Below are 57,671 nucleotides of genomic sequence, written 5' to 3'. Positions count from 1 at the left end.
GTGGGTACAAGAGATGGTTAGCGTCCCGCCGAGCGCCGACACGCGTTCGCGCATTCCGGTCAGGCCGAAGCCCTGCTGGTGAGAGCCCGGTGGCAGGCCGCTGCCGTCATCCTCAATCACCAGCATCAGCCGCTCATCCTGTTGCCAGCCCTGTAACGTCACCGCGCTGGCATTGGCATGTTTTACGATGTTATTCAGCCCTTCCTGACAGACGCGAAACAGCGTCACGCGCTGACTTTCGCTCAGCGCCGTTTCGTCAATTCGCCAGTCGAGGTGGCTGACAATACCGTGGCTTTCCAGTTCCATTTCGCGCAACAGCGAGCGGATGGCCTGCGCCAGCGTTAAGTCGTCTAACTGGCGCGGGCGCAAGCGCCCCAGCAGGCGACGCACGGCGTCATACACGCCCAGCGAAAGCTGCTCGATAAGTTGCCCGCTCTGCTTCACGCCGCCGTTATCCGCCGCCAGCCGTTGTACAATGCCCGCCTGGGTACGAATCGCGGTGATGGTCTGCCCGATGTCATCGTGCAGCTCACGTGCAACATCGCGCCGCACGCTCTCTTCGGTCTCCAGCAGACGCTCCGCCAGCCGATGGTTGCGCGCCAGCTCCTTTTGCAACGACTGGTTCAGCTCGCGTAGGCGCTGAATGCCCGCGCCAAGCATTAGCCCGGTCAGGCTTTGCGCCAACAGCGAAAGTAATAAATCGACGGGATGATCGTGCCAGGTCTGGCTGGCGATCAGCGCGATAGCGTTCATCAGTGTGGCAATGAGCGCGCCCTGCCAGCCATAATGCCAGGCGAGTGCGATAATCGGCAACGCCAGGCAGAACGGCGTGAAGCGCGAAAGCTCAGCAGGTAAACCCAGTTGCAGCCACAAGCTGATGATAAACAGCAGCAGATACCAGATCAGATGCCGCCCGCGCCAGTTTACCGGCTGCGACACCAGCGACGGTCCCAGCGGTAGCCAGGTGGTACTGGTAAGATAGTGCCAGAAGACCAGGCAGATGGGGGCCAGCGTCAGACCGCCGGTGAGGGTCAGCAGTAGCGCGTTCCATGCCGCTTCCCCCTGCCCCAGCCAGGGCAGGGATTGCAGTAGCGCCGCGGCGGTGAGGGCAGCGCCCTGAAGCAATAACGTGCGCCAGTCGCGCTGATGGCGGTAACGCGAGGTCAGCGCCACGGGCAGTAGCGTCAACAAACTACCGAGCATCAAAAGCGGCAGATGGACCAGCGCGACTTCCTGCGCCAACCAGTACACCAGCAGCCACTCCGCGCCCAGCAATACTGGCCAGTAGCCGCGCGGGCATTGCAGCATAAGTCCCAGGCGCAGGCCGAAGGGAAAGAGTAGCGCCGCCAGCTCCGGGCGTTCTACCAGATGCAGGCTGATGCTCCACAGGCAGAACCACGCGGCGGAGAAGATAAAAAAGCAGGCAACAACGGTGATTAAACGGGAAAAAAAGGTGTTCATTACCAACCGTCAAACATGCGATGCGCCAGTTCAACATCGTTGCTGACGCCTAATTTTTCCAGCAGATTCGCGCGGTGAACATGCACCGTTTTTGGCGACAGTCCCAGCTCGGCGGCAATCTCTTTTACCGCCATACCCTGGGCGAGCTTTTCCGCCACCTGACGCTCGCGTTTGGTCAGCGGATCTTGCCGACCTGCCGCCAGTTTCACGGCAATATCGGGGGTCAAATAGCAGCCGCCCGTCGCCACCGTATGCACGGCGGCGATCAGCTCATCCGGACTACAGCGTTTAGAGAGAAAACCGCGCGCGCCGGCGTTCAACGCCTGTTCCACCAGCGCCGGGCTGTCGTGAACCGAGAGCATGATCGTCGCCATCCCTTTTGGCAGTTGGCTTAGCAACTCCAGTCCGGAAATATCCGGCATCGAGATATCGCAGATACACACCTGTACGCCGCGCCCCGGTAAGCCTGCCAACGCTTCGCGCCCGGAACCAAACTCGGCGACCACCTGCAAATCAGGTTCCATCCCCAGTAGCTGTGCAAAGCCGGAGCGGACGATAAGGTGGTCGTCGATAAGGGCAACGGTGATCATGGGTTCTGTCCTGATGGGTAAAAAAAACGCGCTTACCTTAACGATAAGCGCGCGGCTGTTCAAGCCTTGAGCGGTCAGACAATGCCTGTTGTGACGGTAAATGTCCGGGTTTGCTGCGGTTCCAGTTGAAGCAAGGTTCCATTTCGCTGCGCCGCGAGAAAACCTTCAGGTCGACAGGTCGCGGGCAGGGCAAAGGCGGCAACCTGCTGATCGCCGTTATAAAGAATCCAACGGGTCACGTAATTCAGCTCCGCGCTGGCGAAACGTGTCACGAACGTGGTGCCATCCGGGGCGATCATACTGAATTCCGGGGTATCCGTGTACCTGTCCAGTTCATCGGCAAAGAACACGATTTCCGGGTCGTAAAAGCCAGGCTCGTTGAGCGTTGCCAGCGAGGCTTCACCCTGCAAAAGTTGTTGATTAAACGCCAGCCACTGCGCCGTGGGTTTGACATGCGCCGGCACCGACTCGCGTAGCTTCAGCGCGGTATCCGGGATATTCTGACGGAACGTGGCGTTCGGCACATAGGCATAGTTCATGTGGCACATGTACTGTAGCGGCATGGCGACTGAAGCCAGGTTAGTCACTGTCATCTGAATATCAAACAGCGCGCTTGCTTTACGCATTACCACCGCAGGTTGCGCCTGATAATGATGACCGAACCCCATCACATACTCGTAGCGACCGGTCACGCGCAGACTGTCGTCCTCTAACTCCAGCCAGGCGTCGTCCATGGCAGCACAGGGCATCTCGCCGTGCAGCGAATGTGTATCTTCCGGCGACGGACAGCCGTTGGCCAATAGTCCGGAATGGAAAGCAAAGCAACCATACGTCGCCACCACCTCCGCAGCCGGTTTCGGCTGGCGGAACATGTTGCGCATAGTCAGGTCATGACCATCAAGCTGTGCGTCCCAAATCATCTGCCCCATCCAGGGTAGAATCACCAGATGACCGCGGCTGTTTTGTATTTTCAGTCCTTCCACGCCGCTGGCGTAACGAAATGCCGTAACTGTAAAATCGTCATTTTCCAGCAAGATACGCGGCTGCTCGCTAAAAAGCTCCCGCCATAATGTAATACGTGTTGTCATGGTTGATCTCCTCAGGACGCTGCGACTTCAGCTAGGTTGCCGCGCACTTTGCTTTCGCGCCAGAAGTAAACGCCAACGTAAACAAAGCACAGCATGGAAACCAGGAATGAGAGCTGTAGCGAGTGGAACATGTCCGCCACGTAGCCCTGAATCGCGGGAACCACCGCCGCGCCGACAATCGCCATCACGATGACTGCCCCCGCCATTTCGGTATGTTCGTTATCGACGGTATCGAGCGTTCCGGCATAAATGGTCGCCCAGCAGGGGCCAAACAGGACGCTGACCAACACCGCCACGTATACCGCGCTAAAGCTTGGCGCCAGCGCCACGTAGGCCAGGAACAGCGCGCCGATAACAGAGTAAAGAATCAGGACTTTTTCCGGGTTAAAGCGCGTCATCAGAATGTTGGCGATAAACTTGCCGATAAAGAAGCAGGCGAAGCTGTAGACCATAAAGGTAGAAGCATCGCGCTCATTGATATCGCCTAACTCCAGCGCCAGACGGATAGTGAACGACCATACCGCCACCTGCATTCCCACATACAGGAACTGCGCCACAATACCGCGACGGAAACGGGCGTTGCTGGCGAGATAGCGTAGCGTATCCAGCGCCGAGGGGCGTTTATGACTCGCGGTTTGCGCGACTTTACAGGTCGGGAAACGCGTCAGCAGGAACAGTACCATCACCACCACCAGAACCATAATCATGTACTTATAGGGTTCCAGAGTGTTTTCCAGCATCAGCACCTTGAAGTTGTGGACTTGCTCGGCATTCATGCCCGCCATCTGTTTTTCCAGGCTTTCCCCTTCGGAAAAGACCAGATATTTACCCAATAAAATTCCTGCCGCCGCGCCGATCGGATAAAAGGTCTGGCTGATATTCAGCCGCAGCGTTGCGTAGGCTTTTGGCCCGATCATAGAACTGTAGGTATTCGCCGCCGTTTCCAGGAAACTCAGGCCAATCGCAATGGCGAAAATCGCCGCGAGGAACATGGTGTAAGTCGCCATGTGCGACGCCGGGAAAAAGAGCGTACAGCCGACAATGTACAGCGTCAGGCCGATAAGTATCGCCACTTTATAACTGGTTTTTTTAATGACCAGCGAGGCCGGAATAGCAATTAAAAAATAACCGCCATAAAAGGCGCTTTGTACTAATGCCGAAGCAAAGTTGCTCAGCGAAAATACACTTTTAAATTGCGTAATCAGAATATCATTTAACGCGGCTGCGCATCCCCATAATGGGAATAAACAGGATAACAAAATAAACTGGAACAGAGGTGTCTTATTCAGATACCCATCGGGCATCTGAACGATGTTTTTATCGTTCATAGTGCTACCTTTAACAGTGCAGGGTGATTGTTATTCGTTCAACAAAAGATACTCATTAAATTGCTCAATGCTTGGATAAGAGGATTGGGTGCCTTTCCCGGTGACGCTGAAAGCGGCAAAGAGGACGGCTTTTTTCATGGCGGCTTCCACATCCCCGCTCTGGACATAGTAATGCGCGAAACAGCCGATAAAGGCATCGCCCGCGCCGCTGGTATCAACAGCATTGACGTTAAACGCCGGAACGTGTACTTCCTGGTCACGCGTCATCCATAGCGCGCCTTTTTCGCCCATCGTGACAATAATATTGTTCAGCCCTTTATCCACCAGTGAACGCGCCGCCGCGCGAATACGATCGCAGGAATCAACCGGCATCCCCGTTAATATTTCCAGTTCAGTTTCATTAGGTACAAAGAAATCGCATTTACAGGCATAAGACATATCTAATTCCCGTAATGCTGGCGCAGGGTTTAATAACACTTCAATCCCGTGTTTCTTGCCAAATTCTATGGCGTGATAAACCGTTTCAAGCTGAACTTCCAGTTGCAGAACAATAAGCTGGCATTTTTTTAAATCTTCCGCCGCGCGATCGATATCTTCCGGCGAGAGAAACTTGTTGGCGCCTTTGATGATCAAAATGCTGTTGCTGGAGTTGGCGTTGACGAAAATCGGTGCTACTCCACTGCTGGTACACGGTACTTTTTCTACATACGTCGTGTTGATCCCCCAGGATTCGAGATTACGAATGGTGTTGTCGGCAAAAATATCGTCGCCCACTTTGGTCAACATCAATACTTTTGAATTGAGCTTAGCGGCCGCCACGGCCTGGTTCGCCCCTTTTCCGCCGCAGCCGATTTTAAACGCCGGCGCTTCCAGAGTTTCCCCTTCTTTGGGCATCTGGTTGGTGTAGGTGATAAGGTCCACCATGTTAGAGCCAATAACCGCGATATCCATTTTACTCCCTCTCAGAAATCGTCACACGACAATGATATTAAAATAACATTATCATGTTATTTCCGTATCATTTGTGACTATGATCGCGAATAGAGGATCATTTTGCCGTTTATTTCGTGAACAACCCCAGGCAAAACATACGCGTGCCAAATCATTTTTATTGTTACAATTCACTGAAAATTAACTATTTATTGTTTAAAAACGCGAATAAACCCGCTTTTATTTCCTGACAGCCAGACGTATAGTAGTGCCACACTGTAATGTTCTCAGAAACACATAAATGTTACTGAAGAAACATAACAACATGATTTGCGGAGAGGGTGAATGGAGACCAAGCAAAAAGAACGTATCCGACGCTTGATGGAGTTACTGAAAAAGACTGATCGAATCCATCTGAAAGACGCCGCGCGGATGCTGGAAGTTTCGGTGATGACCATTCGCCGCGATCTCAGCCAGGATGATGACCCTTTACCGCTGACGCTACTCGGCGGCTATATCGTCATGGTAAATAAACCTACGTCTTCAACCAATACGCCGCTGCCGGCGAAAAAGACGCATCATCGGGACGACCTTCCCGTTGCGATCCTGGCCGCCGGTCTGGTGCGTGAAAACGATCTGGTTTTTTTTGATAACGGTCCAGAAATGCCATTAGTCATCAGCATGATACCGGATGATATTACCTTTACCGGGATTTGCTACTCACATCGGGTATTTATCGCGCTTAATGAAAAGCCTAATGCCACGGCGATTCTGTGCGGCGGCACTTATCGGGCCAAGAGCGATGCCTTTTATGATGCCAATAATCCTTCGGTGCTGGACTCGCTCAATCCGCGCAAAGTGTTTATTTCCGCCAGCGGCGTACATGAACATTTTGGCGTGAGCTGGTTTAACCCGGATGATCTTGCCGCCAAACGTAAAGCGATGGAGCGCGGTCTGCGTAAAATTTTGCTGGCGCGTCACGCCCTGTTTGATGAGGTCGCACCTGCCAGCATTGGTCCGCTTTCTGCTTTTGATGTCCTGATTAGCGATCGCCCATTACCGACAGATTATGCCGTTCACTGTCGGAATGGTTCCGTCAAAGTCATCACGCCTGATTCGGAAAGTGAATAACTTACTCAAAAAAGACAGCAATTTTATTGAACATGGTGGGATCGGACTGGTTTCGTACCACCTTCGCCACGTCTTCCAGTTTATCGATCTGGCTTATCATCTGTTCAAGCCGCTGATCGTCATTGACCAGAAGCCAGATGCGGCTCTGATCGCTACCCTGAATCGGTAAACAGAGAATGCCCTCAACGTTGAAAGCGCGTCGGGCGAACAGCCCGCAGACGTGGGTCATCACGCCAGGATGGTTGCGAACGGTCAGCTCCAGAATAACGTTCTCATGTGATTGTTTCTGCATGGCTTATTCCCCCACCATCTCTGTATTTGCCGCGCCCGGCGGCACCATCGGATACACTTTTTCTTCCGCATCAATACGCACGTGGATCAACGCCGGTCCCGGACGACGGATGATAGCCTGCAACGCCGCCTGCGGATCGGCTTCGTTATTCAAATCACAGATGTCCAGACCAAACCCGGCGGCAATCTGCATAAAATTGATGCTTCCCGGATAGGTTGCCGCAAAAACGCCCTGTTTATAGAACAGACTCTGTTGCTGATGTACCAGTCCCAGCGCGTCGTTATTCATCAGGATGATTTTCACATCCAACTGGTTTTCGCTGGCGGTAGCCATCTCCTGAATATTCATCATCAAACTACCGTCACCGGAAAAACACAGCACCTTGTTGCCCGGATTCGCCAGCGCCGCGCCAATCGCCGCGGGCAGACCAAACCCCATGGTGCCCAGCCCGCCGGAAGTCAGCCACTGACGCGGACGGTTGAGCGGATAAGCCTGCGCGGTCCACATCTGATGCTGACCTACGTCAGTGGTAATAATCGCGTTGTCGTCCACACAGGCGGCGACCGCATTAATCAGCCCATAGTGACTAAGCGGGTTATTTTCCTGGGGAATACTGCAAGGGAATTCTTGCTGCAAGTCCGCAACCAACTGATGCCATGCTTCCCGCGGCTGTGCTTCGATATGAGGAATTAACTGTGCCAGTACATCATCGACATCCGCCTGAATAGCCACATGCGGCTGCTTAATTTTGCCTAACTCTGCGCGATCGATATCCACATGGATGATTTTGGCGTTCGGACAAAACTGCTCCGTTTTGCCAATCGCCCGGTCATCAAAACGCGCGCCCAGGACAATCAGCAAGTCGGCCTCTTGCAGAATAAAATTGGTACTGCGCGCGCCGTGCATCCCCAGCATTCCTAACGACAGCGGATGCGCCTTAGGCAGCATTCCCAGCGCCATTAAGGTCATTGTCGTCGACAGTTGCGCTTTTTCCGCCAGTTCGCGCACGCGTGTCGGCGCATTGATCACGCCGCCGCCCAGATACAGCACCGGACGCTTCGCCGCGTTAATCATTGCGGCGGCCTCGCGGATACTCTCCGCGCTAAAATCCGGCGGGGGTGATTTTTCCGCCGGCGACGGCAACGCATCCAGCTCAATTGTCGCCGTCTGCACATCTTTAGGAACGTCTATCCACACCGGGCCGGGACGCCCCGACTGCGCCAGACGAAAAGCATCGCTCATCACCTGAGGCAGCTCATTGATATTTCTGACCAGATAGTTGTGCTTGGTGATGGGGATAGAGATACCGTAGGTATCCACTTCCTGAAACGCGTCAGTACCGATCATGGACGCCGGAACCTGCCCGGTAATGCAGATTAACGGAATGGAATCCAGGCGCGCATCGGCAATGGCCGTGACCAGATTGGTCGCGCCCGGCCCGCTACAAGCCATGCAGACGGCAGGTTTACCCTCCGTTCGCGCCATCCCCTGCGCAATAAACCCCGCGCCTTGTTCGTGGCGCGCCAGAATATGACGGATTTGCGTGCTTTGGCTTAACGCGTCGTAAACGGGGAGAATCGAACCACCGGGAATGCCGGTGACGATACGAATCCCCTGGCGCTCCAGAAAATGAACAATAAATTCCGCGCCCGTAAAGCGCTGAGGTGTGGATGTTGTGCCCGAACTTGCCATGCTCCATTCCTTTTATTCTGAGCCGACGTTCCGGGAAGGTGTCTTAAACGAAAAACCCCGCCCGGTTTGCGCCGGCGGGGTTTTGGAATCGTGTGTGTTCCGGACCCTACGGCGCATTGCCGACGACCACCACCACACGCACGACGACCACTGCGCGAGATGGCGCAGTTTTTAGTAGGGTCGCGTTCAGCATGGAAGGGTTCATTAGGGGCCTTGTCTGTTTGTTATTAACACGTTTTATACAAGCACAGCGCTTTCAGCATGACAACGGAAAAATTTTCATCTGCACAAAAATGCGTCAGCGATCACATTTTTCTACGAACTTACACACTTTGAGCATAGGCCTGATAAGCGTAGCGCCCTCAGGTAATCGCCGGGATTAATGATCACGCGTTTCAAAATGCCTGAAAACAAAAAACCTCGCCGAAGCGAGGTTTTACAGCGTAATGCGGGTGGTAGCCGCGAAGCACACTGTGTTATGTCAACAGCAGAAGTATACGCGTTCTGTGCAGAACGCGCAATTTCGGCGCGAATTTTGATGAATTTGAGTATGGATCAGAAGCTCCGTTCTGTCTATAAATTACTGTTAATTTATACAGTACTTAACTATAATGTCTTTGACACAATGTGTTATGCGGGGGCCGCATCGTAAACCGGCGCAACGAAGTCCTGGCTGAAACGGGTGGTGCCGTCAGCGCCTTAACCCCCTCGTGAGCACACTGTGTTATGTCAACACGCACACTATTCCTCGCAAAAGGGATCGCGTGCGCAACAGCTGGCAACAGGCAGCGGAAAGGTACGTCGGCTGGCAGTGCTCCTTAACCACAGGAGACGCGTATGAGCGTAGTGGATATCACCATTCTTATCCTGAAACTCATTGTTGCAGCACTGCAACTGCTTGATGCTGTTCTGAAATACCTTAAGTAATTCAGATTCAAGCCGCACCGAAGGGGAGCGGGCAACCGCTCCCCTTTCACCTTATCCGCTGGTCTTTCGCTTCCCGGGTATGTTACGTTTTTATGACATCCTCAACGACGCCTGACGCTATGACCCTTTCCGTTTTCTGCATTTTGCTGTTCGCCGCGCTGCTACATGCCAGCTGGAACGCCATTGTCAAAGCGGGAAACGATAAGCTCTACGCCGCGATCGGCGTCAGCGGTTCCGCGGCGGTCATGGCATTGATCCTTTTGCCCTTCTCGCCGCAGCCAGCTCACGCCAGTATCCCTTTTTTAGCGGCCTCTACCGCGCTCCAGGTGGTGTATACCGTCCTGGTGGCGAAAACCTATCAGGTCTCGGACATGAGCCAGACCTATCCTCTTATGCGCGGCACCGCGCCGCTGCTGGTGGCGCTCATTAGCGTTCTGTTTCTTGGCGACAGCCTGTCGTCGATGGCCTGGGTCGGCATCGCAGTGATCTGTATGGCGATACTTGGGATGGCCTGTAATGGCCGCGCCAGTTCTCAACGTGGTGTCGTGCTGGCATTAACTAACGCCTGTTTTATTGCCGGATATACGCTGGTGGACGGGACCGGCGTAAGACTCTCCGAAACGGCGCTGGGCTATACGCTATGGTCATTTTTTCTCAACGGCGCCTGCCTGTTAACCTGGGCGATGATTGCGCGGCGGCGGGAAGCGTCGCGTTATCTGGCGCAACAGTGGAAAAAAGGCATTTTTGGCGGGATTGGCACTATGGGATCTTATGGGCTGGCGCTATGGGCCATGACCCAGGCGCCGCTGGCGGTGGTCGCCGCGCTGCGTGAGACGTCGATTTTATTCGGCGCGCTGATAGCCTGGCTGCTGCTTAAAGAGAAAGTGGCCGGGCTACGTCTGGTGGCGGCTGGCGGGATTGCCCTCGGGGCGATTTTACTCCGTCTGTCATAATTGCCCAATAACAGCCGCAGACGTAACACATTCTCGGCAACATTTGTTGCCGCTTTTGTTTACATTTCCTGCCGTTCCTTCGTCTGCCATTGCAGGTTGCTGTCTGGCCTTCTTTTTCTGGTGTGGTAGATTCCTCTCGAATTTATGGGAATGCGCAGCAAGTTATTCTTATTTTTTCTTTTTTTGAAAAGTAATCAGCGAAATGAAAAGGCAGAGAAGCGTCAATTTGTTGTTGATGTTGGTGTTACTGGTGGCCGTAGGGCAGATGGCGCAAACCATTTATATTCCCGCCATCGCCGATATGGCACAAGCGCTAAACGTCCGGGAAGGCGCCGTCCAGAGCGTAATGGCTGCTTATCTCCTGACCTACGGCGTCTCGCAACTGTTTTACGGCCCGCTTTCCGACCGGGTTGGGCGTCGCCCGGTAATTCTCGTCGGCATGTCTATTTTTATGGTAGCGACCCTGATCGCCATGACCACGCATAGTTTGACGGTGTTGATTGCCGCCAGCGCCATGCAAGGGATGGGAACCGGCGTTGGCGGAGTAATGGCGAGAACGCTCCCGCGCGATCTGTATGAAGGAACACAACTTCGTCACGCCAATAGCCTGTTAAATATGGGGATTCTGGTCAGCCCGCTGTTAGCGCCACTGATTGGCGGTCTACTGGACACCATGTGGAGCTGGCGCGCTTGTTACGCTTTCCTGCTGGTGCTTTGCGCTGGCGTCACCTTCAGCATGGCGCGCTGGATGCCGGAAACCCGCCCCGCTGGCGCGCCGCGCACACGGCTCATCGCCAGCTATAAAACACTGTTTGGCAACGGCGCATTTAACTGTTACCTGCTGATGCTGATCGGCGGGCTGGCTGGCATTGCGGTCTTTGAAGCCTGTTCCGGCGTACTGATGGGGGCAGTATTAGGTCTCAGCAGTATGGCGGTAAGCATTCTGTTTATTCTGCCGATTCCGGCGGCGTTCTTCGGCGCCTGGTTTGCCGGACGCCCGAATAAACGCTTCTCACCCCTGATGTGGCAGTCAGTTATTTGCTGTCTGCTGGCAGGCCTTATGATGTGGATTCCCGGCTGGTTTGGCGTGATGAACGTCTGGACGCTACTCATCCCCGCTGCGCTGTTTTTCTTCGGCGCCGGGATGTTATTTCCACTGGCCACCAGCGGCGCAATGGAGCCTTTTCCGTTCCTCGCAGGCACCGCTGGCGCGCTGGTCGGCGGGCTGCAAAATATTGGTTCCGGCGTACTGGCGTGGCTTTCGGCAATGCTGCCGCAAACCGGTCAGGGCAGCCTGGGATTGTTGATGACCCTTATGGGATTGCTGATCCTGGCGTGCTGGCTGCCGCTGGCGTCACGGATCTCGCATCAGGGACAGACGGTTTAACGTCCTCCTCGCCCGGCTTTTTGCCGGGCGTTTCACATTCCGGCGTGATTATCGCATTGAGCAGCGGCTCCTGCGCCGGACGCCACGCCCCTTCTTCGCCGTCGTAAAACTGAGTGTCCGTGTTTATCGCATACGGAATATGCGCTTTTTTCAGTTCGCAGGCCATAAAACGGGCAAACGCGAACTGTGAAGCGACCGGCGTAATTTTTATTGACGCTCCCGGCGCCCATCCGCCCACCCAGCTTGCATGGCCGGTCTTATGCTGCCAGCGAACCGCAGCGTTAATCCGCGCCCGAATCGCCGCTTTTTCCGCCGTCGTGCCTGACGTCCACGGATATTTACCGCCGCTTTTCAGTGGTCCCCACGGGAAGATATGCCACTCCGCCAGTACATAGTTCTGGCTTTGCGCCGGCAGTTTAAGCACGGGCAAATCCTCCGGCGCGGCACGCATGCGGGGGGCAACGAAAATCATACGCTGTGGGTCAATAGCGTGAATCAGGCGGATGGTTTTGTCATATACGCGATTCAGCGACGCCATATTATGATTGAGTTTGTCGGCAGGCTCATAAATGAGATCGAACCCCAGAAGCGGGGATGTCTGACCAAAATAGCGCGCGACCACGCTCCACCAGTTGATCAGCTCCTTTTCATGGCTGGCGCTGGGATCGTTTTTATACGCATCCGCCTGATAGGCAATAATGGGAATGATGCCATAGTATTCGCAGGCTTCTACCAGCTTACGCAAATGGATGAGGCGCGCTTCCGTCGGCGCACCTGCCACACGGATACGGACATGAGTTAACCCTTTTGCCTTAAAATCCCGCACTACCAGCGGATCAAACTCGCGGATACCCCGTTCCGTTCGCGCCCAGTCAACATCCATCCCAATGCCAAGCTGCTGCGCATAGCGCGCCGCCGTCAATGGCATCGGTTTCGCATAGACGACCGCGCTGGTCAGCATGAGAGAGGCAATAAGCGGCTTAAACACGACGCCCCCTAAAAATTTTTACCACGGTGATAGCACGTATTTAGCATATTCTCTCCCGGCAGGTGTAGCGGCAAAGCGTAATAAATCTTCACACCTGTTCCTGCAACCAGCGAATAAATGCCTCGATTTTCGGCCACTGTCTGCCAGGCAGAGTGGTGACATAATAGTGCTGATGGCATTTCAGCCTCATTTCACCGAAAGGTGCAATCAGTTCACCACTGTCGAGACGCTTTTGCACCAGCCGTTTACGCCCCATCGCCACGCCAATGTGGTTCATCGCGGCAATCACCGCTAAATCAGAACGATCGAAACCAATGCCGGATGAATCCGGCAAATTCACCGCAAAATGCTGCGCCCAGCTATGCCATTCATCCGTGCCCGAATCGTTGCTCCACGCCTGTCTGTCGTGTAAGAGCGTGCAGTGGCGCAGATGGTTCAGGTTGCCCTGCAAAGCAAAACGATGGGCGTAATCCGGGCTACAGACGGGCAGAATCGCCTCATCCATTAAAAAATGATGCGTGAGCTGCGCCGACGGCGCATCGTCAAAATAGATAGCCAGGTCAATTCCGGCACGCTGTAGGTTAACGTTATCATTGCCGGTCAGCATGGTAAGAGAAATTGACGGATAGCGACGGGTAAAGTCCCCCAGCGCAGGCACCAGCCAGCACTGGGCGATAGAGGGGCGTGAATATACGGTCAGCGTGCCGGACAGTTCCTGATTTTTGATATCGAGGATTTCCTGATTCAACGTATCCAACGACGATTTCAGCGCCCAGAATACCCGTTTGCCTTCATGGGTAAGCTCCACTTTACGGTGAGAGCGGACAAATAGCTGGATTCCCAACTCGGCTTCCAGTTGATTGATACGATGGCTTACCGCACTGGGGCTTAACGACAGCTCATCTGCCGCCAGAGCAAAGGACTGGTGTCTGGCTGCGACTTCAAAAGTATAGAGTTTTGATAACTGCCAACCGTTGAGTAAGCGGTTTCGGATATCGCGAAGGGGTTCCATGGCAACCTCAGTCATCTTTTAATTTCTCGAAGTGTAAAAAAACACGCTGAAAAAATCCGCACATAGATGAAGCAAAATGAACCATATCGCAAAATAAAAACAATATTAGATAGAAATCACGCATTTGATTCAATTTGTGTCATGTGAATGGCGAATTATATCGTTTGTCAGAGTGTGCTGTTTTTCTGTCCAATAAGAACAGATTAATCACAGGGTAGGTGAGATATGCACACTCAAATCTGGGTAGTGAGCACGCTGCTGATAAGCATCGTGTTAATCGTATTGACCATCGTGAAGTTTAAATTCCACCCCTTCCTGGCGTTATTGCTCGCCAGTTTCTTTGTAGGCGCGATGATGGGCATGGGGCCGCTGGAGATGGTCACGGCGATAGAAAGCGGAATAGGCGGTACGCTCGGTTTTCTGGCCGCCGTTATCGGTCTTGGCACCATCCTCGGCAAAATGATGGAGGTTTCCGGCGCGGCGGAACGCATCGGGCTTACGCTCCAGCGCTGCCGCTGGCTCTCTGCTGACGTGATCATGGTACTGGTGGGGCTGATTTGCGGAATCACGTTGTTCGTGGAAGTGGGCGTCGTGTTGCTCATCCCACTGGCGTTTTCTATCGCTAAAAAAACCCATACCTCGCTGCTGAAGCTGGCCATTCCGCTGTGTACCGCGCTGATGGCCGTCCATTGCGTGGTACCGCCGCATCCGGCTGCGCTGTTTGTCGCAAATAAACTGGGGGCGGATATCGGCTCGGTGATTGTCTACGGTCTGCTGGTCGGGCTGATGGCATCATTGGTCGGCGGCCCGCTGTTCTTAAAGTTTCTGGGTAATCGTCTGCCGTTTAAGCCCGTACCGACAGAGTTTGCGGATCTTGAAGTGCGCGCCGAAAACACCCTGCCGTCGCTGGGCGCAACGCTGTTTACCGTTCTGCTGCCGATTGGCCTGATGCTGGTGAAAACCGTCGCTGAACTGAATATGGCGAAAGACGGCACGTTGTATACGCTGCTGGAGTTTATCGGTAATCCGATCACCGCGATGTTTATCGCTGTCTTTGTGGCGTATTACATACTCGGTCTGCGCCAGCATATGGGTATGAGCGCGCTACTTACCCACACCGAAAACGGCTTTGGCGCCATTGCGAACATCCTGCTGATTATCGGCGCGGGCGGCGCGTTCAACGCCATTCTCAAAAGTAGCGGGCTGGCGGACACGCTGGCGGTGATCCTCTCAAATATGCATATGCACCCGATTCTGCTGGCGTGGCTGGTAGCGCTGATTCTGCACGCGGCGGTCGGCTCTGCGACGGTGGCGATGATGGGCGCCACCGCGATTGTTGCGCCAATGCTGCCGCTCTATCCTGACGTCAGCCCGGAGATCATTGCTATTGCCATCGGTTCCGGCGCCATTGGCTGCACAATCGTGACCGATTCCCTTTTCTGGCTAGTAAAGCAGTATTGCGGCGCTACGCTGAATGAAACGTTTAAATACTATACGACGGCCACTTTTATCGCATCGGTCGTTGCACTGGCTGGCACATTCCTGCTTTCCTTTATCATCTGATCGTAAAGAGACGTACTATGGAAAACATACAAAAGCTCATCGCCCGGTATCCTTTGGTCGAGGATCTGGTCGCCCTCAAAGAAACTACCTGGTTTAACCCGGGCGCCACCTCTCTTGCACAAGGGCTACCGTATGTCGGCCTGACGGAGCAGGACGTAAACGCCGCCCATGACCGTCTGGCGCGCTTTGCGCCGTATCTGGCGAAAGCGTTTCCGCAAACCGCCGCCGCTGGCGGAATGATCGAATCTGACGTGGTCGCTATTCCGGCCATGCAAAAACGGCTGGAAAAAGAGTATGGACAAACGATCGACGGTGAAATGCTGTTAAAAAAAGACAGTCACCTGGCGATCTCTGGTTCCATTAAAGCACGTGGCGGCATCTATGAAGTGCTAACACACGCGGAAAAACTGGCGCTGGAGGCGGGTCTGTTAACCACCGACGATGACTATAGCGTGTTGCTTTCGCCGGAATTTAAACAATTCTTCAGCCAGTACAGTATCGCCGTCGGTTCAACCGGTAATCTGGGGTTATCGATCGGTATCATGAGCGCCTGTATCGGTTTTAAAGTGACAGTACATATGTCTGCCGACGCCCGCGCCTGGAAAAAGGCGAAGCTGCGCCGCCACGGCGTGACGGTCGTGGAATACGAAGATGATTACGGCGTGGCGGTTGAGCAGGGCCGTAAAGCAGCGCAGTCCGATCCAAACTGTTTCTTTATCGACGATGAAAATTCCCGCACGCTATTTCTGGGCTATGCGGTAGCGGGTCAGCGCCTGAAAGCGCAATTTGCGCAGCAGGGACGCGTCGTTGACGCCAGTCACCCGCTGTTTGTTTATCTGCCATGCGGCGTTGGCGGTGGTCCTGGCGGCGTCGCCTTTGGCCTGAAACTGGCGTTTGGCGACAACGTACACTGTTTCTTTGCCGAACCGACCCATTCGCCCTGTATGTTACTCGGTGTTTATACCGGTCTGCACGATGCCATCTCAGTACAAGATATCGGTATTGATAACCTGACGGCGGCTGACGGCCTGGCGGTAGGTCGCGCTTCGGGCTTTGTTGGTCGGGCAATGGAGCGTCTGCTTGACGGCCTCTATACCTTAGACGATCAAACAATGTATGACATGCTGGGCTGGCTGGCGCAGGAGGAAGGAATTCGACTGGAGCCATCAGCTCTGGCGGGGATGGCCGGACCGCAGCGCATTTGCGCCGCCACGTATCAGCAAAGGCATGGATTCAGTCAAACGCAGCTTGGCAACGCGACGCATCTGGTGTGGGCAACAGGGGGCGGCATGGTGCCGGAGGATGAAATGGAACAATACCTGGCGAAAGGACGCTAATACTCGCTCAGTGCCGGAAAGACGGCAGCGCCATCCGGCACATTAGTCAACGCAGCATCGCCATCAACTCCTCCGGTGAACGATGCTGCTTCAGTAAATCCCGCATCACCCGCATATGCGGCGAGGAATAGTGAAAAAAGGCCTGATAACCCTCGCAAAGCCGATTTTTCCCCTGACTATCCCGGTGCTCAGGGCATCCGCCGCCGCAAAATCGCAATACAGAGCACTTCTGACATTCAGCGCTTAACTGCGCCGTGTCCGGCGCTTCAGCGCCATCCCTGCCGCCGCACCACTGCCGTAACGTCTCATCAAAAAGACGGACCGAGATACGCTGAATATCTTCACGTACCCAGATATCAAAGACACTATTTAAAAACTGGCCCCATTCCGCTGAACACAATGAATCCTCGGTCAACATTCCGTTCCGGTCATGTTCCAACAATGGGATAAAATGGACATTGTGAATGCCGAGCCGCTGTAAATTACGGTACAGTTGCTGAGGTTGCCGGCTATTCTGGCGATTTACGACGACCTGAATCTGGTCATTACTCACGACAATGTCCTGACGTCCTGTCATATAAAATCCCCGATAAATGCAATAAGTTGGCGAATATGGGTAACAGCAAACAGGATTGCGAGCGACAGCACCGCGAGGGAGATCAAAAATTTGTCACGCACGACATGAGTTTCGGAAAAATCGCTATGCGCGACATCCATCAAATTACGACTCAGGGTATAACGCCAAAGAATCACCGCCACTATCGCCAGAACGCTGATTGACACCCAGAACAGGAATCCCGCCTGATGCCAGTGGTGCCTGACGGCTAACGCCATTAACGCCCCGTATCCCAGCAGCGTACGAAACCAGGCCAGCGAGGTACGTTCCGGTTGCAGCCCCGGATCGTTCTGCCGACGGGCTTTACGATTATCCGGCATACAGTACCAGCCCCATCACAATCACCGCGACAACCATCAAAATAACGCTAATGATCAACAGGCTATGGGTATAGGGCAAATCCTCTTTCAGACGCATCGCTTTTTCATTACGCAGCCAACGCAGATAGCCATAAATCGCCAGGCCGCCCGCAAACAGACATAGCAATAGCGCCAACAGTTCACGGATCACCGGCGTGGCAAAATCTGGGGCGAGTTGGTCAAGAGCGACGCCTGCCGCCAGAAATCCCAGCGAGGTGCGAATCCACGCCAGAAAGGTACGCTCATTTGCCAGTGAGAAGCGGTAATCCGGCGCTTCTCCGAGGCGGGAAATCTTCATGACGACTCCTTTTGCGTTATTATGTATCCCCGTTCGTTTTCAGAATACCACTCACGTTGTTGCTGATATGCTTCACATTATCCCGCAGCAAGGGAATCTTATGGCAAAATAAATGTAGTCCACTGGCAATACGTTTCGGTGCAACCACGCTCATTCCCGCTATTTTTCATTTCAGTTGCGACCTTTTTCAACGCCACCGCCAGGAAAGGCATTATTGCCGGATTAAAAGGTGAAAAACCACCCATCGCGATGAAAAAAAACGCGATAAATATTTTTAACCAACTGAAATAAATTGGAATTATTCTTGTTGCCATTACGCTGATTAGCGCGTTTATTGAGGAGAGGTATAAGAAGAAGTGCAGAAGTGTGACTGGCGCGTTGGCGGAGAGCGTTATCCGGCCTGGATTTGACACAGAACGTAGGCCGGATAAGCAACACGCCATCAGGCGCTAACCCATTCCCCAGAAAATCACCGCCAGCAGTTGTGGCGTAATAATACGCAGGAACATCACTAACGGATAGACGGTCGCGTAAGAAAGCGCCGCCGCGCCGCTGGTGGCATGAAGATTGTTGGCAAATGCCAGCGCTGGCGGATCGGTCATCGAACCGGCCAGCATCCCGCATAGCGTCAGATAGTTCATTTTGGCAAAAATTCGCGCCAGTAAACCGACGGTAATCAGCGGAATAGCGGTGATGAAAATACCGTAACCAATCCAGCTTAATCCTTCGCCCTGCGTCAGCGTATCGACAAAATCGCCGCCGGATTTCAGCCCAACGACCGCCAGAAACAAAACGATGCCTAACTCACGCAACGCGAGGTTGGCGCTCGGCGGCATAAACCAGTACAGCTTACCGATGCTGCCGATACGCCCCAAAATTAGCGCCATGATCAGCGGTCCGCCGGCCAGCCCCAGTTTTAACGCGACCGGGAATCCTGGCACAAACAACGGAATTGATCCAAGCAGAACCCCTAATCCAATGCCGATAAACACCGGCAGCATCTGCACCTGCTGGAGTTTTTGCTGCGCGTTGCCGACCACATTGGCTACCGCATCAATCGAGGCAGGACGCCCTACCAGATTAAGAATGTCGCCAAACTGCAGGCTGGCGTCGCTGCTGGCGACCAGCTCAACGCCCGCGCGGTTAAGGCGGGAGATAACCACGTCATAACGCTCTTTAAAGTGCAAATCGCGGATACGTTTGCCGAGCACTTTTTCGTTGGTGACGACCACACGCTCGACGCGTAAATCCGTGCCGCGCGTCGACAACGAGGTGTCCACTTCCTTACCGATCACCAGTTGCGCGTTATGCAAGTCAGCAGATTGACCGACGAGGTGCAGCAGGTCGCCCGACTGGATAATCGTTCCCGGCGACGGCACCATCAGCGTGTCGTCGCGTTTCAGGCGTGAGCAAATGATTTTATCGCTGTTCAGGATCGGCACATCCTGGATAGCCATATTATTGAGGTTTGGGTTCTCGACACGGATATTCATTGTTTGAATCAATGAATGACCGTTAGCGAGAGAGGATTCGTGCTTCTGCGCCTCCGCCTCGACGTTAACGCGAAAAATCAGCCGCATCAGCCACATAGTGAGCAAAATACCGCAGATGCCAAACGGATACGCCATCGCATAGCTCATCCCCATCTGATCCACCAGATCCATTGGCGTTCCCAGATCGCGCAGGATTTGCTGACCCGCCCCTAACGCAGGCGTATTGGTGACTGCGCCGGAGAAAATCCCCAGCACCACCGGCAACGGAATAGCGAAAATTTTATGCAGAATCGCGGTGACCAACCCGCCCATAATCACAATCAGAACAGCAAACAGATTGAGACGCAGCCCGGAAACACGCAGCGAGGCGAAAAACCCCGGCCCCACCTGTATTCCGATGGTATAAACAAAAAGGATCAGGCCGAATTCCTGGATAAAGTGCAGCATATCGCCACTCAGCGTCATCCCTGCCTGATCGACAAAGTGACCGACGATAATACCGCCGAACAGAACGCCGCCAATACCAAAGCCTACACCGCGCACTTTGATGTTGCCGATCCATAACCCGACAACCGCCACCAGCGCCAGAACGCTGACCGTCAATGCGATATCACTCATCTTCTCTTCCCTGTGAGTAACATTTCAATTTATAGGGATTATGACTGAAGCGTTAAGGCATATATACAGCATGGCGCACATTCTCATGTTACAAAACAGCCCAGGCGTCCTTACTTCGGCAACATTTTACCCTTTTTCTTAAGGGCTGATAGCGCAGCGCCATCAGGCGATGATATGCCGGATGGCGACGCGTGGCGTCTTATCCGACCGACGAGATGGGTATATGCTGTAGCTCCTGGTATGGCCTGCTGTTTTGTATGAACGGAATCTCTTCGCAGTTTTTCTTCCATTTGCGTGGCACAAAAAAGCCCCACCATCTCTGGCGGGGCAAGGCAAGGAGCTCATTAGCTATTTAATGCGGAGTGTTCGTTAATGGCGATACGCTGCGGCGGAATAGTTTCCGGCTCATTGCGGGTTAAATCAACATGCAGCAGGCCGTTGGTAAACGTCGCGCCGGAAACTTCCATATTTTCAGCCAGCGTAAAGCTCAGGCTAAAAGGCTGCATGACCAGGCCCTGATGTAACCATTTCGGCTCTTTTTCCGGCTGTTCCGGCGTGCCTTTCACCGTCAGCCGCGTGCCTTCCAGTTGAATATCCAGATCTTCCTGACGGAAACCGGCTAACGCCAGGGTGATGCGATAGTGGTTATCGTCGCTTTTTTCGATGTTATAGGGCGGGAAGCTCTGGCTTTCACCGCTGTTTTGCAGCGCATTGGCCAGCTTGTCAAAACCGATCCATTGACGCAGCAATGGGGATAAATCGTAGTTACGCATAATCATTTCTCCTTCTAAGAAGCGAGTTTTACCTTCACACTTCACGTGTGCATATGCTCCCTGACGGCGAGCATGGGATGACAGGCCGCACAACGCGACCCGACGGAATCAGTTAATTTCGATACGGCGCGGTTTGTTCGCTTCCGGAATCACGCGCTCCAGTTCGATATACAGCAGCCCGTTGACCAGGTTTGCGCCGCGAACGTGAATGTTCTCCGCTAACTGGAACTTACGTTCAAAGTTACGCTCGGCAATGCCCTGATACAGATAAGTACGTTCTTTCTGGTCGTCCGCATGAGCGCCTTTTACCACCAGTAAATTATCCTGGGCGGTAATGTCCAGTTCGCTTTCAGCAAAACCGGCAACGGCAATGGCGATGCGGTAGTGGTTTTCGTCTACCAGCTCAACGTTGTACGGAGGATAGCCGCCATTACTTTGGCTCTGGTTATTTTCAAGCAGGTTAAACAGACGGTCAAAACCAATGGCAGAACGGTACAGCGGGGATAAATCAAAGTTACGCATAATCATTAGCTCCTGAAATCAGCGAGAATGTCAGACCTTCCATCATGGACAGGCCAGAATTGCCAGAACACCCATCAGGCGTGTCCTTACTATTCACTACGTCTTAAAAATGGGTCTGAATACGTACTTTTCAAGTATTTTAATCCGACTTTTTTTTGCAGTTTATTGGCTATTGCATAGACTGGTTGGGACAGCACTGATTGTTAAAGTGCGATGACCGCCACAGTGCCACGTCCTGGTGATGTTATTTTTAGCAACGGATCGCTATAACTCATCATGCAAATACCGACAACCAACAGATGAATGAGTGATGATAAAAAACGTGTTGTTAACGCTGATACTATGTAATGGGATACTTTTATTAGTCGGTTGTTCAAGCGTCATGTCGCACACCGGCGGTAAAGAAGGCACTTATCCTGGCACGCGCGCCAGCGCTACGATGATCGGTAACGATGAGACAAACTGGGGCACAAAATCGTTGGCCATCCTGGATATGCCGTTTACCGCCGTGATGGATACGATTCTTCTGCCGTGGGATATCTTCCGCAAAGACAGTTCGGTAAGATCGCGCGTAGAGAAAAGCGAGGAGGAGACGAAAATGACCAATGCCGTCATCCCACCCGCGAAGATGCCCTCTCCCTGATTTATCGCCCGGTTTCCGTCACCCATAGCTGACGGAATCCTTTCACCTCTTCCATCCATGCGACGTGTCGCCCATCCGGTGAAAAAACGACAGCGTCCGCAGAAGGCGGGTTGTCGTGCCTGGCGGTTAAAAAGTCGATCTTCCCACTCTGTGCGTCGCAGCAGGCTAGCCGATTTTCCAGCACCAGCCCCAGCCATTTACCCGACGGATGCCAGTTAAACGCTGACTGCACGCCGGTCGCATGATGCGTTAACTGCCGGGGTTCGCCTCCCTGCGGCGACATCAGCCACAGTTGCGCTACGCCGTTGTCGTCCCGCATCAAAAAGGCGATCGCCGTCGCCTGCGGATTACTGCGGACCCAGTGGCGCGGTTCGTTAGTGAGTCCAGGGTAAACACGCTGGTGAGTAAAGGTAAGACGCCGCTGAACCACACCCAACGGCGGCGATGGCATAGTTGATTCGGTTCCCGTCAGCGGCGTGTCGCCTGCCTGTTTCCAGCCGTTTTCATTACACGGTAAATCGACAATAAACAGCTCTGGGACTTTTTCGCCCGTCAGCGACAGCGTATCGCCGATAAAGGCAATCTGGCGGTTGCCCACCCAGCCCTCTTCATAGGCCCGATTAATATCGTCGCTGCCCGGTCTCGGCGCAGGCGTCGTGCGGCTAACCAGCACGCACCAGTGACTACCGCTGTATTCGCGCGGATGCTGAACCGACACCGTTACCGGCCCATACGGCGCGGCCACGCCGACATTGCGCAGATCCAGCGCCGGATCGCGCTCATGCAGAACGTGGTCATTATAGGTAAAACTCACTAACTCACCGTTCGGGCTAAAAACATGGACATGGCTGCCGCCGCGCAGCGCGCCGGGAGTATACGGCGCAGTAATATCCATCGCATCGAGGTTAGTCACGCCCCCCGGCGTTGCAATAACGCCCCGGCGGTGATGAAAATCGTAATGCCACGTCTCATCAGGGTTTTCAGGCCCGTGAATAAACACATAGTGATTGTCGGCAGGATGCACCGTCACCACGCCGACATGCGCGCCCTGCGCAGCGCGATAAATCACCGCCACTTCGCCGGTATGCACATTGACACGCTCAATGGTCTCGCCCGTAAATGACGCGCCTGAAGGCCGCACATCAAAGACCAGCCACTGGCTGTCAGGCGTCCAGGTATTGGTGTTGGTAAGCTGGTGATGGCGCGGCGTAAAGGTGATTTGTTTCATGGGATGTCCTGATACGAGACGATGATCGCCATCATACTTCACACGGGCCTCACTTTCAGGCTTTAGCATATCGCCATTTCAATAACGGTGGACAGAACGACGGAACATGTTGACGTAGCGATTATCGGCTTAGGCGCGGCAGTTAAGCGGAAAGATGCGCACACTGGCGCCAGATGCTCAGCGTTCTTTATTCGCGGCGGGATCACGTTGCCAGTAGACGTTATCGCTAACCCCTGAAACGGCTGGAGACACCGCTTAGCGAGCCAGGATGAACTCTGTAGGCCGGATAAGACGTTTTACGTCGCCATCCGGCACCTTCCACGCTTATTTCTCCTGCGCCAGCGCCTGGCGGATACTGCGCTCAATCACCGCCCGCCGGGCGTCGCCAGCCGGCAGTAACTTCAGCATCATCTCCCAGGCCGCCACCGCCTCGCCAGAGCGCCCCTGCTCAAAGGCGCTGAACGCATACAGGCTTAACACCCGGATATCCGTGTGGTCGCGGCTCACCAGCCGGCGCAGCAGCTCCCCGCCGCGACGGTTATCCTCCGGGTCGGACGAGCGCGTCAGCGCCTCCGCGTAGCCCAGCGCCGCCCCGCGGTTTTCCGGGTCCAGACGGTAAGCATTCGCATACGCCCCTGTGGCGGTACCGGCGTCGCCCAGCGCCATGCCGGCCCGGCCGAGCATCATCCAGCCTTCGGCGTTGCCGGGGTCGCGCTGCAGGCGCGTGCGCAGCCCCAGCGCCAGCCGCGCCATCTCTTCCTCATTCAGCGGCTGCGCCGCCGGGTCCAGCGCCCTGTCCAGCAGCCCGGGCGCCTGCGCCGTCGCCTGCTGCCAGGCCCTCACCTGCGGATAACTGCCGGTCAGGGCGTAGCCGCCGGCGCTGACCGCCAGCGCGATGACGGCCCCCGGCACGTAAACGCCCCACCCGGCGCGCGCGCCGGGAGCCGGGGGGTCCGCCGGCAGCGGCTCCCGGCGCAGGCGCACCCGCCGGCGCGTGCGGGCGATGATTATCCAGCCGCCCGCCACGATGGCGGCCAGCGGCAGCACCCACAGCAGCACCGTCAGCGGGGTCAGCGGCGGGTCGTAGGTGACGAAGTTGCCGTAGCGCGCCACCATGTAATCGATGATTTCCTGCCTGCTCTTCCCCTCCTGCATCAGGTCATACACCTTCCGGCGCATGTCGGTGGCTATCATCGCGTTCGAGTCCGCAATGCTGTTGTTCTGGCATTTCGGGCAGCGCAGCTGCTCCGTGAGCTGGCGGAACTGCTGCTCCTGCGCCTCGTTTCTGAACGGCATCACGTCGGTGGTCGCCCGCGCCGGCGCGGCCATCATCAGCACCAGCATCAGCATGCCCGGTAAAAATCTCATTGCGCCGCCTCCCGGCTGTATTTATCCCACAGCGGTTTCATTTCACTTTCCCACACCCGGGCGTTCAAATCGCCCGCATGGCGGTAGCGGATAATCCCGTTGCCGTCGATGAGGAAGGTTTCCGGCGCGCCGTACACGCCCAGGTCCAGCCCCAGCATCCCGTCGCTGTCCGATAAACTCAGCGCATACGGGTTGCCCAGTGTGTTTAACCAGGCCACCGCCTTCGCCCGGTCGTCCTTATAGTTCAGTCCCACCACCCGGATACCCTGCGCGGCAAGCCGGTTCAGGTACTGATGCTCGGCGCGGCAGGTCGGGCACCAGGTGGCCCAGACGTTAAGCAGCACCGGTTTCCCCTGCGTCAGCGCCCCGGCCCCGTAATACTGCCCCGGCCGGTCCAGCGACTCCAGGCGGAACGCCGGCACCGGCTTCCCGGTCAGCGCCGACTCGAGGGCCGTCGGGTCATCGCCCTGCGCATTGCGCGCCAGTTGCCACAGCAGCGCCGCGGCAATCAGCAGAAAAATCAGTAACGGTAATAACAGTACGTTGCGTTTCATACGGCCTCCGGCGACGGGCGGCGCGGGCGGCGGTAGCGCGGGTCCGCCAGACTCAGCAGTCCGCCCAGCGCCATCAGCAGCCCCCCGGCCCATATCCAGCGGACAAACGGCTTGTAGTACAGACGCACGGCCCACGCGCCGTTGTCCAGCTCCTCCCCGAGCGCGGCGTACAGGTCGCGGGTCAGCCCGCCGTCAATCGCCGCCTCGGTCATCACCATCCGGCTGGTGTTGTAGAGCCGTTTCTCCGCGTGCAGCACCGCCTCCGGCGCCCCGTTGCGCGTCACCCCGATGATGGCCACCCCGCCGCGGTAGTTGGGTCCGGTGATGTCCCTCACCTCCCGGAAGGTGAAGCGGTAGTCGTGAATGGTCACGCTGTCACCCGCCCGCATCCGCACGTCACGCTCCACGCTGTAATTCTGGCTGAAGGCGATGCCGGTAATCGTCACCGCCAGCCCGAGGTGCGCCGCCACCATCCCCTGGTAGCTGAGGGAAATCCTGGCGCCGCGGGACACGCGCTGTACGGCTTCGGCCACCGTCATGGCGGCGATGCGGTCCTGAAACAGCCACGGCAGCAGTACCGACAGTGCCAGGGTGGAGACCAGGGCGGTGAGCAGCAGCGTTCTGATTTTACGCGGCCGGTCCCGGCCCCAGCGCACCAGCGGCCCCACCCCCAGCAGCAGGGCAAAGGGGACCATCAGCCCGCTGAACATGGTGTTAAAGAACGGCTCCCCCACCGAAATACTGCCCAGCCCCAGCTGCTTGTGCACCAGCGGCAGCAGCGTGCCCAGCAGCACCACCAGCATGGCGGCCATCAGCAGGACGTTGTTGCCGAGCAGCAGCGACTCGCGCGACCACAGCGCATTGTTCACCCGCGAACGCACCCTGTGCCCGCGCACGGCGAACAGCAGCAGCGAACCGCCGGTGACCAGCACCATAAAGGCGAGGATAAACATTCCGCGCGCCGGGTCGGAGGCGAAGGCATGCACCGACACCAGCACCCCGGAGCGCACCAGGAAGGTGCCCAGCAGGCACAGCGAGAAGGCGCAGATGGACAGCAGCAGCGTCCACGCCTTAAAGCCGGCGCGCTGTTCGGTGACCGCCAGCGAGTGCAGCAGGGCGGTGCCCGCCAGCCACGGCATAAAGGAGGCGTTCTCCACCGGGTCCCAGAACCACCAGCCGCCCCAGCCCAGCTCGTAGTAGGCCCACGCGGAGCCGAGCACGATACCCAGCGTCAGGAACACCCACGCCGCCAGCGTCCACGGGCGGGCAAAACGGGCGAACGCGCTGTCCAGACGCCCGCCCAGCAGCGCGGCGATGGCGAAGGCGAAGGCCACCGAGAAGCCGACATAGCCCATGTACAGCAACGGCGGGTGGAAAATCAGTCCGGGGTCCTGCAGCAGCGGGTTCAGGTCGCGCCCCTCCACCGGGAAGGCCGGCAGCGTGCGGGCGAACGGATTCGAGGTGAACAGGATGAACACCAGAAAACCGGCGCTGACCATCCCCATCACCGCCAGCACCCGGGCCACGATATCCGCCGGCACCGGCCGGCTGAACACCGCCACCGCCAGGGTCCAGCCGCTCATCAGCAGCACCCACAGCAGCAGCGAGCCCTCGTGCGCCCCCCAGGTGGCGGCCACCCGGTACCACACCGGCAGCTGCGTGTTCGAGTTGCCGGCGACATAGGCCACGGTGAAGTCGTTGACCACAAAGGCGTGCACCAGCACGAAAAACGCACCCGCCACGCAGATAAACAGCAGCCAGGCGAACACCCCGGCCGACGCCATCATCCGCGCGTCGCCGCGCGCCGCGCCCCACAGCGGGTAAACGGACAGCAGCAGCGCCACGCCGAGCGCCAGGCACAGCAGCGCGTTGCCGTATTCAGGCATCATGATGAGGTGTCCTTATCGATACTTTGCGGACGACGGTGGTTTTCCTGCATCGCCTTTTCCACTTCCGGCGGGGTGTAGTTCTCGTCATGTTTGGCCAGCACCTCCTGCGCCAGGACGTGGTTGCGCGTATCCAGCTCCCCCTGGACCACCACACCCTGCCCCTCGCGGAACAGGTCCGGCAGTATCCCCTCATAGCTCACCGCCACCGAACCTTCAGCGTCGTAGAGGCTGAAGTTCACCTTCAGCGAGTCCGGGTCGCGCCTGACGCTGCCGGGCATCACCATCCCGCCGACGCGCAGGCGCTGGCCCACTTCCGGCAGCTGCTGCGTCTCGCGCTTGCCGTAGAGAATTTCGCCGGGGGTATAGAACAGGTCGATATTCGCGCGCAGCGCGTACAGGACCAGAGCGGTGGTCAGCGCCAGACCCGTCAGCACCGCGCAGGCCACCCATAACCGGTTTCTGCGTCGCTGGTTCACGCGGCCTCCTGTTGTGCCTGTGCGGCACGCATCCGCGCCTCGCGCGCCCGCTGCTGCGCCACGCCGCGCAGAATGGCCCGGCGCTGCAGCACCGTGTGCAGCGCCAGCGCCGCCAGCGGCACCACGGTCATCGCCACCGCCAGCCAGACAAAAAAGGCGTACCCGCCCATGGCGAAAAAATCGCTCCACGATGAAAATGCCGTTCTCACCGGCGCCCCCTTTTCAGTATCAGTTCGCCCACCCACGGGCGGCGTTTTTCCATGAGTAAAATCAGGTTGCGCATCCGCATCAGCGAAAGCGTCATAAAGAGCAGCAGGTAGCCGGTGATGGCCCAGCGCAGCGGCGAGCGCATCGCCGGGTCGATACTCTGCTGCATCCGCGTCGAGCCCTGGTGCAGGGTGTTCCACCACTCGACGGAATAGTGGATAACCGGCAGGTTCACCACGCCGACCAGCACCAGAATGCCCGCCGCGCGCCCGGCCATTCTGCGGTCGTCAAAGGCGTGCCACAGGGCGATGACCCCGGCGTAGAGAAACAGCAGCACCAGCTCCGAGGTCAGGCGCGCGTCCCACACCCACCAGGTGCCCCACATCGGTTTACCCCACGCCGAGCCGGTGACCAGCGCGATGAAGGTGTACACCGCCCCCACCGGCGCCATCGCCGCGACGGCAAGGCTGGCCATTTTCATCTGCCAGACCAGCCCGGTAAACGCCGCCACCGCCATCGCCGCATAGATACCCATCGACCAGATGGCCGCCGGGACATGCAGATACATAATGCGGTAGCTCTCCCCCTGCTGGTAGTCCGCCGGGGCGAAACCAAAGCCCCGGACCCAGCCCGTGGCCAGCGCGATGATACCGGCCACCGCCAGCCACGGCACGAGCCTGCCGCAAATCTGATACAGCCGGGGCGGCACTGCCAGCTGATGAAGGGTTTTCCACATAGTCGTCACCTGACCTCCTGAAACCAGTAAAATGTCCGTGGTGCCGGACGGCGGCCGGCGCCTTATCCGGCCTGCAAATGCGCTACTGCACGCTGATACGCAGCGCCGCCGCGGTGGCGAACGGGCTTAACGTCGCGCTGCCCGCCAGCAGCGCTCCCAGAACCGCCAGATAGCCGTCAACGGGTAAATGCATCGACGCCGCGTCCATCGCCGCGGTGGCAAAAATCAGCACCGGGATGGCCAGCGGCAGCACCAGTATGCCCAGCAGGACGCCGCCGCGCCGCAGCCCGGCCGTCAGCCCGACGCCCGGCGCGGCGAGAAACCCCAGCGCCGGCGTGCCCAGCAGCAGCGTCAGCGCCATGATTTTCCAGCCGTACACGTCCATCCCCAGCAGCAGCGCCACCAGCGGGGAGAGAATAATCAGCGGCAGGCCGGTCACCGTCCAGTGGGCCAGCACCTTCGCCAGCACCACCGCCGGCAGCGGCACCGGCAGCAGCATCAGCTGCTCAAGGCTGCCGTCGTGCACATCGTCGCGAAACAACCGCTCCAGCGCCAGCAGCGAGGCCAGCAGCGCCGCCACCTGGATGATGCCCGGCGCGATACGCGCCAGCAGCTGCGGCTGCGGCCCGATGCTTAACGGAAACAGGGTGATGACCATCAGGAAGAACCACAGCGGGCTGGCGATGTCCGCGCAGTGGCGAAACGCGACGCGCAGCTCAAGACAGAAGACACGCCACATCACAGCCCTGCCCCCCCGCCGGTCAGCGCAAGGCGGCGGATGGTGTCCGCGGCCCCCGGCAGCGGCTGGTGGGTGGTGAGAATGACCATCCCGCCCTGCGCCGTGTGCTCCGCCATCCGCCGGGTGAGGCGCGCCACGCCGTTAACGTCAATGGCGGTGAACGGTTCGTCGAGCACCCACAGCGCGGCGCGGGTCAGCCACAGGCGGGCCAGCGCCACCCGGCGCTGCTGCCCGGCCGAGAGCTGAGCGACCGGCACGTCCTCAAATCCCGCCAGCCCGGCCTGCGCCAGCGCCTCCGGGAGGCGCGCGCCGTCGCCGGGGTGGAAGAAATGCAGGTTCTCCCGCGCCGTCAGGCGGGTTTTTATCCCCGGCTGGTGCCCGAGCCACAGCAGGCTCTGATGGAAGCTGTCGCGCACGTGGCGCAGGGGTTTACCCTGCCAGTACACCTCCCCGCCGTCCGGGCGCGCCAGCCCGGTCAGCAGGCGCAGCAGGGTGGTTTTTCCCGCGCCGTTGCCGCCGGTGACCTGCACCCACTCCCCGGCATCCACGGTGAACGACAGCCCGCGAAACAGCGTCCTCTCGTCCCGCTCGCAGTGCAGTTCTCTGGCTTCAAGCATCATTGTCATTGCGCATATTCAGGTTGATATGGCGTATAAACACCGGTCAGGCTTTCCAGGAAAGCGACGATATCATCAATATCGTTTTGTGGCAGATCGGTACCAACCTGGTAACGCAGCATCAGTTTTACCGCGCCATCCAGCGTCGGTACGTCGCCCCGATGGAAATAAGGCGCCGTTAACGCGACATTGCGTAAACCCGGAACTTTTTGCCGTAATTTATCGCGAACCTCTTTGGTGACGTTCATACGACCAATATCCGCTGCGGTAATTTCGCCAAAATTAAAGTCTCGCTTTAATCCCAACGGTTCAAAAGAGCGTCCGCCTAAAATGATACCGCCGTGACAGGTTGCACATTTATTCTCTTTAAATAATTGATAACCGTGTTTCTGTTGCGCGGTCAGCGCATTTTCATCTCCACGTAGCCATTTATCAAAGGCGGAATCCGGCGTTATCAACGTTTTTTCAAATTCGGCGATCGCATCAGTAATATTTTCTCCGGTAAATCCTCGCGGATAAACCGCCTGGAAATCTTTTTTCAGGACAGGATCTTTATCAAGCTTGCTAATAATTTCATCCCAGGATTTAGATGCCATTTCGATAGGATTTAACGGCGGTCCGCCTGCTTGCGCCTGCAGGGTTGCAGCACGACCATCCCAAAATTGTTCGATATTAAATACGGAATTGAATACCGTCGGCGCATTTATTGGTCCTACCGCACCGCCAACGCCAATTGAGGTTTTTCTGCCATCGACACCCCCCGCATTTAACGCGTGACAATGCGCACAGGATATTGTGCTGTCGCCGGATAAACGTTCATCATGATAAAGGCGGAAACCTAAGTCGACTTTTTTCGCATCAACGGGAATATTGCGCGGAATAGGCTGAACGGGTTCATTCCGGTGCGCGGCGTCGGTGTCGGCGCTGGCATAGTTACGCTTACGTTGATCGGCTATCCAGTTCAGGATATCAGTACGCTCTTTATCGCTGACGCCCCCCGCCCAGTGCAGCGCGACATAGCGGGTTGGCGGCATAGTCTGATGTTGCATAACCCATTCAATTTTATTCAGTTCGCTTTGCGGCACCGGCGTATCCGCAATCAGGGCGGCCCGTACCGCCTCGAGGTTAAACGATTTGTAGCCGAGCTGGATATCGTAATCCATTAGCTGCTTTGCCACCGGAAAAGAGGAATAAAAAGGTAATTCAGCAGAAGGCGTATGACAATAATCACATCCTTTCTCCCTGAAATAACCCAGTATTTTGTTATTTTCTCCCACAACCGAGGCCTGCACATCGCTTTTTTTACTGCGCTGTTTGTCGTAATACCATACATACCCGGACAAACCTAAATAACATAACAGCCCAACGGTGATAACCGTTGTCGCATAGAGGGTAATTTTTTTCATATCACTATCCTTATGGGGTATTGCGGCATGATTAATTAAATTTTATTTTTTTACTCATGAGGCCCGTCAATACTAAATACAAACCCATCGTGGATATTGATTGGTATCAATAATTACAATTGGCTAAACCTATAGATATGATAACCCCCGGCTATCGTAACATTCATTTTGCGATGCCCATCACCTGGTTTATTCAGCAACAACAATGGATAAATCCTCTTTTTCGTCATCAAAACGAACGATAGCCAACAATAATTGACTTAACGCAGCATAAAAACCATAGGGATCATGCTTAACGCAATTATTTGTAAATTCCGGAAGCCATTCCAGTAATGACGACAATGTTTTCTGGAGTAATTTATTCATTCTCCGTTGTTGGAACGATTCACCCAATGAAAAATGTAAATGGCTGAGTAATTCCAGATAAATTGCCAGGTGATCGGCTGGCTCTTTAAAACCGTCGTTGACCTCCATCCCGGCTTCGAGCAATAAATGTTTAATCATGCCGGATTCCTGCTGCGGGTATTGCGAGGCGTAGGGCAACGCCGATTTTTTATCCGTCATCAGGAATAATCCGCAAAAATCTGCCGCCAGCTCCAACTGCGCATCCTGGCGCAGGCTAAGCGCGGCAATTTTTTGTTCGAGTAACGCCACCGACGCCACCAGCGCTGGCTGGCGCTTTAATAGCGCCAGCCAGTCCGCGATCTCCGCGGACTGTAATTGCATTAACCCTTCATCATCCACTTCCCGGAAAAAGAGTAACGCCAGCCATGCATATACGCAGGCATACTGTTCCTGAGCAAGCGCTGGCTGCTTAATCATGCGGATTCCCCTGCGATGCGGGTACATATTCACACTGCGCGACCATCTCAACCGGACCGTTAAACGCCGTGACGTTATCAATATGGCCGGTATATTTTTCAATTTCCACCAGCGTCGTATGCGCGCTGGTCGCCTGTGCGAGCTGCGATGTACCGATATCCAGCGTTAATACGTTAGGGTTGCCGTACTTACACAACGCGTTGATGTCGCCGCCTTTATCAGGATCGTACCAGGCGCCTTCATGAATTCGCGCCACGCCCGGCGCATAGCGATCGGAAACTACCGCCCCCGCCAGTACCTGCCCGCGTGCATTGAATACCCGCACAATATCACCGTTGCGGATCCCGCGCGCGCTGGCATCCTGTGGGTTAATAAAGACCGGTTCCTTGCCTCCAACGGCATATTGCTGACGCAGCGTTTCCGACTCGCACAGTTGGGAATGCAGACGGAAATCAGGGTGGACGGATTGTAAGTGCAGCGGCCAGCGCTGCGATCCCGGCCCGCCATGCGAGCGTTCGATTTTTTCGAACCACATAGGATGGCCCTGACAATCGTCGTATTGCATGTCGGCGATCGTTTTGGAGTAAATCTCGATCAAACCGCTTGGCGTGCCCAACGGCTCCAGGTCCGGATCTTCACGGAAAGCCTGATGGCGCACAAACATCTGCGGATGATCAAACTCGATGTACTCCTGCTGATTCCAGAACACCTCGAAAGTCGGTAAGTGGATACCGCGACCTTTTCCCTGCTGGCTCCCTTCCTGCCAGATGCGTTTCAGCCAGCCCATTTCATCAAGACCTTCCGTGAATGCCGCTTCACGGTTAAAGCGTCGGCAGAGATCGCGGAAAATATCAAAGTCGTTACGCGCTTCAAACTGCGGCGACACCACCTGTTTCATGGCGATAATGCCGCGGTTAGAATGGTTGCCGAACTGATCGAGGTCGTTACGCTCAAATTGGGTGGTAGCCGGCAAAACGATATCCGCAAAGCGGCAGGTCGAGGTCCACTGGTTATCAATAGCGATGACCGTTTCCAGCTTGCGCCACCCCTCAATAATACGATTAATTTGTTGGTGTCGGTGGAACGGATTGGTCCCGGCGAACACGCACATCTTCAGCGGCGGTAATTTAACCGATTTCCCGTTCCAGTTAATGACCTTCCCGGGGTCAAGGATGGCATCCATAAAACGCGCAATAGGAATGGTGCTGCTGTAGCCTTTGTAATCCGTGCTGTCGTGTACTGGCGGAACGGTCGTCGAACCGGAGAAGCCGCTTAAAATGATCCCCTTACGGCCAGGCGTCCCGGCGCCGTTGTAGTGCCAGCCAAAACCAAAGCCGCCGCCCGGCAAACCAATCTGTCCCAGCATTGCCGCCAGCACGACGACCATCCATGACCACTGTTCGCCATGCTGCATACGTTGTACGCACCAGCCAGCGATGATTTGCGTTCTGTCGCCCGCCATCTGCCGCGCCAACGCGCGGATGGTGTCGGCGTCAATACCGCACAGTTTTTCCGCCCAGGCGGCATCTTTGGACTGTCCATCTTTCTCGCCCAGCAAATAGGGGAGGAACTGGCCAAAACCGACGCAGTAATTATCAAGGAAATTTTTATCGTACAGTTTCTCGCTGTACAGGGTATGCGCCAGCGCCAGTTGTAACGGAACATCCGTCTGAGGGTTAATGGCGATATGTTTGACCTTATCGCGCCCCAGATAATCGTGTGTGGAGGTAACGACCGGGTCGATGCTGATGACCGAGATAGCGCCGCTGGCAACCTTCTCTTTTAATTGTTCATAGTACTGATAGACATCGTGATCCGGGCACCACCAGTTTGCCTGCTGGTTTTTCACCATATCAGACCCCCATAGCACAATCGTTTTACTGTTCTGTAAAACAAGAGGCCATGAAGTTTGCTGTTCGTACACTTCCATTGACCCCACCACGCGCGGCAGAATCACCTGCGCCGCGCCGGTCGAATAGTCCCCCCCCGTGCTGACACTATTGCCATGCAGCGCAATCGCGCGCGCCAGCATCCCGGAGGCGTTATGGAACATGCCGGTAGATTGCCAGCCGCTCGCCGTCAGTAACGCGCTCGGCCCGTAGGTGGTTTGCACCCGCTCCAGTTCCTGATAGAACAGATCCAGCGCTTCATCCCAGGAGACGCGCACAAAACGATTATCGCCGCGCTGCGAGGTGTCGCTTTGATGGCCTTTGCGCATCCAGTCGACGCGCACCATCGGATAGCGAATACGCGCCGCGTTGTGGACGTGATCGGGCAGACCGGCGATCATTTTGGACGGGTATTTATCCTGTTCAAACGGTTTTGCCGCCACAAATCGACCGTCAACCACCGTGGCGCGAATCGCCCCCCAGTGAGAACCGGTAAGGATACCCTCTTTCGTCGCGGCGCCTGGCGCAACGGCATCAGCCGCGCGGGCGCTACGGGGCGTCAGCAGTGACGGCCCCAGCATTCCTGCCACCGTCAAACCGCCGAGCTGCGCCAGAAAACGTCGACGAGAGACGTGTAACGTGTCCTTATTTTTCATTGTGTTCTCCCTTATCGCTGTGCGGCGTGTTGGTGGTATCAGACGCATTCATCTGGAGATATTTCAACAAGGTACGTTCTTCACGCTTATCCAGACTGGTGAAACCGATCATGCCGTTGAGCGTGCCGATCCAGCCATTAGCGTCGAAGTGCGATTTGTCCGGCGCGCCGTGACACTGATTACAGGTGCCGTTATAGAGGGAGTCGGCGTAGGCCCAAATCGGTTTAATGTCATTTACCATGTCGCCTTTTTGCATCCACGCGGTTGCCTGTAATTTGCTCCACTGAGTATTGGTCGCCGCGACGGTGGTCTCTTCCAGCGTTTTCACATGCTGTTGCACATCGCCGCGAATCGAGGCGACAAAAATACGTTTACCGGGCAACTGCGTCAGCACGCGCTGGCGACCGTCCGTCTCCGTCCAGCCTTCGATTTGCACTTGCAGCCAGTCACCGTCCCGTTTAAGGACTTTCACTTCAGAAGCAGGTAACAGCGATCCTGCCGGTTCTTTATCGCCTTTAGCGGCATAAATCGGCTTGATATCCAGCGAATAGAGTGTATCGCCGTCATTATGTGTACTGGCGCTGGCGCGCAGTTCTTCAAACTGTTTGCGGAAACCGCTGCTCATATCCGGTAGCTGGTGGGCAATTCCTTTATGACAGTCGATGCAGGATTGATTTTCTTTAGCGGCGATTTTCATTTGCCGCGCCGCTTCCGGGTTCTGTTTCGCGTGATCCATCGCATCGTAGTTATGGCAGGAGCGACAGGTCGCGGAGTTATTCTCTTTCATGCGCGCCCATTCACGCTCGGCAAGCTCGGCGCGTTTGGCTTCAAATTTTTCCGGGGTATCAATCGAGTGGGCGATAAATGTCTGGTAAAGATCGTTGCTGGCTTCCAGCTTACGTTTCACCATGCCTGGAATATCGGGGGGAATATGGCAGTCGTGGCATTCCGCGCGTACGCCGGAAGCGTTCTGGAAATGTACGGACTGTTTATATTCCTGATACACCGGCTGCATACTATGGCAGCTAACGCAAAACTCTGTCGTACTGGTCAGTTTGATACCGACGTGAGGTAACACGATCAGCGCAACGCCGATCACAATCCCGACAATGACCAGCGCCAGTATCGACCAACGGGCGCTTGGCCTGAGTAGCGCTCTCCAGAGTTTTCGCATAATAGCCCCTGTAATTATATGGTTTAATGCACAGATCTTATTCCGCAAATATGAACAGCGTCACTGGTCAGGATGAACGGGATACGGCAATATATGAACAGATATGAACAGAAAGAGATCGCGCGCAGGATGTCACATCACATTGTTATTGTTGAGGATGAACCTGTTACTCAGGCCAGATTACAGGCCTATTTTGAGCAGGAGGGGTATCGTGTTTCTGTGGCCGACAGCGGCGCGGGCCTGCGCGACATCATGGAGCATGAGCACGTTTCGCTGATCTTGCTGGATATCAATCTCCCCGATGAAAACGGGTTGATGCTGACCAGGGCGCTACGCGAACGCTCCACGGTGGGCATTATTCTGGTGACGGGGCGTTGCGACCAAATCGACCGCATCGTCGGGCTGGAGATGGGCGCGGACGACTACGTCACCAAGCCGCTGGAACTGCGCGAGCTGGTAGTGCGGGTGAAAAATCTTTTGTGGCGCATCGATCTGGCCCACCCCACGCCGCAAAACGCCAATGAAAACTGCTACATGTTTTCCGGTTACTGCCTGAACGTGATGAATCACACGCTGGAGCACAACGGTGAAGCCATTAAGCTTACGCGCGCAGAGTACGAGCTACTGCTGGCCTTTGTGACCAACCCAGGCAAAGTGCTGCATCGCGAACGCCTGCTGCGAATGCTTTCCGCCCGCCGCGTAGAGACCCCGGATCTCCGCACGATTGATGTACTGGTTCGCCGCTTACGCCATAAAATTACGCCGGAACTGCTGGTCACACAGCATGGCGAAGGCTACTTTTTAGCCTCGGAGGTGTATTGATACAGATAGACGGGCCGAAATCCCGGCGGCGATAGCGAACGACGAACGCGCACGCTATCGGCGTTTTTATGCGTCAAAATAAGCACTGGTGGGCTGATATTTTCAGGCACCGGTTGCCCCTGTAAGACCTTAATCGACTGCGCTATCGCTAATTCTCCCTGCCAGGCCATCTGATCGCTGAGCGCCATCAGGATATGGCCGCGTTTTAAACCGCGATAAACCTGATGTGTCAGATAAAATGAGACGATCGTGAGCGGGGTCGTCAAATTCCGCCCTTCGCCCATCGCCGCCTCCGCCGCTATCGCCGACCCGGCTACCACATTAGCATCCGGATGGCGCTCCAGCATTTCCTGGAGTAAGTTTCGCTGCACTTCAATGTCGTTATCGCCCCAGGCGATATCCACAATGTTGATGGCGCTGTCTTTAATCGCCTGACGAAAACCCGCCACCATCTCCTGACTACCACCGGCTTCATCCGGCCCCGGGAAGAGCAAAACGTTAAGCGTTTTTCCTTTGCTCCACTGCGCCAGGAAACGTCCCGGCAGATAGCCCATCTGAAACCACGGCAGACCAACGCGGGTTGCGACGCTGGCATCGTGAATCATGTTCACCAGTTCAATAACCGGCACATTACCGGCATACTGCTCCAGCCCCGGGAAACGATCGGTACTGCTGCCAAGCAGAATAGCGTCGGCGCCCCATTCCCGGCACTGCATCATTTGCTGTTGTTGCGTCGCCAGTTGCCGATAGCCATTCGCTTCCAGCACTTTTAAATCAACGCCATACAATTTGGCCGCTTTTTGCATCCCGTAGTTGACGGACAACCAGTAAGAATCTTTCAGGCTGGGGTATAATGCGCACAGTTTCCAGGGTTTAATCGCATTGACTGACGTTTGCCGCCAGGGAATCGCCCGATCGGCGCGCGTCCAGTGTAGCAGCCCGGTTCCGGCTAACGCCGTTTCTACATTCGAGACGATGATTATCAAAAAAAAGAACGAAATAAGCGCGCGCATGATAGCCCCACCACCGACAAGGTTTTATCCTAATGGTTTTTCCGGCGGCAACTCAACCCATTTCATCCGCGGCGCATAAATGTCAACGCCCTCACTGACCCGCAGATTATGGCTGGCCTTCGCCCTGATGGCGGCGCTCACCCTACTCAGCACCGTGATCGGCTGGATAAGCCTGCGCGTCATTAGTCAGGTGGAGCAAACCAATACGCAAGCGCTGATCCCCACGATGAATATGGCCCGGCAGTTAAGCGAAGCCAGCGCTTATGAGCTCTTTTCCGCGCAAAATCTGACCAATGCCGACAGCGAGAGCGTTTGGCTGGCCCAGGGGAAGATGCTGAAAGCGCAAAGCCTCAAAATTAACCATATATTGCAGGCATTAAGCGAGCAGGGGTTTACTACCTCGGCCATTGCCCGGCAAGAAAAAGAGATCGCACAAACGCTTGGGCAGCAGGGTACGCTGGTCGGTGAAATTCTCACGCTGCGCGCACAGCAACAGCAGTTAAGCCGCCAGATTGCGGAGGCAGCGGAAATCATTGCCGCCCAGGCTCACGGACAGGCCAATAATGCAGCGACATCTGCAGGCGCCACCCAGGCCGGTATTTACGATCTTATCGAAAGCGATAAAGGGGACCAGGCTGAACGCGCGCTTGACCGGCTGATTGATATCGACCTTGAGTATGTGAATCAGATGAATGAGCTCCGGGTCAACGCCCTGCGGTTTAAGCAGCTCATTGTGACCTTAAAAGACGCGCAAGGGCTGAACGATGCCGATGAAACCGATGAAAAGCTTAATCAGTTGGTTAGAATTTTATCCCGCCGCCAGCAACGTATAGAAGATCCGACCGTTCGCGCCCAAATCGCCGACGCGCTGGTGAAAATAAACCAGTACACCACGCTGGTTACCCTATTCCGTAAGGAAAACGCCATCCGCGAACAGCTTCAAACGCTCATGGCAAATAACCTCTTTCAGTTTACCCGCTTCAGTACGGAAGTGTCGCTGTTAGTGAACGCCATTGAGAAACGTAACGAGACTGGTTTAGCACGCCTTAAACACGCCAGTCAGCGTGGGCAAATAGGGTTAGTGATCCTGGGTATCCTGGCGCTGTGCTCATTAAGTTTTATTCTTTGGCGAGTGGTTTACCGTTCCGTATCCCGCCCGCTGGCGCAACAAACGCAGGCCTTACAACGGCTACTGGAGGGCGATATTGACTCGCCGTTCCCGGAGGCGGCTGGCGTCAGCGAACTTGATACCATCAGCCGTCTGATGGAAGCGTTTCGCGCCAACGTGCGCAAATTGAACCGCCACCGTGAGGATTTGGCGGAGCAGGTGCGATCGCAAACGGCGGAGCTTCATGCGCTGGTGCTGGAACACCGACAGGCGCGCGCCGAAGCGGAAAAAGCCAACGAGGCGAAATCAACGTTTCTTGCCGCCATGAGCCATGAAATTCGCACGCCGCTTTACGGCATTCTCGGTACGGTACAATTGCTGGCCGATAAACCGCTCATGGCAAACTACCGCGACGATTTACAGGCCATTAATGATTCAGGCGAATCGCTACTGGCGATTCTTAACGATATTCTTGATTACTCAGCGATTGAAGTAGGTGGAACCAACGTTTCCATTAGCGAGGAGCCGTTTGAACCGCGACAATTATTGAATAGCGCGTTGCATTTAATGCATAGCCGCGTTCAGGTGGCGCTCATCGCCGACTTTAGCGACCAACTCCCCTCAACGCTACAAGGCGATCCGCGCCGGATACGCCAAATTGTGATTAATCTTTTAAGTAATGCGGCGAAATTTACCGATCGCGGCAATATATTGCTGCGCACGTTTTGCGACGATAAAAGCTGGTTTATTGAGGTTGAAGATACCGGATGCGGTATCCCTGAAGAGAAGCTGACGGCTATTTTCAAACCGTTTGTGCAGGCGACAGGACGCCGGGGCGGGACGGGGCTGGGGCTGGCTATCAGCGCCAGCCTGGCAGAGGCGATGGGTGGGACGCTAACCGTCACCAGTACGCTTCATGTTGGCAGTTGTTTTCGTTTACAACTGCCGGTTCGCCACCCCAAACCCGCAAGCAAAAATGCGCTCAGGGAACCGATAAATCTTAACGGACTACGCTTGTTGCTGATTGAAGATAATATGCTGACGCAGCGTATTACCGCTGAAATGCTCACAAGCAAAGGGGTAAAGGTCTCACTTGCTGAAAGCGCGAATGACGCGCTACGCTGTTTAGCCAAAGGCGAGTCCTTTGATGTGGCGCTGGTGGATTTTGATTTACCGGATTATGACGGCTTAACCCTGGCGCAGCAGTTGATGAGTCAGTATCCCGCCATGAAACGCATTGGTTTTAGCGCGCATGTGATAGACGATAATCTCCGTCAGCGTACCGCCGGTCTTTTCTGCGGGATTATTCAGAAACCCATTCCCCGCGAGGAGCTTTACCGCATGATAGCGCATTATTTACAGGGCAAATCTCACAACGCGCGGGCGATGCTGAATGAACATCAGCTTGCCGGCGATATGGCGTCTGTCGGCCCGGAAAAACTCCGACAATGGGTCACGTTATTCAAAGACAGCGCGCTGCCTTTAGTCGAGGAGATCGAGGCGGCGCGCGCCATGAATGACGACGTTAACATTAAGCGGCTGGCGCATAAATTAAAAAGCGGCTGCGCCAGCCTGGGGATGACTCAGGCGACCGATGCCTGTCGGGAGCTGGAAATGCAGCCGCTTAGCGAGATAGATATTAAAACTATCGTGACGCAGGGAGTGACGGCGCTCGACGCATGGATATCGTCCGGTTTCAAAGAGGGATAAGCTCAACGACCCCGGACTAACCTGCCAGTTGTATGGTGATAAAATTGACGCTTGTAAAGGGATTACGCAAGACCCCAGGCAACTGGTAGTAAAAGCACGCCAAAGGATCCTTGCCGAATCCTTTTTTATAATCGCATTTTTATAATGCGCATTACAAAAACACCAGACGTAATTTTTCGTTATAATAAGCATCAATTCGCTATAAATAAACCTGTTATAAACAACACATTATGCTCTTAGCGTACGTTTTCGTCCCATTGGCCCTCACTCCCTGTAAGCAAGAATCCCCGTTCAGCCCGACTGCTGCGCCTTATCCGGTAACTGTTCACTTGAGCCCAACCCAGAAAAGCACGTAAAAACGCCACTGGTAACTGGAGATAGCAGGAACGTGAGAGTGAAAAAGTTACTTTGTCGTTTGAAGAAGCCAGTTTGAAGCAGCTAAACAAAGTGTACTGCTTTGGTGACTGTTCCTGTGAAGATCAGTTATCGCCCGGTTTTGGCAAGTTTGCTGCTCGACGAAACCGAACCAACCTGTCTTCCTGCGGTTTTTTTCGTTTACAGAGCAAAGGATTACGACGTTCCATGGAGGATCTCAAGAAGATCCTCCACATGATTTAATTAACCATCAACAGAACTAACAAAGTCAGACAACAACTTTTTAAGCGAAATTGTTTCATCCAAAACGCACTGTTTATTTAAAAGCATTCCGTTTTGCCCTCCAGTCTTCAGCCACAAGTCACATTTCCCATCAATGTATTTACGCTGGTTATCAGTAAATAACTTAAGTTCTACAATATTACCATCCTCTGGAGAGGTTATATCGCCATGCTTACCAATGAATGAATCTATTGACTTGTTCTGTGCGTTTATTTCTGAGTCAATGCACTCCGTTGACATGGGGTTATTTACTGTCTTAGATATACAATCAGTGTACTCTTTACTATATTCACTCACATTTTGTGAGAATGTAGAAAAAGACATTACAAAGATAGTCACACCAACAAAATTAATAAACCTCATAATTACTCAACCTCATAATTATATTGAGTCAAATCCAATAATTTGCTTTTCTCACTTACGACTCTATCCTTCAACCCAGACCAAAGAGTGGGGGAACTAGCAAATTTTGTTTCTACATGCGCGTACTTATAATCTTGCACCGCAGTTATAATTTGAGCATCAGTAGCATTTTCAAAAGAAAATTCTTTTGTAGCTTTAATTATAATGTCTGTATATGGTCCATATTGGACTGAAGTAGACCATATCATGTCATGTATAGCCGCTCGCTTATGCTTTATATTAATCCCTTTTTTACCCAGAAATCCTAGCTGTACTTCATAATGAGTTTTCTTTATAAAAAGATATTGTTCGTGAGCAAAATCCTCTTTATGCTCGCTAGCTATCTTTTTCCACTCAGTATTAAATTCTTGTGTCCCAACCTGCAAACCAGTGAGTCTATCTTTATATTTTGATTGCTGAATATAATCCTGAACAACGCCTGGTTTAGAAGATAACTGATAGCATCCATACGAAGCGCCACCATGATCCCCCCGCCCTGAAGACACAACTCCAGGTCCTCTTCCACCGGACTCATAGTGTTCTGACGTTGTACCCAGCACCCACACCTTAGCATTCATAGCAATAGCATCGAGAAACACCAGCGGATGCATATGCCACGGATTTTCCACCATCCCCGCCACACGATGCATCCAGCGCAGGTCAATCAGGAACTTCTCGCTGTAGGCGTACCATTCCGGCGCTTCTTTTTTTAGCTGCGGCGTAAAAAACGTTTTCCACACAGGCGCTTCCGACGAGTAATACCAGTCACTGGGGTGCTTCACGCACAGCCGATAAAGGTGGTCACGCATTGACGGATTCTGCACCGCACGCCGGTACTGTTCCGGGTTATACTGGGGGGATTTCGCATCGTCAATCCTGTCCAGTAGTTGCCGGTAGTTAAACGCCACCGCCTTGCTGTAGGGTTTCCCGTCATTGTCCGCCACGCTGAAAAACCGCTCAAAAATCGTCTTCACCAGCCCTTTCGGCTGCGTCTTCCCGTCGAGATGGTCAAAGCTCGCCGGGCTGTCTTCTGTCGTCTCAAAACCCCGGCCGGCCAGATCGTACCGGGACAACAACTGCATATCCGACTCCGCCAGCAGCCCCCGCGACGACCCGCCCGGCCAGTAGCGTTTACCCTCTTTGTCCGTCACTGCCTGCCCGGACAGCGCCATCACCGTTTCGGTCTGCGTGGTTATCAGCCCCTTCTGTATTTCTCCGCCGCTGAATTGCAGGTACACCGGAATGTCCTTCGGACAGCGGGCAAAGGCGGGCATGTCGCGCCCCGTGCCTTCCGGGTTGCTCAGGAAGTGCGGCAGGTCGTCCGTCGTCAGGCATTCGATATGCACCTGATAGCGTTTTTCATGTCCGTCTTCACCGGGCACCTGAAACCAGCCCAGATGACCCACCGGGTCCCCGGCCTTAATCGGGTAAGGGGTCGGGCACACCACCGTATCAAACTGCACCGTTTCACGTGACGGCGGCAGGAACGGGGACCACCACGCCGGACGGGTGGCGCTGTCGCGGGCCGGAACCAGATTCTCTCTGTCGCACACCGTCCACACCCGGTCCCCGGTGCTCAGGCTCATGCAGCCCGTGACCGGCTCCGCCAGCGTGACGTGCGCATACTGCCGCCCGTTGCTCCCGGTCATGGTGTCGGCGCTGACCGCTTTATCCCATGTCACCCGCGTGCCGGACGGCAGCTCTGCCGCCACCCACTGCCGGGACGCATCCACATACGCCTTCAGGCGCTGGCCGTCAGCCACCTGAAACGCTGTACTGTCCCGCTCCGGGTAGGCCAGCCAGGGCGCGAGGTGCATATACAGGGTGTAAAAGGTCAGCCCGCTCTCTGCCGTTTTCCCTGGCTGAATACGGTGGCGAATAAGCACAAAAGACCCGGAGTAGCATAAATCCCCCCAGTACCACGGCACGCTGAGGTAATCCCGGTTAATCCGGTAGGCCACCACCTCACCGTCCGCCATGCAGCGCACGGCCTGCTCCCCCGGAAACGGTACCGGGAAATCCACCGCCTCATTCATCGCCTGACCGCTGAGCGCATACCACGGCGTGGTGGTGTCACTAATGTGAATGCCGCCGTGCCACATGCCATTGCGGCCGATAAGCCAGTGCCCGGTGGCCTCGCCCTCCAGATGCGCCAGCATCTCCTCCAGGTTACTGAACTCCCCGCCCCGGTTATTTTTCGGCACCGGCCAGCGAATGGCCGGGAGCTGCGGGCCGTTTTCCGGATTCGACATAGAAAATCCTTTTAGTTTGTCTGGTTAAGTATGGGTCCATCATACATCGGCCGGAACTTAACCAAAATTACCCCAGTTGTCGCAATATGTTACCGGGCCCCCCCCCCGAAAAATCGGTGTGTTGATAAGTAGAATTTTCTCATCACCTAAACCGGGAAGATCTCTATGAAAAAATCACGTTTTACTGACAGCCAGATCATGTCCATCCTGAAGCAAGCCGAGGCCGGAGCACCTGTGGCTGAACTGTGTCGTGAGCATGGCATGAGCAATGCAGTTTCTATAAGTGGCGTTCACGTTTTGGCGGTATGGAGCCTCCATGATGACCCGTTTGAAAAAGCTGGAAGATGGAAATCTCCGCCTCAAAAAAATGTATGCTGAGGAGTGACTTAAAGCCGAAATCATTCAGAAGGCCGTGGCAAAAAAGTGGTGACGCCATCGCGTCGAAAGCCGATGACACAGCACGCGGTCAGAAGTCGAAACGTCAGCATGCGTTTTGCCTGTAAGCTGTTTTTAGTCAGCGAAAGTTGCTATCGCTATCAGCCTCAATTGAATGCAGAAAATGACCTCAATTGCCGAATGGCTGTTCTGCATCACTGACAGTCAGCGCAACTGGGGATTTGGTCTGTGTTATTTGTACCATGTCAACAATGTAGTTGTGTTGCACTACAATTTAGATCACAAAAACGACAATTGGCTATGAGAACGTTATAAGACGTAAACGAAAGACATAAAAAAACCCGCAACAAGCGCGGGTCGTTAAGCGCGTATTCGCCCGATGGCGACTATGCCTTATCGGGCGGGAAAATGGCCGGATGAGTGGTCGGGGTTCAGCACAAATTTTTCGATAGCCCAGGCGACACCATCTTCCAGATTTGATTTAGTGACGAAGTTGGCAACCTCTTTTACCGACGGAATGGCGTTGTCCATCGCCACGCCCATGCCGGCAAACTCAATCATCGCAATGTCATTTTCCTGATCGCCAATCGCCATCACCTCTTCCGGCTTGATGCCCAGCGCGTCGGCCAGCGATTTTACGCCCGTACCTTTATTGACGCGTTTATCGAGGATTTCAAGGAAGTACGGCGCGCTTTTCAGCACGGTGTACTTCTCTTTTACTTCCGCCGGAATGCGCGCGATAGCCTTATCAAGGATCGCGGGTTCATCAATCATCATGACTTTCAGGAACTGCGTCGCCGGGTCCATTTTCTCTGCTTCGCAGAACACCAGCGGAATGGTCGCGACATAGGATTCATGTACGGTGTAGTAGCTGATATCGCGGTTGGCAGTATAGAGCGTGTTGCGATCCAACGCGTGGAAGTGAGACCCCACTTCGCGGGATAGCTGCTCAAGGAAACGATAATCGTCATAGCTCAGCGCTGTTTGCGCCACCGTACTGCCATCACCGGCTTTCTGCACCAGAGCGCCGTTATAGGTGATGCAGTAGTCGCCGGGTTGTTCCATATGAAGTTCTTTCAGATAGCTGTGAACGCCCGCATATGGACGCCCCGTGGTCAGCACCACGTTCACCCCTTTTTCGCGGGCTGCAGCAACCGCGTTTTTAACGGCAGGCGAAATGGTGTGATCGGGCAGCAGAAGGGTGCCATCCATGTCGATAGCAATAAGTTTGATAGCCATGAGTTCCCCGGATGAAATGAGTACTGGCCCATGCTAACGCGATTCGGCACAAAAAACAGCTATCAAAAGGGGCTGGATTACGACAAAAGAATCCCCGTTATGGCTAACGCTTACCGCTTTACTCCACAGGTCCATAATTGTTGCATATCAGTACGGTCATTAATTTTATATGAGATTTAACACTCGCAGCCTTCATGCATCCAAACAATAAAAAAGCCAATGCTTAATGACTTAGATTATAACAATGGCGCACTCTATTTTTTAATTAAATACTAATTATCTATGCTTTTTTGTTTTTACATTTAATAAAAATATGTATATTTCATTATTTTTAAAAATAGTCACTAAGCCTTTGTGAAAAACCACATAACCTCATAAAAAAAATAAAAATTATTAAATCTGGTAGGTTTTTTTATACATAAAATATTTTGCGTATCTTTTAGCTTTATGTAAGTGTGAATTTCCTCACGGAAATTAATATTAAATTTGAGTTTCATGCATACGAAACAACGTTTCATTTTTTAATGACCAATGTTTCTTAAAACCAACTGTATACATGAGACCAACAATGAAAATTAAGAATCTACGATGGTACATCATCGTCCTTGTGATGTTGGGCACCATTACCAACTATCTGGCAAGAAGTACCCTTGGCGTTGCTGCGCCTGAGATGATGAGAACATTGGGGCTATCGAGCGAGCAGTATTCCTGGATTGTCTCCGTCTTTCCTTTTACCTATGCAATCGGTGGTATTGCATGCGGCTTTATTATTGACAAGTTTGGCCTACGATTAAGTTTTGCTCTTCTTGCGGCGCTATGGTCTATTTTCAACATGCTGACGGGATTATGCAGTACCTGGCTGCCAATGGCATGGCTACGCGGCGGTTTAGGATTAACCGAGGCTGCCTTTAACCCTGCGGGTATGAAAGTCACAGCGGAATGGTTCCCGGCAAAAGAAAGAGGATTGGCATGCGGTATTTATAGTCTGGGAACATCCGTCGGCGCAATGCTGGCACCACCGCTAGTGGTCTGGGCAATCGTTAATTACAACTGGGAAATGTCGTTTGTCGTAACCGGGGCGATAGGTATTGTGTGGGCAGCGATATGGTACATTTTTTACCGTTCTCCGGAACAACACCCTGCGCTGATAAAGGCAGAATATGACACCGTACAGGCCGATCAGATTGAGGTGGTAAAAGAAAAAGCGACGCTTCGCTCTATCATTACTCACCGTAATTTATGGGCTATTTCATTACCACGTTTTATGGCCGATCCGGCCTGGGGAACGTTGCATTACTGGATGCCACTTTATCTTGTAACCATTCGACATATGGATATGGCGCATATCGCAATGTTCGCCTGGCTGCCTTTCCTGACGGCTGACTTCGGCTGCATCTTTGCCGGTTACATTTCTCGCCTACTGGTTAACCGTGGTATTTGTGTGCTGAATGCCAAACGTATCACATTTACATTTGCCTCTATCCTGATGTTATCAATGGCAGGCGTTGGCTTCGTCACCAATGTTTATGTTGCTCTTGCGCTGTTCTGTATTGCCGGTTTCGCTCATCAGTGTCTGTCTATTACGGTCATCAGTATGTCTTCAGACTTGTTCCCTAAACAAGAAGTGGGGACGGCAACAGGGTTTGCTGCATTTACCGGCAGCATGGGAAATTTCCTGTTTGGTCTTTTTCTGGGGGCTATGGTGACTGTAATTGGTTATAACGCCTTTTTTGTAGGATTAGGGGTATTCGACTTAGTTGGCGCACTCTTTTTATGGGTTCTTATAAAAACGCCTAAAAAAAGCATACAGCCTATCGCTGCATAAATTCTAAAATCTCGGCAAGGAAATAATTTAATGAATAAAACAGCTTTATTGCTGGCGGCTTGTTGTTGTCCTGTAGTCGGCCATGCTATGACTTTTGATATGCGTGGTGGCTATAAAGAGGCCAGCCATAGTTATGAATCTCGCTTTAAAATGAGCCAAAGTTTTAAATCCGGGTACTGGTTAAGTATGGAGACAGATAATAAACAAGGTGACGATAACTTTGATCAGTCTACTGTCAGTTACAATGAAATTGAAGGTAACTATAAATATATATTAAACCCTAAGATTACTATACAGCCAGGGATGATTTATCACTGGAGTGCTGATGGCACACAAATTCGCCCCTACGTCAAATTTGTCTGGAATATGACTGACTCAATTTATTCCGGAGTTCGTTTTCGTTATGACTGGAACCAGTATGATTCTACAGATCTTTCTGGTAATCAGGATAAAGGAAGCGTCGAACGACTGGATTTGTACTTTGGCTGGCAGAATCAATACTGGGGTATTCAGGATAATCCGGTGTTCTATCGTTACGTGAATGATTTCCATTATAATAATGGGAAGAAAAGCGCGTATGAAAATGATCTGGTCGTTAAATATAAACTGAATAAAACCTGGCAACCCTACGTTGAGTGGGATTATATGGAACAGCAAGGTAAATATGACGATGAATCAGGATTAACCGAAAACCGCTTCCGCGTTGGGCTAACAATTAACTTCGAATAAACAGGCTAAATACAATGAAAAGTATAATATATTACCTGGCATTTATTGCCAGTGGGGTTTTCTGCGCCCAAGCTTTCGCTGCAGCGCTACCTCATTGTCTGACTTATGATTGCGAGCAAATGTTGAGTATCAAGCAAAACATTCGCCGCCATGACGCTCAGTATATGCCAGCCTGGCAAGCGCTTTTGCAGCAGGCTGACGCCGCGCTCGGCCATTCCGTTTATTCCGTCACGGATAAAACACTGCTCCCCGCCTCAGGAAACAGGCATGACTATTACAGTTTTGGCCCGTACTGGTGGCCAAATCCTGATAGGAAAGACGGAATGCCCTATATACGTAAAGATGGACAAATCAATCCTGATACAAAAACAGACGGCACCGACAGTAAACGGATGGTGCGGTTCTCCAACGATGTGCAGGCATTGGAGCTAGCCTGGTTTTACAGCGGTAAGGATAAATACGCGAAAAAAGCGCAACAGCTTTTACACGCCTGGTTTCTTGATAGCAAAACCAGGATGAACCCTAACTTGAATTACGCACAAGCGATCCCCGGAAAAGTAAATGGACGTGGTATTGGTATTATTGATACCCGTGTGTTGATTGATGTGGCTGATAGTATTGCTTTACTGGAAACATCCGGGTACATCACGCCGCAAGCGCTCACAGGGTATAAAAAATGGTACGCTGACTATACCCAATGGCTGTTAACAAGCCACAACGGTTTCGAGGAATCAAACTGGTATAACAATCATGGGGCATGGTATGACACACAAGTGACCGCATTTTCCCTCTTTACGGACCAACTACAGCAGGCGCAGCGACAGGTAGAGATCTTCAAATTGCGCCACCTAATTTCTCAGGTAAATGCAGCCGGTGAACTCACGTCTGAAACTGAACGCACTCGTTCCTTTCATTACACCAATTTCGCACTGTCGGCCTATGCGCGTATGGGGCGCTATGGAGAGAAAACGCACAACGATGTCTGGGGATTCGAACTGGATAACCGCACGATGAAAAAAGCGTTTGCTCTGGTTAGCGAGCAAACTGGAAAGCCGCAAAAATCCTGGGTGCATGAAGATATCCGATACACACCTTCCGAAGCAATAGGACCGTTATTAGCGGCTGCAAGGGCGTACCAGGATGCGGAATTCACCAAAAACGCAGCATTACTTGTAAAGGAGAATAACAAAGATATCAATATTCTCATCCCGGGTTCAGTGTTGGTGAAATAACGAGGGCGACATGAAGCAGTTCACACAATCGCAGGTATTACAGGCTCGCAAGCGCATAACACCAGATATAATAAAGGCGCTGATCGCGGTTAATAATGATGTTATTAATAACCCAGTTCTGGTTCCTGAAATCGGATGTGCAACCTGGAATCATTACTTTTTTTGTCCGGATCATAGTGTGCGTTTAATCTGGGATCGCCATTCTCCAGGGTTACATCGCTGCCCTATTGATCACGCAAGTTTTGCTGGTGAACCCTATGATGGCGCATGGTGGCGTTGGCTTAATGGGTTGAATGCAAAAGCATGTTACGAATTAGCGGTACTATGGCTGCTAACGAATGAACCCCACTATCTCAATAAGGTCCGGGATGTTTTGATGCAATACGCCCAATATTATCCAGACTATCAGGAGCATGGTGGCATTCCTTACAATGGTCCGGGTAAAGCGAATGCCCAGACATTATGCGAGGCCAACTGTCATACAGATTTTGCCAGAGGTTTTGACATTATCCGTACAACGTTGACAGCGGAGGAAGACCAATATATTGCAGAACGTCTGTTGCGTTCCGGCGCTGAGTTTTTGATGAAACACCGGTGTAATCAGATCCATAATCACGAAGTCAAAATAAGCACTGCAATCGGCATAATTGGTGCCGTTTTGGACGACAACGTTTATCTCGAATTCGCTATCAATAGTCAGTATGGATTGCGATATCAACTGGAACACGCCTTAATGCCAGACGGTATGTGGTTTGAAGGTTCTCTGCATTACCATTTTTATGCACTACAAGGTTTTTTCACCTATGAAAAAATGGCCAGCGGTTCTGATTACAGCTTACTGAAAACCGCTTATTACCCAAAAATGTTAAGTGTACCACTGACACAGTTAATGCCGGATATGACTTTACCGAAAATTAACGATTGTGTTAATGGTCAGGAAAAACTGACACATACCGATATTTATGAATATGCCTGGTGGTATTACGGCACGCCTGAGTATGGACAGTTATTAAAACAAATCTATAGTCAGCGTCCCCGAAACAGCATCGATGCATTATTTTACGGTAAAACGCTCCCCTCTACGTCTCTTTTACCGCCGCAAGAGACTCTACACACCGCAGAAAGTGGCCTGACTATTATCAGGAATAAGCCAGGACGTGCCATTTGTATCAAACATACTCCCTATGGTGGCGAGCACGATCATTACGATCGTCTGGGGTTAACCGTGTTTAATAATGGCCGGGCCCTTTTTCCAGACCCAGGGACAACGGGCTACGGCGCTCCCTTGCATTACGGTTACTACAAGAACTCCTTTTCACATAATACACTCTGTATTAACGGGAAAAACCAGGCGCCAGCGAATCCCTATGTGGTGTCATATCACGAGGAAAATGGCACGGTACAGCTCATCACAGAAGTCGAATGGAAAAGTACTCCCCTACTCCCGGACAGTAAAACCCGGGTTGAATGGGATGAAGAGGCCTATAAAGACGTTGTTTTTCGCAGAAATATCACCGTAAAGAATGACTTACTGATTGATATCATTACTGTCGATAATCCATTCGACCAGGAAATTAATACTACTTATCTTATTAACGCTGAACCACCGCTTGCTGAATACAAGAAAACGCTCTTTCCCCGTGTTTTCGTGGCGAAGGAAGTTAGCCTGGAGGTTCCAGTGAAACTGACCTGGTGTGCTCCTGATAAATTTAATCTTTACTGCTTATCACTAAGCAATAGTATGCTTTTCCTGGGTAAAGGGCCGAATAATCCTTCAACGTCAGATCTTACTTATCTCACCATGCGCTCTAAAGAAAAACAGGTCGCCCATATCACTGTTACCGATTTTTCCGGTGAAGATGATATCCAGATAAAAATTGAAAATGAGAACCTCATCGTTACGGTAAATAATCTTACTGCTCATTTAATCCCTTTAGCATAACTCATTACTGAAAGAGAAAAATCAATGTTCGTATTACACAATGATACCGTGAAGAATAGCGTGGGGAATGGGGTTTCCAGACAGATCCTCGCCCACAGTGGTTCCCTGATAGCAGTAGAAGTGGAGTTTACTGAAGGCGCTATCGGGCCATTACATAGTCATCCCCATGAACAGCTTACTTATGTGCTTGCGGGCGAGTTCAAATTTACTATCGGCAATGAGTCGCAGGTGGTAAAACAGGGTGATACGTTGTACAAGCGACCCAATATTATGCATGGCTGCGTCTGTCTGAAAGCAGGAAAGCTGTTGGATATTTTTACACCGATTCGGGACGATTTTTTATTGGCCAGCAAATGATCTAAAAACTTACTGAAAAAACGCCTGAAATATTCAGGCGTTTTTCACTGAGGCAAAAGAACCATCAGATATCGATATTCGCCGCTTTCAGGGCGTTCTCTTCGATAAAGGCACGACGCGGTTCAACGGCGTCGCCCATCAGCGTGGTGAACAACTGGTCGGCAGCAATCGCATCTTTGACGGTCACGCGCAGCATACGGCGGCTTTCCGGGTCCATTGTGGTTTCCCACAGCTGATCCGGGTTCATTTCACCCAGACCTTTATAACGCTGGATAGCCAGACCGCGACGTGATTCTTTCACCAGCCACTCCAGCGCCTGCTCGAAGCTGGTTACCGGCTGACGACGCTCGCCGCGTTCGATAAACGCGTCCTCTTCAATCAGACCGCGCAACTTCTCGCCCAGCGTGCAGATACGACGATACTCCGCGCCAGTCACAAACTCGTGATCCAACGGATAATCGGTATCCACGCCGTGCGTACGCACGCGAACGATCGGCTCGAACAGATTCTGTTCCGTATTAGTATGAACATCGAACTTCCACTGGCTGCCGTGCTGCTCTTTCTCATTCAGCTCGGTAATCAGCGCATTCACCCAACGCGTTACGGTCTGCTCATCAGAAAGATCGGCTTCGGTCAGAGTTGGCTGATACACCAGCTCTTTGAGCAGCGCTTTCGGGAAGCGGCGCTCCATACGCCCAATCATTTTCTGCGTGGCGTTATATTCAGACACCAGTTTTTCTAACGCTTCGCCGGACAGCGCCGGCGCGCTGGCGTTCGCGTGCAGAGTCGCACCGTCAAGCGCGATGGAAATCTGATACTGATCCATCGCTTCATCGTCTTTAATGTACTGTTCCTGCTTGCCTTTCTTCACTTTGTACAGCGGCGGCTGGGCAATGTAGACATGGCCGCGCTCGACGATTTCCGGCATCTGACGATAGAAGAAGGTCAACAGCAGCGTACGGATGTGCGAGCCGTCGACGTCCGCATCGGTCATGATGATGATGCTGTGATAACGCAACTTGTCCGGGTTGTACTCGTCGCGACCGATACCGCAACCCAACGCGGTAATCAGCGTCGCCACTTCCTGGGAAGAGAGCATCTTGTCGAAGCGCGCTTTCTCGACGTTGAGGATTTTACCTTTCAGCGGCAGAATCGCCTGGTTCTTGCGGTTACGCCCCTGCTTCGCAGAGCCGCCCGCGGAGTCCCCTTCCACCAGGTACAGTTCAGACAGCGCCGGATCGCGTTCCTGACAATCCGCCAGCTTGCCCGGCAGACCGGCTAAGTCCAGCGCGCCTTTACGACGGGTCATTTCACGGGCGCGACGCGCCGCTTCACGCGCACGGGCGGCGTCGATAATTTTGCCGACGACAATTTTCGCGTCAGATGGGTTTTCCAGCAGGTATTCACTCAGCAGTTCGTTCATCTGCTGTTCCACTGCCGATTTCACCTCGGAAGAGACCAGCTTGTCTTTGGTCTGCGAGGAGAATTTCGGGTCCGGCACCTTCACGGAAACGACCGCAATCAGGCCTTCACGAGCATCGTCGCCGGTGGCGCTAACTTTGGCTTTTTTGCTGTAGCCTTCTTTGTCCATGTAGGCGTTCAGGGTACGGGTCATCGCCGCACGGAAGCCTGCCAGGTGGGTACCGCCATCGCGCTGCGGAATGTTGTTGGTAAAGCAGTAGATGTTTTCCTGAAAACCGTCGTTCCACTGTAGCGCCACTTCGACGCCGATACCGTCTTTTTCGGTGGAGAAGTAGAAGATATTCGGGTGGATCGGCGTTTTATTCTTGTTCAGATATTCAACAAACGCCTTGATGCCGCCTTCGTAGTGGAAATGATCTTCTTTGCCGTCGCGCTTGTCGCGCAGGCGGATGGAGACGCCAGAGTTCAGGAATGACAGTTCACGCAGGCGTTTCGCCAGAATCTCATATTCAAACTCAGTGACATTGGTGAACGTTTCGTGGCTCGGCCAGAAACGGACCATCGTACCGGTTTTATCGGTATCGCCAGTGACGGCCAGCGGTGCCTGCGGCACGCCGTGCTCGTAGATCTGACGGTGAGTTTTGCCATCTCGCTGGATAACCAGTTCCAGTTTTTGCGACAGGGCGTTGACTACCGAGACACCCACGCCGTGCAGACCGCCGGAGACTTTATAGGAGTTATCGTCAAATTTACCGCCCGCGTGCAGAACGGTCATGATCACTTCCGCCGCTGAGACACCTTCTTCCGGGTGAATCCCGGTCGGAATGCCACGGCCATCATCCGTTACAGATACGGAGTTATCGGCGTGAATAGTCACGACGATATCTTTACAGTGACCTGCGAGCGCTTCGTCGATAGCGTTATCTACCACCTCGAATACCATGTGGTGCAGACCGGTGCCGTCATCCGTGTCGCCGATATACATACCCGGGCGCTTACGCACCGCATCCAGCCCTTTCAGGACTTTGATACTGGAGGAGTCATAAGAATTCGACATCAACGTTTCTCGCTCATTTAATCTTGGGTTAATCCGTTATTTTACCTTTTTCTACGCTGAACATCTTCGAATTTTTGTCCGACATGTCCAGAACGTGTTCAGCGCTGATTGCGCTGACAAAGACTTGCGATTGCGTCGCTTTTAAGCGGCTGGCCAGCAGCCCGCGACGCGCATCGTCAAGTTCAGAGGCAAAATCATCTATCAGGTACAGGCAGCGCCGTCCGCTTTCGCGGGTAAGGAACTCGCCCTGCGCCAAACGTAAGGCGCACATCAACAACTTTAGCTGCCCGCGCGACAGGGTATCTTCCACCGGCGCGCCGTCAGCGCGAATGCGAAAGTCCGCTTTATGCGGCCCGTGCGCGGTGTAGGTCAACATACGGTCGCGTTCAAAGCTTCGCTCCAGCACGTCCGCATAGTCTGTCTCTTTCTCCCAGCCGCGCTGGAAAGAGAACGTCAAGGAAAATTCAGGTAAAAACTGCTGACAGGTATCCGCCATGTCCTGTGCAATAGCGCTACTGTACTCCGCCCGCCAGGAGCTAATTTGTTCCGCCAGCGGGATCAACTCTTTATCCCACGGGCGTAGTTGCTCATAACGGCTTACCTGGCGCAGTGCGGCATTACGCTGCTTCAGCAATCGTTTCAGGTTGCTCCAGGCGGTGAAGAATCCGGCTTCGTTGTGAAAGCATCCCCAGTCAAGGAACGCTCTTCTGTATTTGGGGCCGCCATTGAGTAAAGTAAACCCCTCCGGCGTAATCAACTGCATCGGCATTAAATGCGCCAGCTCAGCGACCTTGTGACCGTCAGTACCGTCAATACGGACTTTGCTGTCGCCCTGCTTATCTTTGGTTAACCCAATCGATGTCTCACGCTCCTCGCCCTGCAAGCGCCCGTGAAGAACAAACGCTTCCTGCTCATGACGAATCACGCGGCCAGGCTGCAAACTGCGAAACGCCCGACCGTGGCCAAGCGTATAAATCGCTTCCAGCACGCTGGTTTTGCCGCTGCCGTTCGCGCCAACCAGGAAGTTAAAGCCGGGGGATAAAGCGAGATCCGCATTTTCTATGTTGCGGAAGTCTTTGATTAGCAGTCTGGATAGCGACATATCAACTCATAACCAGGGCGTTATCGGCGCAGTTAGTCTGGTTACGGCCAGCGCACAGCAACCGGAGCGTACTGGAGTACGTGAGGATTGCGAGCACTGCCCGGAGCCAGAATAACAAGTAAGATAGCCCGATATTCTTTACAAGCGCATTGGCATAACAACATAGGCAGCCGACTGTGACGCCGCATCTTCAATCTGTACGCTGGATACGGAATCCGTCAGCATAATGCGCACGGTTTCGCACTTCAGCGCATTGAGCACGTCCAGCACGTAACTGACGTTAAAACCGATTTCCATCTCCGTCCCGCCGTAGCTCACATCCAGAATCTCTTCTGCCTCTTCCTGTTCCGGGTTATTGGCGGTGATTTTGAGCTGATTCTCACTGACATACAGACGCACGCCGCGGAATTTCTCGTTAGAGAGGATCGCCGCGCGGGCAAACGCCTGCTTGAGAATATCGCAGCCCGCTTCCAGATGTTTATCCGGATTCTTCGGCAGAACGCGACGGTAATCCGGGAAGCGACCATCTACCAGCTTCGAGGTAAAGATAAAATCACCAACGTGCGCGCGGATATTATTACTGCCGATCTGCACGCGCAGCGGGTTTTCGCCGCCGTCGAGCATACGCATCAGTTCAATCACGCCTTTACGCGGCACAATCACCGAGTGGCTGGGTAAAGACGCTTCCAGCGGCATTGAGCACACCGCCAGACGGTGGCCGTCAGTCGCGACAGTGCGCAATTCGCTACCTTCCGTTTCAAACAGCATACCGTTTAAATAGTAGCGCACATCCTGATGGGCCATGGAAAACTGGGTCGCTTCAATCAGGCGCTTCATCGTGGCCTGCGGCAGCGTAAATTCAACTTCGCTTTGCCAGTCGTCAAGATTCGGGAAGTCGGCGGCAGGCAGTGTAGATAGCGAGAAGCGGCTACGGCCAGAACGCACCAGCATCCGATCGCCTTCCAACTGAACGGCAATCTCCGCGCCCTCCGGCAGGCCACGGCAGATATCAAAGAATTTCCGCGCCGGCACGGTAGTGGCGCCTGGCTCATGCGACTGAGAAAGCGTAACGCGCGCGACCATCTCCATTTCAAGATCGGTGCCGGTCAGAGAAAGCGTACCGTCCGCTACCTGGAGGAGCAGGTTACCGAGAATCGGCAGTGTAGGACGACCGCCCAGCGGGCCGCTGACCTGCTGAAGCGGTTTTAATAAATGTTCACGTTCAACGGTAAATTTCATAGGATCACGACGACAATGTTCTGATTAAATTTGAAAAATCTTCTTTGATATCGTGGCTTTCTTCACGCAGTTGCTCAATTTTGCGACAGGCATGAAGTACGGTAGTGTGGTCGCGCCCGCCAAACGCATCGCCGATTTCCGGCAGACTGTGGTTGGTGAGCTCTTTTGCCAGCGCCATAGCCATCTGGCGCGGACGTGCTACCGAGCGAGATCGGCGCTTAGAAAGCAGATCTGCAATTTTGATTTTGTAATACTCCGCCACCGTCTTCTGAATATTGTCGATGGTGACCAGTTTTTCCTGTAACGCCAGCAAATCGCGCAACGCTTCGCGCACAAAGTCGATGGTAATCGCCCGGCCGGTAAAGTTGGCATTGGCGATCACCCGGTTCAGCGCCCCTTCCAGTTCACGCACGTTAGAGCGTAGACGTTTGGCGATAAAGAACGCCACCTCGCCCGGCAGACGAATATCATTTTCGTCCGCTTTTTTCATCAGGATCGCCACGCGGGTTTCCAGTTCTGGCGGTTCGATCGCCACTGTCAGCCCCCAACCAAAGCGGGACTTGAGACGATCCTCGACGCCGTTGATCTCCTTCGGATAGCGATCCGACGTCAAAATGATCTGCTGATTGCCTTCCAGCAGAGCGTTAAACGTGTGGAAAAACTCTTCCTGCGATCGTTCTTTATTGGCGAAGAATTGAATATCGTCGATCAGCAATGCGTCAACGGAGCGGTAATAGCGTTTAAACTCTTCGATGGCGTTGTTTTGCAGGGCTTTTACCATGTCCTGCACAAAGCGCTCGGAGTGCATATACACGACTTTCGCGTTGGGTTTGCGCGCCATAATGCCGTTACCCACCGCGTGCAGCAGGTGAGTTTTACCCAGACCGGTGCCGCCATAGAGGAATAACGGGTTATAAGCGCCGCCAGGATTATCCGCCACCTGACGTGCCGCCGCGCGCGCCAGTTGGTTGGATTTACCTTCGACGAAGTTATCAAACGTATGTTTAACGTTAACGTTGGATCGGTAGGTCGGCTCCGCGGGCGCTGGCACGTTATCCCAGCCCGAACGGGCCGCAGGCGCTATGCGCTGCGGCTGCGCCATTGTTGTCTGCGCAGGCGCGACAACGTTATGCACAGGCGTTTTTAGCGTTTGCGTAACGGGCTTTGTTCCCACCTCAAAACGCAGTTGTGGGGCATCCGCGCCGCAGAATGTGTTGAGTAATCCATTGATATTGTTGAGATACTTATCTCTTACCCAATCGAGCACAAAACGGTTTGGCGCATACAAAGCCAGCGTGTTATCGCTCAGTTCCGCCTGCAACGGGCGTATCCACATGCTGAATTCTGTGGCTGGTAACTCATCCTGCAATCGGGCAAGACACTGCTGCCAAAGCGAAAGTGACAC

Annotated in this window: 52 protein-coding genes, 2 pseudogenes and 1 other annotated feature (1 of these 55 running past the window's edge); of the genes and pseudogenes, 16 read left to right on the top strand and 38 right to left on the bottom strand. The window is 53.8% G+C overall.

What is annotated here, in order from left to right:
• The 5 genes from uhpB to rbsK form a co-directional block, all read right to left on the bottom strand.
• Window positions 1–1,461, bottom strand: the 5' portion of a protein-coding gene (gene uhpB / locus ACE15A_RS00270; protein ID WP_053509273.1) for a signal transduction histidine-protein kinase/phosphatase UhpB. 42 nt of this gene lie to the left of the window's left edge; the window shows 1,461 of its 1,503 coding nt (coding positions 1–1,461); its start codon is at window positions 1,459–1,461; the stop codon falls past the left edge of the window.
• Window positions 1,461–2,051, bottom strand: coding sequence for a transcriptional regulator UhpA (uhpA, locus tag ACE15A_RS00265; protein ID WP_000633682.1), 591 nt, complete (start codon window positions 2,049–2,051; stop codon window positions 1,461–1,463). The genes uhpB and uhpA overlap by 1 nt, the downstream gene beginning before the upstream one ends.
• A gap of 74 nt (window positions 2,052–2,125) precedes the next feature.
• Window positions 2,126–3,139, bottom strand: coding sequence for an aldose 1-epimerase family protein (locus ACE15A_RS00260; RefSeq protein WP_053509270.1), 1,014 nt, complete (start codon window positions 3,137–3,139; stop codon window positions 2,126–2,128).
• A gap of 11 nt (window positions 3,140–3,150) precedes the next feature.
• A complete protein-coding gene (gene fucP, locus ACE15A_RS00255) occupies window positions 3,151–4,467 on the bottom strand; it encodes an L-fucose:H+ symporter permease (RefSeq protein WP_000998359.1) in 1,317 nt (438 codons plus the stop codon).
• Window positions 4,468–4,497: 30 nt separating this feature from the next.
• On the bottom strand, window positions 4,498–5,418 hold the full coding sequence (rbsK, locus tag ACE15A_RS00250; protein WP_023247248.1) for a ribokinase: 921 nt from the start codon (window positions 5,416–5,418) through the stop codon (window positions 4,498–4,500).
• 324 nt (window positions 5,419–5,742) lie between these two features.
• Here rbsK and ACE15A_RS00245 point away from each other — a divergent pair, with 324 nt between their 5' ends.
• Window positions 5,743–6,528, top strand: a complete 786-nt coding sequence (locus tag ACE15A_RS00245; protein WP_023247247.1) for a DeoR family transcriptional regulator — start codon at window positions 5,743–5,745, stop codon at window positions 6,526–6,528.
• A gap of 1 nt (window position 6,529) precedes the next feature.
• On the opposite strand, the gene ilvN is transcribed toward ACE15A_RS00245, so the two are convergent.
• From ilvN to ivbL, 3 genes are all read right to left on the bottom strand, one after another.
• A complete protein-coding gene (gene ilvN, locus ACE15A_RS00240) occupies window positions 6,530–6,820 on the bottom strand; it encodes an acetolactate synthase small subunit (RefSeq protein WP_001171828.1) in 291 nt (96 codons plus the stop codon).
• A 3-nt stretch (window positions 6,821–6,823) separates the two neighbouring features.
• Window positions 6,824–8,512: an acetolactate synthase large subunit gene (gene ilvB / locus ACE15A_RS00235; RefSeq protein ID WP_053509268.1), complete on the bottom strand. Its 1,689-nt coding sequence runs from the start codon at window positions 8,510–8,512 to the stop codon at window positions 6,824–6,826.
• A 106-nt stretch (window positions 8,513–8,618) separates the two neighbouring features.
• A complete protein-coding gene (ivbL, locus tag ACE15A_RS00230) occupies window positions 8,619–8,717 on the bottom strand; it encodes an ilvB operon leader peptide IvbL (RefSeq protein ID WP_024134875.1) in 99 nt (32 codons plus the stop codon).
• Between the two features lie 521 nt (window positions 8,718–9,238).
• Between ivbL and ACE15A_RS00225 the strand changes: the two are divergent.
• The 4 genes and pseudogenes from ACE15A_RS00225 (at window position 9,239) to emrD (ending at window position 11,779) form a co-directional block, all read left to right on the top strand.
• Window positions 9,239–9,353: pseudogene (locus tag ACE15A_RS00225) on the top strand (hypothetical protein).
• Complete coding sequence (tisB, locus tag ACE15A_RS00220) at window positions 9,350–9,439, top strand: type I toxin-antitoxin system toxin TisB (protein ID WP_000117642.1); 90 nt, start codon at window positions 9,350–9,352, stop codon at window positions 9,437–9,439. Before ACE15A_RS00225 ends, tisB begins: the two are co-directional and overlap by 4 nt.
• 92 nt (window positions 9,440–9,531) lie before the next feature.
• Window positions 9,532–10,392: a DMT family transporter gene (locus ACE15A_RS00215; RefSeq protein WP_072158709.1), complete on the top strand. Its 861-nt coding sequence runs from the start codon at window positions 9,532–9,534 to the stop codon at window positions 10,390–10,392.
• A 202-nt stretch (window positions 10,393–10,594) separates the two neighbouring features.
• Entirely contained in the window at window positions 10,595–11,779 is a 1,185-nt protein-coding gene (emrD, locus tag ACE15A_RS00210) for a multidrug efflux MFS transporter EmrD (RefSeq protein WP_053509264.1), read from the top strand.
• On the opposite strand, the gene ACE15A_RS00205 is transcribed toward emrD, so the two are convergent.
• Together ACE15A_RS00205 and dsdC are read right to left on the bottom strand one after the other, a co-directional pair.
• Entirely contained in the window at window positions 11,706–12,740 is a 1,035-nt protein-coding gene (locus ACE15A_RS00205; RefSeq protein ID WP_044136171.1) for a cellulase family glycosylhydrolase, read from the bottom strand. The two genes, emrD and ACE15A_RS00205, sit on opposite strands and share 74 nt — an antisense overlap.
• 115 nt (window positions 12,741–12,855) lie before the next feature.
• Entirely contained in the window at window positions 12,856–13,779 is a 924-nt protein-coding gene (dsdC, locus tag ACE15A_RS00200) for a DNA-binding transcriptional regulator DsdC (protein ID WP_053509381.1), read from the bottom strand.
• Window positions 13,780–14,004: 225 nt separating this feature from the next.
• Here dsdC and dsdX point away from each other — a divergent pair, with 225 nt between their 5' ends.
• Together dsdX and dsdA are read left to right on the top strand one after the other, a co-directional pair.
• Window positions 14,005–15,342, top strand: a complete 1,338-nt coding sequence (dsdX, locus tag ACE15A_RS00195) for a D-serine transporter DsdX (protein WP_023247238.1) — start codon at window positions 14,005–14,007, stop codon at window positions 15,340–15,342.
• 17 nt (window positions 15,343–15,359) lie between these two features.
• Window positions 15,360–16,679 (top strand): D-serine ammonia-lyase, encoded by a 1,320-nt coding sequence (gene dsdA, locus ACE15A_RS00190; protein ID WP_053509262.1) that lies wholly within the window; start codon window positions 15,360–15,362, stop codon window positions 16,677–16,679.
• 46 nt (window positions 16,680–16,725) lie between these two features.
• Here dsdA and ACE15A_RS00185 read toward each other — a convergent pair whose 3' ends face one another.
• The 7 genes from ACE15A_RS00185 to ibpA form a co-directional block, all read right to left on the bottom strand.
• Window positions 16,726–17,256, bottom strand: a complete 531-nt coding sequence (locus ACE15A_RS00185; RefSeq protein WP_053509260.1) for a radical SAM protein — start codon at window positions 17,254–17,256, stop codon at window positions 16,726–16,728.
• On the bottom strand, window positions 17,253–17,615 hold the full coding sequence (locus ACE15A_RS00180; RefSeq protein ID WP_023247235.1) for a DUF202 domain-containing protein: 363 nt from the start codon (window positions 17,613–17,615) through the stop codon (window positions 17,253–17,255). The genes ACE15A_RS00185 and ACE15A_RS00180 overlap by 4 nt, the downstream gene beginning before the upstream one ends.
• Window positions 17,605–17,952 carry a YidH family protein gene (locus tag ACE15A_RS00175; protein WP_023247234.1) on the bottom strand — a complete coding sequence of 116 codons (348 nt, stop codon included), beginning with the start codon at window positions 17,950–17,952 and terminating at the stop codon, window positions 17,605–17,607. Before ACE15A_RS00175 ends, ACE15A_RS00180 begins: the two co-directional genes overlap by 11 nt.
• A 98-nt stretch (window positions 17,953–18,050) precedes the next feature.
• Window positions 18,051–18,365 carry a hypothetical protein gene (locus ACE15A_RS00170; protein ID WP_164984558.1) on the bottom strand — a complete coding sequence of 105 codons (315 nt, stop codon included), beginning with the start codon at window positions 18,363–18,365 and terminating at the stop codon, window positions 18,051–18,053.
• Window positions 18,366–18,401: 36 nt separating this feature from the next.
• Window positions 18,402–20,063, bottom strand: coding sequence for a putative transporter (locus ACE15A_RS00165; protein WP_053509257.1), 1,662 nt, complete (start codon window positions 20,061–20,063; stop codon window positions 18,402–18,404).
• 344 nt (window positions 20,064–20,407) lie between these two features.
• A complete protein-coding gene (gene ibpB, locus ACE15A_RS00160) occupies window positions 20,408–20,836 on the bottom strand; it encodes a small heat shock chaperone IbpB (RefSeq protein WP_023247230.1) in 429 nt (142 codons plus the stop codon).
• Window positions 20,837–20,944: 108 nt separating this feature from the next.
• Entirely contained in the window at window positions 20,945–21,358 is a 414-nt protein-coding gene (gene ibpA, locus ACE15A_RS00155) for a small heat shock chaperone IbpA (RefSeq protein WP_023186035.1), read from the bottom strand.
• Window positions 21,352–21,425: a sequence feature (ROSE (Repression Of Heat Shock gene Expression) occurs in the 5'-region of heat shock genes and acts as an RNA thermometer to modulate expression.), on the bottom strand. It overlaps the preceding gene by 7 nt.
• A 243-nt stretch (window positions 21,426–21,668) precedes the next feature.
• On the opposite strand from ibpA, the gene ACE15A_RS00150 reads away from it, so the two are divergent.
• Window positions 21,669–22,001: a YceK/YidQ family lipoprotein gene (locus ACE15A_RS00150; RefSeq protein WP_023247229.1), complete on the top strand. Its 333-nt coding sequence runs from the start codon at window positions 21,669–21,671 to the stop codon at window positions 21,999–22,001.
• 1 nt (window position 22,002) lies between these two features.
• Here the strand turns inward: ACE15A_RS00150 and ACE15A_RS00145 are convergent, their stop codons facing one another.
• From ACE15A_RS00145 to torC, 13 genes are all read right to left on the bottom strand, one after another.
• Window positions 22,003–23,229 (bottom strand): DUF3748 domain-containing protein, encoded by a 1,227-nt coding sequence (locus ACE15A_RS00145; protein WP_023247228.1) that lies wholly within the window; start codon window positions 23,227–23,229, stop codon window positions 22,003–22,005.
• A 324-nt stretch (window positions 23,230–23,553) separates the two neighbouring features.
• Window positions 23,554–24,597, bottom strand: coding sequence for a cytochrome c-type biogenesis protein CcmH (locus tag ACE15A_RS00140; protein ID WP_080170540.1), 1,044 nt, complete (start codon window positions 24,595–24,597; stop codon window positions 23,554–23,556).
• The gene (dsbE, locus tag ACE15A_RS00135; RefSeq protein ID WP_023247226.1) at window positions 24,594–25,151 is read right to left on the bottom strand and encodes a thiol:disulfide interchange protein DsbE; all 558 of its coding nucleotides are present in this window, start codon (window positions 25,149–25,151) and stop codon (window positions 24,594–24,596) included. Before dsbE ends, ACE15A_RS00140 begins: the two co-directional genes overlap by 4 nt.
• Window positions 25,148–27,040, bottom strand: coding sequence for a heme lyase CcmF/NrfE family subunit (locus ACE15A_RS00130; RefSeq protein WP_380912213.1), 1,893 nt, complete (start codon window positions 27,038–27,040; stop codon window positions 25,148–25,150). The genes dsbE and ACE15A_RS00130 overlap by 4 nt, the downstream gene beginning before the upstream one ends.
• The gene (ccmE, locus tag ACE15A_RS00125) at window positions 27,037–27,516 is read right to left on the bottom strand and encodes a cytochrome c maturation protein CcmE (RefSeq protein WP_053511203.1); all 480 of its coding nucleotides are present in this window, start codon (window positions 27,514–27,516) and stop codon (window positions 27,037–27,039) included. The genes ACE15A_RS00130 and ccmE overlap by 4 nt, the downstream gene beginning before the upstream one ends.
• Window positions 27,513–27,725, bottom strand: a complete 213-nt coding sequence (ccmD, locus tag ACE15A_RS00120) for a heme exporter protein CcmD (RefSeq protein ID WP_023247223.1) — start codon at window positions 27,723–27,725, stop codon at window positions 27,513–27,515. Before ccmD ends, ccmE begins: the two co-directional genes overlap by 4 nt.
• Window positions 27,722–28,459, bottom strand: a complete 738-nt coding sequence (locus ACE15A_RS00115) for a heme ABC transporter permease (protein ID WP_053511205.1) — start codon at window positions 28,457–28,459, stop codon at window positions 27,722–27,724. The genes ccmD and ACE15A_RS00115 overlap by 4 nt, the downstream gene beginning before the upstream one ends.
• An 82-nt stretch (window positions 28,460–28,541) precedes the next feature.
• Window positions 28,542–29,201 carry a heme exporter protein CcmB gene (ccmB, locus tag ACE15A_RS00110; RefSeq protein ID WP_053511207.1) on the bottom strand — a complete coding sequence of 220 codons (660 nt, stop codon included), beginning with the start codon at window positions 29,199–29,201 and terminating at the stop codon, window positions 28,542–28,544.
• The gene (ccmA, locus tag ACE15A_RS00105; protein ID WP_053511209.1) at window positions 29,198–29,815 is read right to left on the bottom strand and encodes a cytochrome c biogenesis heme-transporting ATPase CcmA; all 618 of its coding nucleotides are present in this window, start codon (window positions 29,813–29,815) and stop codon (window positions 29,198–29,200) included. Before ccmA ends, ccmB begins: the two co-directional genes overlap by 4 nt.
• 5 nt (window positions 29,816–29,820) lie before the next feature.
• Entirely contained in the window at window positions 29,821–31,221 is a 1,401-nt protein-coding gene (locus ACE15A_RS00100; protein WP_053511024.1) for a cytochrome-c peroxidase, read from the bottom strand.
• 189 nt (window positions 31,222–31,410) lie between these two features.
• Complete coding sequence (gene torD / locus ACE15A_RS00095) at window positions 31,411–32,043, bottom strand: molecular chaperone TorD (RefSeq protein ID WP_053511025.1); 633 nt, start codon at window positions 32,041–32,043, stop codon at window positions 31,411–31,413.
• On the bottom strand, window positions 32,036–34,588 hold the full coding sequence (gene torA / locus ACE15A_RS00090; RefSeq protein WP_064055877.1) for a trimethylamine-N-oxide reductase TorA: 2,553 nt from the start codon (window positions 34,586–34,588) through the stop codon (window positions 32,036–32,038). The genes torD and torA overlap by 8 nt, the downstream gene beginning before the upstream one ends.
• Window positions 34,578–35,762 carry a pentaheme c-type cytochrome TorC gene (torC, locus tag ACE15A_RS00085; protein ID WP_053511027.1) on the bottom strand — a complete coding sequence of 395 codons (1,185 nt, stop codon included), beginning with the start codon at window positions 35,760–35,762 and terminating at the stop codon, window positions 34,578–34,580. Before torC ends, torA begins: the two co-directional genes overlap by 11 nt.
• A gap of 129 nt (window positions 35,763–35,891) precedes the next feature.
• Here torC and torR point away from each other — a divergent pair, with 129 nt between their 5' ends.
• Complete coding sequence (torR, locus tag ACE15A_RS00080; RefSeq protein WP_023247216.1) at window positions 35,892–36,584, top strand: two-component system response regulator TorR; 693 nt, start codon at window positions 35,892–35,894, stop codon at window positions 36,582–36,584.
• Here torR and torT read toward each other — a convergent pair.
• Entirely contained in the window at window positions 36,557–37,597 is a 1,041-nt protein-coding gene (gene torT, locus ACE15A_RS00075) for a TMAO reductase system periplasmic protein TorT (RefSeq protein WP_023247215.1), read from the bottom strand. The two genes, torR and torT, sit on opposite strands and share 28 nt — an antisense overlap.
• Window positions 37,598–37,676: 79 nt before the next feature.
• On the opposite strand from torT, the gene torS reads away from it, so the two are divergent.
• Window positions 37,677–40,415, top strand: a complete 2,739-nt coding sequence (gene torS, locus ACE15A_RS00070; protein ID WP_053511029.1) for a TMAO reductase system sensor histidine kinase/response regulator TorS — start codon at window positions 37,677–37,679, stop codon at window positions 40,413–40,415.
• 618 nt (window positions 40,416–41,033) lie between these two features.
• Here the strand turns inward: torS and ACE15A_RS00065 are convergent.
• On the bottom strand, window positions 41,034–41,435 hold the full coding sequence (locus ACE15A_RS00065; protein WP_053511031.1) for a hypothetical protein: 402 nt from the start codon (window positions 41,433–41,435) through the stop codon (window positions 41,034–41,036).
• 2 nt (window positions 41,436–41,437) lie between these two features.
• Complete coding sequence (locus ACE15A_RS00060) at window positions 41,438–43,726, bottom strand: hypothetical protein (RefSeq protein WP_053511033.1); 2,289 nt, start codon at window positions 43,724–43,726, stop codon at window positions 41,438–41,440.
• Between the two features lie 165 nt (window positions 43,727–43,891).
• Between ACE15A_RS00060 and ACE15A_RS00055 the strand changes: the two are divergent.
• Window positions 43,892–44,408 (top strand): annotated as a pseudogene (locus ACE15A_RS00055) (transposase); the annotation flags it as partial.
• Window positions 44,409–44,515: 107 nt separating this feature from the next.
• Here the strand turns inward: ACE15A_RS00055 and yidA are convergent.
• A complete protein-coding gene (gene yidA / locus ACE15A_RS00050; RefSeq protein WP_000985581.1) occupies window positions 44,516–45,361 on the bottom strand; it encodes a sugar-phosphatase in 846 nt (281 codons plus the stop codon).
• 568 nt (window positions 45,362–45,929) lie between these two features.
• Here yidA and ACE15A_RS00045 point away from each other — a divergent pair.
• The 5 genes from ACE15A_RS00045 to ACE15A_RS00025 are packed head-to-tail and all read left to right on the top strand — an operon-like array spanning window position 45,930 to window position 51,446.
• Window positions 45,930–47,186: an MFS transporter gene (locus tag ACE15A_RS00045; RefSeq protein WP_053529110.1), complete on the top strand. Its 1,257-nt coding sequence runs from the start codon at window positions 45,930–45,932 to the stop codon at window positions 47,184–47,186.
• A gap of 30 nt (window positions 47,187–47,216) precedes the next feature.
• Window positions 47,217–47,915: an oligogalacturonate-specific porin KdgM family protein gene (locus ACE15A_RS00040; RefSeq protein ID WP_023247208.1), complete on the top strand. Its 699-nt coding sequence runs from the start codon at window positions 47,217–47,219 to the stop codon at window positions 47,913–47,915.
• Window positions 47,916–47,929: 14 nt separating this feature from the next.
• Window positions 47,930–49,147: an alginate lyase family protein gene (locus ACE15A_RS00035; RefSeq protein WP_064055822.1), complete on the top strand. Its 1,218-nt coding sequence runs from the start codon at window positions 47,930–47,932 to the stop codon at window positions 49,145–49,147.
• 10 nt (window positions 49,148–49,157) lie between these two features.
• Window positions 49,158–51,089, top strand: a complete 1,932-nt coding sequence (locus ACE15A_RS00030; RefSeq protein WP_064055823.1) for a heparinase II/III family protein — start codon at window positions 49,158–49,160, stop codon at window positions 51,087–51,089.
• Window positions 51,090–51,113: 24 nt separating this feature from the next.
• Window positions 51,114–51,446, top strand: coding sequence for a cupin domain-containing protein (locus tag ACE15A_RS00025; protein WP_053511040.1), 333 nt, complete (start codon window positions 51,114–51,116; stop codon window positions 51,444–51,446).
• A gap of 64 nt (window positions 51,447–51,510) precedes the next feature.
• Here ACE15A_RS00025 and gyrB read toward each other — a convergent pair whose 3' ends face one another.
• The 4 genes from gyrB to dnaA form a co-directional block, all read right to left on the bottom strand.
• Window positions 51,511–53,925: a DNA topoisomerase (ATP-hydrolyzing) subunit B gene (gyrB, locus tag ACE15A_RS00020; RefSeq protein ID WP_023247204.1), complete on the bottom strand. Its 2,415-nt coding sequence runs from the start codon at window positions 53,923–53,925 to the stop codon at window positions 51,511–51,513.
• A 28-nt stretch (window positions 53,926–53,953) separates the two neighbouring features.
• Window positions 53,954–55,027, bottom strand: a complete 1,074-nt coding sequence (recF, locus tag ACE15A_RS00015; RefSeq protein WP_023247203.1) for a DNA replication/repair protein RecF — start codon at window positions 55,025–55,027, stop codon at window positions 53,954–53,956.
• Window positions 55,028–55,165: 138 nt separating this feature from the next.
• Window positions 55,166–56,266: a DNA polymerase III subunit beta gene (gene dnaN, locus ACE15A_RS00010; RefSeq protein ID WP_053511042.1), complete on the bottom strand. Its 1,101-nt coding sequence runs from the start codon at window positions 56,264–56,266 to the stop codon at window positions 55,166–55,168.
• A gap of 4 nt (window positions 56,267–56,270) precedes the next feature.
• Window positions 56,271–57,671, bottom strand: coding sequence for a chromosomal replication initiator protein DnaA (dnaA, locus tag ACE15A_RS00005; RefSeq protein WP_023247201.1), 1,401 nt, complete (start codon window positions 57,669–57,671; stop codon window positions 56,271–56,273).

The organism is Salmonella sp. HY31 (genome assembly GCF_042604575.1).
In the GTDB taxonomy this organism is placed as follows: Bacteria; Pseudomonadota; Gammaproteobacteria; order Enterobacterales; family Enterobacteriaceae; genus Salmonella; species Salmonella diarizonae.
This window is presented reverse-complemented; position numbering and strand designations above follow the sequence as displayed.

Bases quoted from the DNA above. Each gene is read 5' to 3' on its own strand.
- ACE15A_RS00245 (WP_023247247.1), top strand. From the start codon at position 5,743: ATGGAGACCAAGCAAAAAGAACGTATCCGACGCTTGATGGAGTTACTG.
- ACE15A_RS00130 (WP_380912213.1), bottom strand. From the start codon at position 27,040: ATGATGCCTGAATACGGCAACGCGCTGCTGTGCCTGGCGCTCGGCGTG.
- yidA (WP_000985581.1), bottom strand. From the start codon at position 45,361: ATGGCTATCAAACTTATTGCTATCGACATGGATGGCACCCTTCTGCTG.
- ACE15A_RS00180 (WP_023247235.1), bottom strand. From the start codon at position 17,615: ATGCCGGATAATCGTAAAGCCCGTCGGCAGAACGATCCGGGGCTGCAA.
- ACE15A_RS00175 (WP_023247234.1), bottom strand. From the start codon at position 17,952: ATGAAGATTTCCCGCCTCGGAGAAGCGCCGGATTACCGCTTCTCACTG.
- uhpA (WP_000633682.1), bottom strand. From the start codon at position 2,051: ATGATCACCGTTGCCCTTATCGACGACCACCTTATCGTCCGCTCCGGC.
- ilvB (WP_053509268.1), bottom strand. From the start codon at position 8,512: ATGGCAAGTTCGGGCACAACATCCACACCTCAGCGCTTTACGGGCGCG.
- ACE15A_RS00260 (WP_053509270.1), bottom strand. From the start codon at position 3,139: ATGACAACACGTATTACATTATGGCGGGAGCTTTTTAGCGAGCAGCCG.
- ACE15A_RS00185 (WP_053509260.1), bottom strand. From the start codon at position 17,256: ATGACAGGACGTCAGGACATTGTCGTGAGTAATGACCAGATTCAGGTC.
- ACE15A_RS00100 (WP_053511024.1), bottom strand. From the start codon at position 31,221: ATGAAAAAAATTACCCTCTATGCGACAACGGTTATCACCGTTGGGCTG.
- ACE15A_RS00025 (WP_053511040.1), top strand. From the start codon at position 51,114: ATGTTCGTATTACACAATGATACCGTGAAGAATAGCGTGGGGAATGGG.
- torT (WP_023247215.1), bottom strand. From the start codon at position 37,597: ATGCGCGCGCTTATTTCGTTCTTTTTTTTGATAATCATCGTCTCGAAT.
- rbsK (WP_023247248.1), bottom strand. From the start codon at position 5,418: ATGGATATCGCGGTTATTGGCTCTAACATGGTGGACCTTATCACCTAC.
- ACE15A_RS00115 (WP_053511205.1), bottom strand. From the start codon at position 28,459: ATGTGGAAAACCCTTCATCAGCTGGCAGTGCCGCCCCGGCTGTATCAG.
- emrD (WP_053509264.1), top strand. From the start codon at position 10,595: ATGAAAAGGCAGAGAAGCGTCAATTTGTTGTTGATGTTGGTGTTACTG.
- ivbL (WP_024134875.1), bottom strand. From the start codon at position 8,717: ATGAACCCTTCCATGCTGAACGCGACCCTACTAAAAACTGCGCCATCT.
- recF (WP_023247203.1), bottom strand. From the start codon at position 55,027: ATGTCGCTATCCAGACTGCTAATCAAAGACTTCCGCAACATAGAAAAT.
- ACE15A_RS00045 (WP_053529110.1), top strand. From the start codon at position 45,930: ATGAAAATTAAGAATCTACGATGGTACATCATCGTCCTTGTGATGTTG.
- ACE15A_RS00150 (WP_023247229.1), top strand. From the start codon at position 21,669: ATGATAAAAAACGTGTTGTTAACGCTGATACTATGTAATGGGATACTT.
- ACE15A_RS00060 (WP_053511033.1), bottom strand. From the start codon at position 43,726: ATGTCGAATCCGGAAAACGGCCCGCAGCTCCCGGCCATTCGCTGGCCG.
- dsbE (WP_023247226.1), bottom strand. From the start codon at position 25,151: ATGAAACGCAACGTACTGTTATTACCGTTACTGATTTTTCTGCTGATT.
- ibpA (WP_023186035.1), bottom strand. From the start codon at position 21,358: ATGCGTAACTTTGATTTATCCCCGCTGTACCGTTCTGCCATTGGTTTT.
- fucP (WP_000998359.1), bottom strand. From the start codon at position 4,467: ATGAACGATAAAAACATCGTTCAGATGCCCGATGGGTATCTGAATAAG.
- ACE15A_RS00145 (WP_023247228.1), bottom strand. From the start codon at position 23,229: ATGAAACAAATCACCTTTACGCCGCGCCATCACCAGCTTACCAACACC.
- ACE15A_RS00165 (WP_053509257.1), bottom strand. From the start codon at position 20,063: ATGAGTGATATCGCATTGACGGTCAGCGTTCTGGCGCTGGTGGCGGTT.
- gyrB (WP_023247204.1), bottom strand. From the start codon at position 53,925: ATGTCGAATTCTTATGACTCCTCCAGTATCAAAGTCCTGAAAGGGCTG.
- ibpB (WP_023247230.1), bottom strand. From the start codon at position 20,836: ATGCGTAACTACGATTTATCCCCATTGCTGCGTCAATGGATCGGTTTT.
- ACE15A_RS00035 (WP_064055822.1), top strand. From the start codon at position 47,930: ATGAAAAGTATAATATATTACCTGGCATTTATTGCCAGTGGGGTTTTC.
- torC (WP_053511027.1), bottom strand. From the start codon at position 35,762: ATGCGAAAACTCTGGAGAGCGCTACTCAGGCCAAGCGCCCGTTGGTCG.
- dsdC (WP_053509381.1), bottom strand. From the start codon at position 13,779: ATGGAACCCCTTCGCGATATCCGAAACCGCTTACTCAACGGTTGGCAG.
- torA (WP_064055877.1), bottom strand. From the start codon at position 34,588: ATGAAAAATAAGGACACGTTACACGTCTCTCGTCGACGTTTTCTGGCG.
- tisB (WP_000117642.1), top strand. From the start codon at position 9,350: ATGAGCGTAGTGGATATCACCATTCTTATCCTGAAACTCATTGTTGCA.
- dsdA (WP_053509262.1), top strand. From the start codon at position 15,360: ATGGAAAACATACAAAAGCTCATCGCCCGGTATCCTTTGGTCGAGGAT.
- ACE15A_RS00065 (WP_053511031.1), bottom strand. From the start codon at position 41,435: ATGAGGTTTATTAATTTTGTTGGTGTGACTATCTTTGTAATGTCTTTT.
- ACE15A_RS00215 (WP_072158709.1), top strand. From the start codon at position 9,532: ATGACATCCTCAACGACGCCTGACGCTATGACCCTTTCCGTTTTCTGC.
- ACE15A_RS00040 (WP_023247208.1), top strand. From the start codon at position 47,217: ATGAATAAAACAGCTTTATTGCTGGCGGCTTGTTGTTGTCCTGTAGTC.
- torD (WP_053511025.1), bottom strand. From the start codon at position 32,043: ATGATTAAGCAGCCAGCGCTTGCTCAGGAACAGTATGCCTGCGTATAT.
- ilvN (WP_001171828.1), bottom strand. From the start codon at position 6,820: ATGCAGAAACAATCACATGAGAACGTTATTCTGGAGCTGACCGTTCGC.
- ACE15A_RS00140 (WP_080170540.1), bottom strand. From the start codon at position 24,597: ATGAGATTTTTACCGGGCATGCTGATGCTGGTGCTGATGATGGCCGCG.
- torR (WP_023247216.1), top strand. From the start codon at position 35,892: ATGTCACATCACATTGTTATTGTTGAGGATGAACCTGTTACTCAGGCC.
- dsdX (WP_023247238.1), top strand. From the start codon at position 14,005: ATGCACACTCAAATCTGGGTAGTGAGCACGCTGCTGATAAGCATCGTG.
- ACE15A_RS00030 (WP_064055823.1), top strand. From the start codon at position 49,158: ATGAAGCAGTTCACACAATCGCAGGTATTACAGGCTCGCAAGCGCATA.
- ACE15A_RS00205 (WP_044136171.1), bottom strand. From the start codon at position 12,740: ATGCTGACCAGCGCGGTCGTCTATGCGAAACCGATGCCATTGACGGCG.
- torS (WP_053511029.1), top strand. From the start codon at position 37,677: ATGTCAACGCCCTCACTGACCCGCAGATTATGGCTGGCCTTCGCCCTG.
- ccmA (WP_053511209.1), bottom strand. From the start codon at position 29,815: ATGCTTGAAGCCAGAGAACTGCACTGCGAGCGGGACGAGAGGACGCTG.
- dnaN (WP_053511042.1), bottom strand. From the start codon at position 56,266: ATGAAATTTACCGTTGAACGTGAACATTTATTAAAACCGCTTCAGCAG.